Raw genomic sequence first — 57,671 nt, 5'->3', positions numbered from 1 at the left:
GTATTTTCGACCAGTCATGACCCGTTTTCGACGGAGATTGTCGCGTTTTCGTGAACGTTTTGACCGGCATTCGCATCGTAACGTTTCTATTTTAGTATATCGTCATACGATTTATAAAAGCAGCCAGTTCCGTAGATCTGGAGATAGAGTCCTCCTAACGTGGAAATATTGGCTATGGGACTCTGCTAACTACTGGTCGTGATTACTCTGATAATCACGACCACCTTGAAGTACCCCGACGCCGTCGGTGAAGCACGAATGCTGCAACCGCCTCACAACGGCGCTTCCCCCGGGGTAGAGCCGCCAAGACCGGGCTCCGAGTTTGCTCTGGCTACCCTCAGCTGAGATCGGGGCGATGGCGAAGAAGTCGATTCGATATAGAACTAATAACCTCAACCTATATTAAGACAAAGCCCGAACGATGTTGTATGACCGAAGATGAATCGAACTCCGAGGGCCTGATGGAACGCCAGACCACGGGTGAAGACCGCGTGCGGATGGTTGCTCGGCAGCTGTCGGAGCCACAGACGGCCAACTGGATCGCCTCCGAAGCGGGCTGGTCACACGAACCAACTAAGCGCGTCCTCGAGCGACTCGTCGACGACGGCATCCTCCACCGTGACGAAAGCGGTACTCACACAACGTATTATCCTGATTACCGCCGCCAAGCGATGCAGGAGGCGATGCGCCTCCGAGATAGCGGACACACTGTCGAGGAGCTTACGGACTGGCTCGCCAATATGAAGACGCAGATTCGCGACTGGGAGGATGAATTCGGCGTTGAATCACCGAATCAGCTTCGTGGGACGCTCGCTGACGAGTCCCTTGACGGTGGCGAGGAAGACCGTCGCCGTGAGATTGCCCGCGAGTGGGAGCACCTTCTACGGCGTATCCAGATTGTCGGCTTCGCCATCCGCGAGTGGGACTTCCTCGCACCGACGACAGAGCCTGCTGAGGCCAGCAGCTAACGGATGTCGGTCCCGCATCCAGGTGGTAATCCGAACGCGAACCTCTACGCCCAGCTAAAGCGAGACGTCCTTGACCGCGTGCCACAGATCACGGCCGTCGAGTACGTTCCAGACGATATCGAGGCAAAGCAGCTGCGGGCGACTTTCGATCCGGCCCGTCTGGATCCCCCAACGGGCCCTGATTCGCCGGAACTGACCGTCAAGTGGTATCGACAGGAGCCACACGATTGGTTCCGTATCAACTACACCGACCCGAACACGGGCTTTCACGCTGGCTGGAATCAGGACGAAGACCATCCCGATCTGGGACGGACGCATTTCCAGTACTCAGTCGCCGATACGGAGGACCGCTGGGGGATCACATTCGAACACGAGACTCCCTCCCTGATTCTCTGGGAAATTGTCGAAGAGCTCCTCGAGGACGTCCGTCCGACGTACCAGTACGCGAACGAGGAACGATGACACCTCGAGATCGCGCCGATCAGTCACTCACAAGTTCCTTCGAGCGCTACCTTCAGGACAAGGGGAAAGGCCGCGCCGGTGACGGCGGGAACTATCGACGCAACGCTTCGCGCGAGCTCGAGCGGTTCGCCGAGTGGGCCGCCGGTGACCGCGGCGACGACGACTGGACTGGGATCGTCCCCGGCAACGTCAACCGCGAACCCACCTTTGAGGACCTCGACGAACGAGTGTTCCGGGAGTACGCCCGGCATCTCGCCGGCGATCGAGGACTCAAGCAAAATACCGTACAAACCTATTACCGCTATATCTCTGCGTGGTGTGGCTGGTGCGTCAACGAGGGCTACCTCGAGGCACACTACGCCCAGCGGGCGAGTGCGATGGCGCCGCTGCCGGAGGACGACGGCCGCAAGCCCGGTGACCAGCAGGCTTGGACATCCGAACAGCGCCACGCCCTCACCCGCTACGTCGACGAACGGGCCCGAGACGCCGTCGAGGCGTACACGACACTCCCGGAGGATACTGGCCCCCTCGACAAGCAGCGATCACGCTACGCGGCGCTGAAGGCGGCTCGTGACCGCGCCCTCGTGTTCGTTCTCGCGTACACGGCTGTCCGCGTTGGTGAACTCCTCCGAGACCTGAACGACCCGCGCCGGCGTGGCGTCCGCTGGGAGGACCTCTCCCTCGACGACGGTAGTATGGACGTCTACCGGAAGAAACAGCAGTGGGACGCCGCCAGTCTCCCCGACCCGGTGATCTCGCCGCTGCAGAGCTACCGCCAGCTGATGGACCCACCGACGGAACGCTGGCCGGTGTTCCCGACGTTCGACCAACGGACGCTCGCAGGACTCGTCCAGGATGAGCTAGCCGAACAAGGGGAACATTCAGAGGTAATCGCCGAACGCCGTGAGGAGTACGCTCGCAACCTCCTCCTGACGCTCGATGAGGATATTCGGCCGCCCTCGATTACGACGGACGGCGCACGGTCGATTCTCCAACGGCTCTCAGAGTCCGCAGAGATCGAGATCGACCATCCGAAACACGATTATCTTGCTCCGCACGGCGGTCGCCGAGGGATGGGAGAGGTCCTTGTCCGCGCGTTCGGATACACGGTTGCGGCCCGGTATCTCGACAACTCCGAAGAGATGGTTCGAGAGCGGTACTCACATATTGAGGCCGGGGAATTGGGTGATGTTGCTACGGAAGCACTCAACGAGATTGATTCCATCTAAAGCTACGACAGCAAGATTTAGCAGAGTGTCAGAGATTCGACATTTGGAAACCTACAAATGAAATAATTGGGCACGGGGTTGAAATATAAAATCCTGGTTTTCAGCCTATCTCGGCACGGTTTACAGGGGAATTATTGATTATTTGTCGTAATAAGGGGAGTTGTTTCGGGGTAGGTTAGACTCACGCCACCGAAACAATCTCACAACCAGTCAGGACGAGGACGATAATCGAAGTCCTCAATCTCTTCGATATCAACTGGCCGTGTCTCACTGCTCGGCAACGATAAATCAGCTGCCTCATACATATCGTAGAGAATCCCGATTTGCTCATACAGATTCACTTGCCTGAGCAGCTCGATTCCGTATTCGGGAACAGTGTAATATTTTCGAGGTATGCCGTTTGGAACTGGTGACTGTCGCATCGAGTACTGTTACGATTGCCCGATTACGGTTTCGAAGGTCACGTAAATGATCACGGATTGTGCTCTCCGTGATTTCGTTCCTAGCTGCGAGTTCAACCGCGCTGAGGGCCCCAGTCGAACTGGCCAACATCTGCTGAAGGAGACGAATTTTTGGTGGTGAGAGGATATCCCTCAAATCCTGAAGACGATCTGGATCTAACCCGTGATCAGCAAGCCTGAACTGATCTGGATCATTCGCTTTGCAATCTGGTTGATCCGATGTCTTGGGTTCGTGTTGCAGAGTGCTACCTACTTACTACACTCACACTACACTCACGTATGTTTTGTGACGTCCATCGACAAACATTATCACAGACACACGGAGTCAGAGAATGTGAACCGCCTCGGGGTCAAGCCCCGAGGCACTCGGCCTGCCCTGGCTGTAGAGGAGTTCTCCAGGCAGAATTGCGTGAAGAAATGGAGCGCACTGTCTGTACAGCGTTAGCGAATTCAGACACATGCCAATACGTTTGGGTTGGTGAAGTTGATGTAGAGACGGGGTGTGTTGAGCCGCGTGAATGGTCTGGAAACGAACCCATCCAAATTCTGTACGAATGTGAGACAACGAATTCAGAAAGTACAGGCTCTGAAACGCTTGTTTCACTGATCCGGCGGGTGTTCGTCGTCCAGATTCTTCGTGGAGCCCATTAATACGGTATCCGAGGGTCGCTCTCTTGTTTCCTTCGCTGATGTCCGAAGCGCGCGGTCGTAATAGTCAATCTCCGATTGACGCTTTCCCATCACTCAAAGCGTCCTCCCACAGAACATTTCGGAGGACAGAAGAATACGATTAAGCGATCTCGTAGCCCGCGTCCTCAATGGCCGCGTGGATCTCTTCGTCCTCAACACCACCTTCGGTGTCGAGTTCGACAGATTCGGCTTCGTGGTCAGCAGTGACCTGAGTCACGCCGTCGAGCGCTTGGAGCGCATCCTCGACGTTCTGTTCACAGCCTTCACAACTCATCCCGGTGACGGTTATCGTTCGCGCCATGCTGTACTAGTAGACCTATTCTCTTATTGCGGTTGTTGTTTCGACCTTTCAGCAAACTTCGTTTGAAACTTTTGAATATAAACCGATTTCCGGGGAAGACTAATCGTATTTGACGTGGTAGTCTCTTCTATGAGGAACCCAGATGAGACCGACCTCGAAATCCTTCGGTTGCTGATCGATGACGCTCGGCGGCCGTTCAGCGAAATTGCCGACCACGTCGGCCTGACCCCACCAGCGGTTTCCGACCGCATCGCACGCTTAGAAGAATTAGGCATTATTCGGAACTTCACGGTTGACGTGGACCGAACGAAGCTTCAGAACCGAGTGCCGGTATTGATTCAGCTGACAGTCAAACCGGAAGCTGTTGAACGCATCTTCGACCGGTTGTATGAGCTGAAGGAGACCGAGCACGTCTTCCAATGTTTCGATGGCGGCATCGTTGCCCACGTGAACGCCCCAGATCAAAATGTTCACGCGTGGTTCCGAGACACCCTTGAATTGGAAGACATTGACTCGTACGAGATCACGCCCCTCGCCAGATACGAATGGAGTGTCGGGGTCACACCCTCTGATTTCACCATCTCGTGTGCAGTGTGCGATAACACGGTGAAAAGTGACGGCGAAACCGCTCGAATCAACGGCGAGGTCAAAGTCTTCTGCTGTCCATCGTGTAAAAACAAGCACGAGCAGCAATACAAATCGCTGCAACAAGAGGCAAACTGATTCTGGAAATCCGACTTTCGATTTAAAGTTCTACCCCCTTTCGAATTCTAGTAATTTTAACGACAAGTCGCATCAAACTGTAGCCCGTAGTAGGAGATGAGGTGAAGAGACCATGTCAAACGACCATTCGAATATAGAACGAACCGACCTGTCCCTCTCGGGCATGTCGTGTACGACGTGCGCGTCTACAATAGAGGACAGTCTCGAAGATGTAGACGGGGTGCAGGACGCTTCAGTCAACTTCGCCACGGAGCGAGCAGACGTCAGCCACGACTCGGATGTACCTGTTGAAGAACTCATCGAGGCCGTAGAAGCCTCTGGTTACGGTGTTCGTGACGAGTTACTGAACGACGAGATGGAAGGAAAAGAAGAGCTACAGGAGATGCGTCGGATGGCGATCCGGGCGTGGATTGTCACGTCTCCAATCGTCCTACTCATGGTGTTCATGTGGACACCGTTGGAGGTTCTGACCGGCTTCCAGATCGACGTTGCTATGTTCGTCTTCGCCACGCTCGTCGTCTTCTACTACGGTCGGACTACCCACGCGTCCGCGATTCGGGGTATCCAGAATGGGACGTTCAACATGGATTCGCTGATCTCGATCGGGACCCTTGTCGCGTGGGTGACCGGCGTGATGGTCTTCGTGACGCCGATCGAGAACTACGCTGGCGTCGGAGCGATGATCATGGCCTCGCACAACGTGGGAACGTACCTCGAACACCGAGCGAAAGGACGTGCGAGTTCGGCCATCGAGGGCCTGATGTCCATGCAGGCAGAGACGGCAGCGGTTCGGAGAGATGACGAAGAAATCGAAGTTCCCATTGAAGAAGTCGAGATAGGGGATGTAATGGTCGTTCGTCCCGGCGAGAAGGTTCCACTCGACGGAACCGTCATCGAGGGACGAAGCAGCGTCGATGAATCGATGGTGACCGGCGAGTCCGATCCCGTGACCAAGGAGGAAGGCGACGAAGTAATCGGTGCGACGGTGAATCAGTCCGGGATGATCAAGGTGCGGGCCGAAAAGGTCGGTGACGACACGTTCCTCTCACAGGTCGTCGAACTCGTCGAAGAAGCTCAGGGAACCAAAGTCCCGATCCAGGCCTTCACCGACCGTGTCACGAACTACTTCGTCCCGACCGTATTGATACTCGCAGCGCTCTCGTTCGTGTTGTGGTTCCTGTTCCCGGACGGGATGGGGGCCGTCGCGGGTATCGGTGCACCGTACCTCCCCTGGGTGGATCTCGCTCTCGATCCGTTGACGCTCGGGATCTTCGCGGCTGTTGCCGTTCTGGTGATCTCGTGTCCGTGTGCACTCGGACTGGCGACGCCGACGGCGCTGATGGCCGGTACTGGGAAGGCTGCCGAGAATGGCATCCTGTTCCGCGACGGTGAGGCAATTCAGACGATGAAGGATCTTGACGTCGTGGTGCTGGACAAGACGGGGACGATCACGGAGGGCAACCACTCTGTCACGGACATCGTCGTGGGAGACCACCCTGCGGTCAGTGCTGACGGCGGACACCTAAAAGATCCCGGTCTGACCGAACGCGAAGTGGTCAGACTCGCTGCCTCGGCCGAACGAGGGAGCGAACACCCGATCGGGCAGGCTATCATCGAGTACGCCGAAGACCAGGAAATCGAACTGACCGAGCCGGAGGCGTTCGATAACGTCGCCGGAAAAGGGATCCAAGCAGAGATCGACGGACGATCGGTCTACGTCGGAAACACGAAGTTCTTCGACGAAGTCGGCATTCCGCTTGCCTACAAGGACGAACTGCGCGCCCTAGAGCAAGAAGGGAAAACGACGGTGCTCGTCGGTGTCGAAGACGAAAACGTCGGCGTCATCAGCACGGCCGACACGATCAAAGAGGAATCCCACGATGCGATTCAGGCGTTGCACGACCGTGGGCTCGAAACCTGGATGATCACCGGGGACAACGAGCGGACAGCCCGCGCGATCGCTGAAAAGGTCGATATCGACCCCAGTCGAGTCATGGCTGGCGTCCTCCCGCAGGATAAGATCGACAAGGTCAGCGAATTACAAGAAGAGGGATACAACGTTGCGATGGTCGGCGACGGGATCAATGACGCGCCCGCGCTGAAACAGGCGAACATCGGCGTTGCTATCGGCACGGGAACTGACATCGCCATCCAGTCGAGCGACGTCAGCCTTGTGCGGGGCTCGCTCGATGCGCTCGTTGACTCGTTCACGCTGTCGGAGCGGATCTTCTCGAAGATCAAGCAGAACCTCTTCTGGGCGTTCATCTACAACACGGTGGCGATCCCGATCGCTTTCTTCGGGCTGCTCCACCCGGTGATCGCCGTCGCGGCGATGATTACGTCGAGCATCTCGGTCATCACGAACTCGACGCGGCTGGGGAATATCGAGCTGTAACTGACAGCTCACCCCACCCGTTCTCACATCGCCAAACAACCGGTACTCATATCCTCCACCGACAGACTCGAAGAAGGACTTTGAGTTACTTGTACTGATCAACCATCAGTCAGAACCGCTTGACGACGGGTATTCTCCGCTCCATTCACATCAGCATTCTCCGCTCCATTCACATCAGCATTCGCCACTACACCACATCCGCCGCGTAGCTCTTGCTGAGCAGGTCTGAGAGCATTGTTCCAAACTACCTCTACGACCTGCTCGCTTCTCAAACTGGCCTAACTAGACACTGCCTCTTCAGCCAGAAGGCATGTACTTGACTCAATTTTCCCAGTTTGATATACTGCTGAAATCTCTGGAATCGGTGGCATGATCGTTGCGTTCGTCTTTCTCATTTTATCTGCTCGCACAGTGTAGACGCATTGAGGGAGGGGTGTCGTGTTCGTGAGAAGTACTACGTTTGCAAAGTTACACAGACAGATCAGCTCGTCGCAGGAGTTGTGCGTTGATGGCGACGATGACCGTACTCGCTGACATCAGGACGGCACCAACTGCTGGTGAAAGCAATATTCCGATTGGGGCTAGTACGCCAGCTGCGAGCGGCAGCGCGAAGACGTTGTAGCCGGCCGCCCACACGAGGTTCTCTTGCATCTTTCTGTAGCTCTTCCGGCTCAAACGGACGAGATGCGCGACGTCACGGGGATCGTTCTCCACGAGGACGACATCGGCAGACTCCACGGCGACGTCTGTCCCACTCCCGATTGCGATGCCCACATCAGACCGAGTCAGCGCAGGTGCGTCGTTCACTCCGTCGCCAACCATCGCTACCAGTTTACCCTGGTTCTGGAGTTCGATAATCTTCTTGTCCTTGTCTTCCGGGAGTACTTCGGCGAAGTACGTGTCAATATCGAGTTCATCGGAGACAGCGCTTGCGACGTCCTCGGAGTCTCCAGTGAGCATTGCAACCTCGACGCCCATCTCGTGGAGTGCTTCGATCGCCTCAAAGCTCTCGTCCCGGATCACGTCTGCAAGCGCGACTGCGCCTACCGCCTCGCCATTTCGAAGCAGGTAGACGACACCCTGACCGCGCTCACCAGCTTCGTCCGCGAACGCTTCGAGTTCGGCGTTGAGCTCAATGTCCAAGTGGCGGAGCAAGTTCGGGCCACCGACATAGACCGTCTCGCCATCTCGTACGCCGTCCTCACCCGCGCCGGGAGTCGCCGCCGCTTCAACTTCTACGGTCGCGCGGACCCCGCGGCCTTGGAGCGCCTCAAACTCGCGCACACTTGGTATGGAGAGTCCTCGTTCATTGGCCTCCTCACGAATCGCCTCTGCAATCATGTGTTCGGAGTCGCCTTCCGCAGCAGCCATCACGGCTAGTAGTTCGTCCTCATCCCAGTCTTCGGACGTGGTGATATTCACAACCCCTTGTTCACCTTCTGTAAGCGTCCCCGTCTTATCGAAGACAATTGTATCGAGGTTGCGCGCTTCCTCCATGGCGATCCGATCGCGCACGAGCATGCCGTTTTGCGCCGCCATCGACGTGTTGATTGCGACGACCAGCGGCACAGCCAATCCAAGCGCGTGCGGACAGGCAATGACGAGTACGGTAACGACCCTCTCGACAACCGGTAACCCGAAGCCGACCGCCACTGTCCACGCGACGGCTGTAACAGCCGCCACCGCAATTGCTGCGTAGAACAGCCATCCAGCTGCACGGTCAGCGAGTACCTGGGTTCGAGAGCGGCTCTGTTGGGCCTCCTCGACCAGTCGCATAATTCCGGAAAGCGTCGTCTCCTCGCCAGTTGCACTCACGCGCACCCGAAGGCTGCCGTCGCGGTTGGTCGTGCCGCCGATCACCTCGTCACCCGGCTCTTTCTTTACCGGGCGCGATTCGCCGGTGATCATCGCCTCGTTGACGTTCGATTCACCGTCTTCGACGACACCGTCAGCGGGGACGTTTGCCCCGGGTCGAACGAGTACGAGGTCGTCTTCCGCGAGGTCGTCAATGCGGACTTTTTCGGTCTCGCCGTCTTTGGTTACGCGTTCGGCCGTATCCGGCATCAGCTCTGCTAGCTCGTCGAGCGCGCCCGAGGCTCGCCGGACACTACGCATCTCGATCCAGTGGCCGAGCAGGAAGATGACGATCAGCGTGACGAGTTCCCAGAAGAACGGATCACCAATCCCGAAGCCGATCGCAGCGACGCTGTAGACGAACGCGACGGTAATGGCGAGCGAGATCAGTAACATCATCCCCGGTTCGCGGTTTCGCACTTCGACCGCCCCCATTCGCAGGAACGGGATTCCACCGTAGATGAAGACAATCGTGCCGAGAACCGGCCCGACGAACTCACTCCCGGGGAACGTCACGGCTGCATAGCCGAACCACTCCTGAAGCATCGGGCTGTAGTAAAGAACCGGCAGCGAGAGGACGAGGCAGACAAAAAAGCGCTGCTTGAACATCTCCTCGTGATCGGAGTGATCGACGTGCGACTCGTGGTCGTGACTGTCGTGGTCGTCATGCGAGCGATCGGGGTCTTCGTGCTCACTTTCCTCATGACCCGCTTCCCGATGCTCATGTCGGACCGCCGGCTCGTCGGTCCGTTCAGCGGTTAATCCGCAGACGCGACAGCACGGACAATCGCGGTCAGTTGGTTTTTCTGCTCGTTGTTGCTCGTCGTGAGCATGATGCGAATCGGGTGTATCCGCCGGATCGTATTGTGACATATATCGGTTCTCAATGGCAACCGTTTCCGAAGTTGGTCGAGTTCCTCACCAAAGATGCGAGCACAAGGATCAACCGACCAAATCGGTGACGTCCATCGTGTTGTTGTTCACCAAACAAATCCCTAATTGTTGTGGTCCGTTCTCCTCGATTATGCAAAAATGAATGAAACAGGCCGACTAGCTGTCGTCGATCAACAGTCCCACTCGTTTTGCCACTCCTCCATTAGCTCGATTTCCGCTTGCTGGGCGTCGATAATCCCCTCTGCCAGTCCAGCAATGCGCTCGGATTCACCTTCGTCCAAGACGTGCTCGGACATTGCGACGGCACCTTCGTGGTGGCGAATCATGTGTTCGGCGAACAGGCAATCGAACTCCTCGTTTTCGGCGCGGCGGAGTTCCCGACTGTCGTCGTGGGTCATCATATGTTCTTGTGGCATCATCTCCTCCATCTCGTCGGGACCCATTCCGTCGCCCATCTCATCGTCATCGTGCATTCCATCATCCATGTCGTCGTCGTGCATCTCGTCATCGTCGTCGTGCATTTCGTCCCCCATCCCGTCGCCGTGCATCATCTCCCCCATCTCGTGGGGCATCATGCTCCCCACCTCGTCACAACCGGCGACGCCGGCATCGTCGAGCAATTCACACATGAGATCGATCTCCGCTTCTTGCTCCTCGATGATCTCTGTCCGGATACCAAGTAATTCCTCCCGGTTGGTTCTCTCGGGGATGAGTTCGGCCATTTGGATCGCACCTTCATGATGCGGAATCATCATCCGTACGAACATGATGTCCACTTCGTTGAACTCAGTATCTTCGTGTTCATCTTCATCGTCCTGTCTTCCAGCGGTCACGTAGCCCGCGAATCCAGCTGTACTCGCCGCTCCAGCCGCACAAAGCATCTGACGTCGCGTTGAGTTAACCATCGTAGTTCTATTATTGTAGTTGTCGGTCAGTGGCTCTCTCCACCAGTCGGTTTACATCCAGTTTCTGCTACGGCGAACGACTAGGCCGATGCCATGTCTCGACAGGAGTCCGCACACTCCCGCAGTACTTCGGCGCAGACCTGGCAGTGGTTGTGATCATGTTGTTCGCACTCGTCTGCACACTCTTTGCAGGCCTCAGCACAGGTTTCAGCGAGCTCGCTACTGTACCCAGACTCTCGGGCCATGAAGCGAGCGTGCATCGTAGTGAGATCAGCGACGTCTCGGCACAGTCGAATGCACCGAGCCATCTCTTCTCCCATCCCGATACACTCGTCGGCACACCACTCACAGGCCTGTGCAGCCTCGAAGCAGTTGTCGATACACTCTGCCATTCGGTCGTTCTCACTCACATGATCGATTTCAGTTAATGCCATCAGAATAGCTCTCACTCATCTAGCAAATAAAACGTGGACTGGAATATGCAACTACCATTGTAGTTGATATTTTCAATCCTCATTGAAGTATTGAGAGCCTCATAACAGCTAACACGAAGTGTTACCCCGTCAGAACAATTGCCAGACGTGACGGTCATACTGGATCATCAGAGTCATGTTTCTCAGCCATCCGCGCGGCTTCGTCAGCGTACCGCTCTTGTACGGCAGGGTCTTCAACAGTCTCAAGATTGGCGTCAGAAGCTTCCTTTGCGGCACTCACTGTATCCAGAGCCTGTGATGCGACCTCTTTCCGAAAGATCTGGCTTCCATCAGGTGTCGCGTGCTTGAGAAGAATAAGATCGCGGTTATTGTACCCGTGTTCAACAAGCCACACACGAACCTCATTGGATTCCGGTGGCATGGCTCCACAAACGAGAACCACGAATTAAGCCATTGGCCTTCAGGGCGTTGGAGATCGTAACTACACTATGGCTGGTGAGAAGAGTGTATGGAAAGGCCTTCTCTCTCATCATCCGTTTGCTATCCTACTCACGGGTAATTGTACACTGACTCAGAAATGTACGTTCGGGATCGTCCTCTTATCAATTTCTCCTATAATATTGTATTAATGACTATATGGACTACGTACTTTTATCGTGGCGTATTGCGGAGTGGGGCGATGGAACAATCTGATCCAGTGTTTCGGCGGGAGATGCTACGACTCTCGGCTGGGGTGATGGCAACTGCTCTCATCGCTGGCTGTCTCAGCGATGGTGAAACAGACAATGGTGATCAAAAAGATGCCCAGAATGGAAACGAGGAGGCAGAAGACGAAACACACGAGGACGGAGAAGGTGACGAACGGGTTACCGACGAAGATGAAGCTGAAGACAACGATGAAGAGGCAGCGAAGGAAGATTGGGAGAACATTGATGAGATCGTGTTAGGTGCCACCACTTCCGGATGGGAGGGTATTGAACCCCAGATCATCGAGGGGGAAGAGAACCCAACACTTGTCCTTACAGAGGGGAAAGAGTACGTCATCACGTGGAAGAACGAAGATGGACAGGCGCACAATATCGAGATCTGGGATGAAAACGAATCCGTCGTTGAAGATTATAAAACCGAACTGATGCAGGACGAAAACGAGACGCAATCTCTTGTGATTGAGGCTCAAGACGATATTGCTGAGTACGTTTGCGAGATCCACTACGACTGGTCGAAACGCGGTGATATCAAAATCGAAACAGATGAATGATACTGCGGTAGCGATTTACCTCAGACGGTCCGCAACACCTATAAAATGATACTCCATCTGCTCGTAACAGCAGTTTTGGCTTTGATACCGTTCGCCATCGGAATTGGCCTCGGTATTTATTTATTCGAATTGCGTTTGCCACTTCTCGTCAGTACCGGTATTCCAGCAATATATTTCACCGGTAATCTCTTGCTCGCGTTAGATCAGCAGGGATTACCGGAAACGGTGTTGGTAGGTCTTTCGCTCGGCCAGAGCCCCGCGGTCATTATGCTCCTCACTGCAATCACGAGCGGACTGTTCCTCGGGATCCTAGTCGGAAACTGGTGGCGTTATTTATAATTGATAGCTATGCAATTACTGATCGATAACATACGGAATAAATCCCATGAAACATCCACTGACTTCAGATGAGAACTTGCCCGGGAGTGCCCTATTAATTCCAACATTAAAGGGAAGATTAGAGATTGATTGTTGGCTATCTGTCTACTCTGGGACGTCAAATCAGAAAATGGCCGAGAGATTCAGGGGGGTTGAATCTGAGACAATTCATAGAAGAATCATATCAATCATAATCTCATCAAGGAGGAACATGAAGACGAATCCGCCGACGAATCCGCTCATGTTCGCGCGAGTGAGCACCCTCGGTGCGTCAAACTGAATGAGGTCGATGACCTGTAAGATCACTTGAACAATCGCACCGATCCCCACGGCAAGGAGTGCAGCTGCCATGACCGGTGAGAAGGCAAAGGCAGCGATCCAGCCGCCAAGCACGACAGGTCCGCCCGCGATCACGCCTAGAGTCGCAAAGTGAAGTAGTGGCGGTGCTTCAGCGTCACGGGCGACGGCAGCGACAATGGTCGGTCCTTCGGTCACATTGTCGAGGATAAATCCGATAATTAACAGCATTGCAAGGGCTGCTTCACCCAGCAAAAGGGAGCTCCCTATTGCAATGCCTTCCCCGAGGCTATGTAACCCGAGTCCGAGCGCGACCAAGTACGCAACGCCGAGCCCGCGATTGCCGCTTTGCTGAGCGCGAGCCAAGCTCCACCGACTCACACCCACCATTAGCAGAAACGTGCCGATGAACGCAGCGATAGCGAGCCCTGCTGCGAGGCTGGGTGAGGGGGCCGCAGCCGCGTACTCAATTGCTTCCTCCGTCATTTCGACGCCGACGAAAGCGAGAACGCCAGCAGAGAGCGCTAACACGATGTGAAGTTTGCTGTGATCGAGAGTCCGCATGAACGGGAACCAAAGCATACCGATCGCAACGGGGACGATACCCACAATTAGACCGATCAGCAGCATCATCGTGAGCATCTCACCAAGGGTAGCGGTTTCCATTGCGGTCAAGTCACCGATCGGAGAGGTGATCGCTAAGAGCGCAATTGCAGCACCGAGAACGATGAACGGGCCAAGAAATAGGACCGAGCGAGGAAGTTTCTCGTACGGCGATTGCGTCATAGACAACCACCATCGGAGCCAGCCATGGTGGGGGCATTACTTGATGTGTTTTTACGCGGTCGAACCGTCATATCCGAACCAGGACCGGAAGGCATTGAGCAGATTTAGATGAGGCTAAACTAAAGTTTACTGGTTAATTTTCCAGGGTCGTTGTGATGCCCTCTTTTCTTTAGATGGCCCTATGTTCTGGATGTCAGTGGTCGTTTATTAAACGCGTCCGAAATGGACCTGGTGGATTATTAAACTTCGCGTTCAATATAATAAGGTCTTTATTCGAGGACTCCGATTAGCGGATATGGATCACTCACGACGTTCAATTTTGGCAAGTGGTGCAGGACTACTCGCTGCGGGATCGCTGGCTGGGTGTCTCGATAATATTGGAGAAGCAAGCGGTAGCGATGGTGTTGATTCCGGATATGGTGCGTTCTTCACTCTCTACAATTGGGGGCAACATGTTGCTGGTGACACTGCCGAGTTCGAGAACGCAGTGCCGGTCGGCGATATGGGCCACGGGTGGGAACCGGAGGGAGATCTCGTTCGAGACATTGCCGAAACGGATGCATTCGTGTATTTCGACCATCCTGAATTCTCGTGGGCTCAAGATATCGCTGAGCAGCTTGAAGCCGACTACGATCATAGTACTGTGATTGACGGCCTCGAAGGACTGGAACTCCTCGACTGGGATGACGATCACGACGACCACGACGACGATCATGATGACGATCACGACGATCATAATTTCGATACCGACCCCCACGCGTGGCTCGATCCAGTCCTCGCAGCGGAGATCGTAGACAACATCGCCGCCGGGCTCTCAGATGCCGATCCCGACAATGCGGACACCTACGAAGAAAACGCTGAGGGATATAAGACCCGCCTTGAAGAAGTTCATAGTCAGTTCCAAGATGTCTTCGAAAACGTTGAGGGTGCCACTATCGTTATTGCCGGGCACGATTCCTACAGTTATATAGAAGAGCGTTATAACGTGGAGATCCACACGCCCGTCGGAGCGTCCCCCAATGAGGAACCGAGTGCAAATGATATCGCGGACACGATCGACGTTGTGAACGAAAACGGGATCGATACGATTCTCTACGATTACTTCGAATCTCCGAACCTCGCTAACACGATTGTCGAAAATAGCGATGCAACGACCGTTGAAGCAATCAGCCCTGTCGAAGGGACAACCGAAGAGTGGACCGACAACGGATGGGGGTGGATCGAACAGATGGAGGAAATCAACCTTCCTGCATTCGAACAAGCACTTGGATCACAGTGACCATAGTCGCCCAGTTGGAGAATGTTACGTTCGCGTACCGCGATCAACTCGCGGTCGAAGACGTCACGCTGTCGGTCAAGGAGGGCGATTTCCTCGGCCTGATCGGGCCGAACGGCTCAGGGAAGACAACCCTCTTGCACCTCATGCTTGGGCTTCTCACTCCTAACCGCGGCTCAATCAAGTTGTTCGGGCAGTCGATAGCGTCATTCGATGAGGGAGAACGCATCGGCTATGTCCCACAACAAGCGACCGACAAGGGCACAACGATGCCTGTCACTGTTCGGGAGGTCGTGACGATGGGCCGGTTTGCGCACACAGAGCATGCACGAGTAACCAGCGAAGATCGCGGCATTGTCAACGATGCGCTCGAAACGGTTGGTATCAGAGCTCTCGCCGGACGGCAGCTCAGTCAACTCTCAGGCGGGCAGCGCCAACGAGCGTACATTGCACGGGCATTGGCGTCAGACGCAGAGTTGCTCGCGCTTGACGAACCCACTGTCGGTGTAGATGCCGAATCCAGAGATATGTTCTACGACCTGCTCGACAACTTGAACGCCGACGGGATGACCATCATCTTGATCGAACACGATATCGGCGTCGTCACTGATCGTGCCAATCGAATCGCCTGTATCAATACCAACCTGTACCACCATAGCGATACTGAATCCTTTGTCGAGAGTGACGCTCTCGCTGAGGCATACGGTTCGACTGGCCGGATCGTCCACCATGACCACTAATGACTAACGATACAACTGAATCAACCGAGTACAGCAGGTCACGCCAACTAACTGGTGGCCGCTCTCTCCGGCGAACAGGTGAACTGATCGGGATCGGCGTGGTCGCACTCCTCTCGATAGTGATGATCTTGTTCGTCGTGTCCTACCGGCTACAAGCGTATCCGGGTACTGGTGTCTTGTATGAGACGTTCGTATTGTTTGGACAGCTTCTTGATCAGATACTCGGGACGAACGTCTTTAAGCATCCGTTTATGTGGTTGTCACTAGCGACTGCTCTCCTCGTCGGGATCGTTGCTCCACTGGTTGGTTCGTTTCTTGTTCACAGGGAGATGGCACTCATCGGAGAAACGCTGGCTCATACTGCGTTCGCAGGCGTGGCTATCGGCTTCCTCTTTGATACAACGACAGGCTGGGGGACTTCAGTGATGCTTTCTGCGCTTGTCGTTGCTATTCTCGGTGCCCTAGCAGTCCAGTGGCTTGCAGAACGAACCAATGCCTATGGTGACGTCCCGATTGCGATTATGCTCACAGGGAGCTTCGCTGTTGCGACGCTCATCATCAGTTATGGCCGAGGCTTCACCGGGATTAATATCGAGGGCTATTTGTTCGGGAACCTCTCAATCGTGACTCCTGAAGGAGCACAGTTGATGGTGCTCCTCACTATCGTCGTTGTCGCTGTTGTGGCGTACACCTATAAGCAGTTGCTGTTCATTACATTCGACGAGCAGGCCGCACGCGTCGCTCAACTCAACGTCACCAGGTACAACGGGCTACTCATTGTCATGACGGCGATTGTCGTTGTCGGGGCAATGCAGATTCTGGGTGTGATTCTCGTGGCTGGAATGCTCGTTATTCCAGTAGCTGCCGCCTCACAAGTAGCTAATAGCTTCCGTGAGACGCTGTATCTCTCGATCTTGTTCGGCCAGGTATCAGTTGTCGGTGGATTTGCCCTGTCGATCTACGGAAGTTTCCCATCAGGAGGGTCAATCGTTGTTGTCTCGATTATTATTTATTTGCTTGCGATAGCGGCTTCTGGCCGTGCGGTCACCTCCCTATCAACTCACTGAACGGAAAATGTTGTTGGAGTACAGCTTAGAAGGTATTATTGCAGGCAGTTGGAAACGGATGAACGAACTATGAGCGTCACGGCTGCATTGGTCGCAGGAAGTGTGATCGGAATCAGACACAGCTTCGAAGCAGACCATATCGCTGCGGTTGCGGCATTGATCGACGACAACGGGATTGACCACGCGGGGCTTATCGGCCTCTTGTGGGGTATCGGACATGGGGTTCCAATCGCAGCGCTTGGCGTCCTGTTTTTGTTCGCTGGAACACAGTTCCCTGACTGGGTACCGTTGTTATTTGAGATCTTCGCAGGCATTGTCTTGATTCTGCTCGGGATACGACTCCTATATTCTAATGTAGATGTCAGTAGTCATTCTCACGAAGAGGATTCACACAACCATCTCCACATCGGCTCAATTTCCCTCGGATTCTCCTATTCTCACCGAGAGGGCGAATCGATGGCGGTCGGTCTCGTCCATGGATTGGCTGGAAGCGGCGCACTTATCGTGCTGTTAGTTGCGACCGCGCCAACCATCGGCGCTGGTCTGTCCTTCCTCGGAGCCTTTTCACTCGCGTCCGTCCTTACAATGGGAATACTCGCATTCCTCTGGGGACGGTTGTTAACCACCACGTATACACGTATCTTACAGATTGTGGCCGGAATTGCTAGTCTCGCCGTCGGTATATTATTATTAATGAACGAACTCTTGGGCATCGAACTGCTCGGACATGAGCACGGCCCTGAGAATGGTGAAGACCATGAACACGCTATTGCGCTACTTGACGCCGGGAACGCTATGAGTGAACTGCTCAGTGTAATACCGCCAGTCTGACACCAAGTATAGAGCCTTTTATCCGAATACTCTTTAGCTTCTCATACCGGAACTCCGCCAAAATGACGTTCAGACGCTCGTGGCAGTTCTTCTTCATTGTCGCCTTATTGGTATTAGCCGGTGTTATAGGCGTTCTGATCGGCGTCATCCCCGAACCGTGGAGCCAGGACCGTGCAACTGTCGAAGTATCGGATGAGGATGAACAGAAAACTGTTGTCGATGTCGTGGTAGCAGACACTCCGAGTGAACGGTACACTGGTCTGAGCGACTACGACTCGCTTGAAGATGGTGAGGGGATGCTGTTCGTTCATGCGACTGAGGATGAGCGGACCTATGTAATGCGTGATATGGACTTCGACATCGATATCATCTTCATCGGAGCCGATGGAGAGATCACGACAATCCATCATGCTCGTGCACCGGAACCAGGTGAGGACGGCGAAGACCTGCGATACACTGGGCAGGCAAAATGGGTTCTTGAGGTACCCCGGGGGTACGCTAACGAGACAGGGATTTCGGAAGGCGATGATATCAGTATTAAGTATCACTGACACCAGGTGGTTTCGACGCTTTCAAAAGAGGAATCAAAAACGAGGAACTGAACAAAGTGAGTTGAGCACAACGGCTACTCTCTAAAATCCGACTATATTTACCATTCTAAATATGATTTGTTTCCCACCATGAAAGCACTCTCTAACGATTGGCGCTCCGTCATAGAGCCATAACAAGAAGGTGAGTACAGCGACCCCGGCTTGTATCCATATGTATATCGAGAAATCGGCCACCAGAACTTGATTCTGATATCGTCCAAACAAACTCATAGAGTATTCAACAAACCCCGGGGGATACTCGTATGAACCTACTGGGGCTAGCGGCCAGAGCATCAGTTCGTACTGGATCTTTTGACTGGTAGCGTAATGGTGGAGGATATCCGAAGGTGAATGAAGGAGATAACCGATGCCGAATGCAATACCGATCCGCGTCTGCTCCACTGATCGGGCAAGCCATCCGATAACAAGTGCTAACGGGATTGCAAAGAAGATAGAATGTCCTAGCGCATATCCTGTCTCGAAAAAACCATATTCCCATGCGAGCGGCTTGTCAATTATATCTGGGAGGACAGATGCAAAGACGGCAGCAATCGCTTCAAAGCCAGTTGGTGAATCTCGATAGTATAGATGACAGAACAACGAATACGCGAGATACCCTATGATCGCATGTTCCCATGGCCACATACTGTTGGTTCAGATCCTCACTAAGTTGTTAGTTATATATGGGATAATGAGACTCGGGTATTAGCCCTAATCCGACCTATCAGCGGTGATCGTCTGAAGTCGGTCAAGATTTCGGGTCTTTGCGTTTTCGCGGAGGAAGATAACAATGAACAGATCGCTACCATTTTGCAGAGTCCGACCCTGACAACAGGTAATGGCGATTCCTACCGAGCAATTGTCAACGATGTTCGACCAGCTGACAACAGGGGACGCACTCCCCGAGCGAGACCAGATTCCTCGATACCTCGCACCCGTCCCTGAGTGGATTGAGAACCTCGGTCTTCGCCTCGCATGGCTCGTCGTAGCGGTCAATCTTGTGGGTACAGTTTTTGGGTTTTGGTTCTATACCTTTGAGACCGGACAACTCCTAGAAACCCCGACAGTCATGTGGCCGTTCGTTCCCGACAGTCCGATGGCGACGTTCTTTGCGGCAGCGGCTATCGCTGCTTGGAAGCTCGGACAACCGCGTGAGTGGCTGACAGCGCTAGCTTTTTACGGTAACCTAACCTTTGGGGCTTGGACCCCGCTTGTACTCTTAGTCGCACTGCCTGAATACAGCGATCTCCTGATGTGGAACGTATTGTTCTGGACCCACCTCGCTATGGTCGTTCAGGCACTGGTACTCCACCGGATCGGCGACTTCCCGCCATGGGCAGTTGGTATCGCATTATTGTGGTACGGGACTGGACTTATTGTTGACTACTTTGTACCGGTAATCGGGGACTCTCCCCACCATACTGTGCTTCCGATTCCGCGCGAGTATCCGGTGGCGCTTGGTGCAACTGCGTTTGACGTCGCTGCCGCCGGTGCCGTTGTATTAACGCTGCTCGCAACGTATCTTGCTTTCATGATCCGACTCCAGAAGGTCGCTATAGATTAATCATTATGGTATGTTAATGATTTAGCAACTACTTGAGAAGCATTTAACCTGATAGTTCCGCTATTAATATGGATGAATAGGGTGTCTTACTCTCTTTGTATATAACCTTCAATACATTATTTATCACGCACACGCTTGATGAATGCGGCCCATTGGAGCGTCAAGACGATAGCCACGATCGCCAGAAACCAAAAGCGGAACCAGTTCGGGTCAGATGGCGGAGGGTTCTGGAAGACGAGATTGCGGAGGCTGAGCTCGTAGTGGAGAAACAAGTAATACCCTGCATGGAGGGCGACGAGGTAGAAGATTACGTACGCATACCGTTGTACGTGCTTCCACTGGCGCTGACCTAGCGTGCGCACGGCCCGATCAGATGAAATGGCGGCGAGAACGAGCGCCCAGAAGAGGGCTACGATCCCGATGAGGTTGGCAAGCCCGAACCCGGGATCAGTCAACACATATTCGCCGACCTCAGGGAGATACTCGAACCCGAACAGCCGTCGCACAGACCACCTCGCCCAGCCGTCCCAGACGAGATACGCGTGCACGGTGGCCGTCAGCGCGAACCAGATGCCAAATGCCCGTCGCCACTTCACGAGTGGTGCTGCCGGTCGCCAAAGTACGGTGAGGGGGCCGATTGCGAGCGCGATAGCGAGCAGGATAAAGGCGGTGTCTCCCATGGCACGCCAGAGCCGCATCTCAGGATCCCACTGCATGCGGCTCAGCCAGAATATGTACGTTAACAGGACGGCCAGGAGCGCGACGCCGAGGTGCCGGCGCAGACCATTTTCATTTGGTGATGGTCGATCCTGTTTGCTGTCTTGATCCTGTTTACTGTCTTGATCCTGTTTACTGTCTTGCTGGTTTGCGCGCTTCCTCATGCTTGATCTTTAACACCCTCCTTATGATCGTCGTATAATGATACTCCTGCGGTTCCCCACTTTCTGGGAATCCGCCACTCGTTCATGCAGTCTCCTGCTTTATCTCCTGGTGAGCAGCCAATCAGTTACCCGTCCAACGAAACCCCGCACCATCCTACTCATGCCGATTTCTCCCACAACCTGGTTGGAACAATCCTCAAATGACCTGATAGCGGACATACCGCAGCGACTAAAGCAGGTTGATCAAGCGATCGCCGCCTGGATGGGTCGGTGGAGCGTTCCGATATTGCGCGTCGCACTTGGAGTCGTGTTCATTTGGTTCGGGGCCTTGAAGATATTTGAAGTAAGTCCCGTTGTTGACCTGGTTGCGGCGACAGTCTATATCGTCCCGCCGGAGGTATTTGTCCCGGTTCTGGGCGTCTGGGAGGTACTGATCGGGCTGAGTATGCTTTACCGACCATTCATCCGCGTTGGCATTTTCCTGTTGTTTCTCCAGATGCCGGGCACTTTCCTACCACTCGTTCTCTTGCCCGATGTGACGTTCATCACGTTCCCGTACGCACTGACCGTCGAAGGTCAGTACATCATCAAGAATCTCGTTATTATTGGAGCCGCGCTCGTCGTTGGGAGCACTGTCCAAGGCGAACAGCCCGAGGAATGAGTCTGATTGAACACCGAGACTAACGGTGGTTTCCCACCTGTTGGGAATCCACCATTCGCTCATACTGTCTCCACGCTACCTCCCGCTAGAGAACGCCACGCTACCAGAGATACACAGCACTCCGATACACCCTAACTTATGACCGAGATGATTGCCAACTCGGACGACCAACGAACAGCCCACCAGGCAGAGAACGAGCCCACTCGAAATCAGCACCACGTTACGTGTGCAGAGATCCAACAAACGTTAGCACGATCACAATCCGTGACTTATACAAGAGCTTCTGGACGTGTACGGGGGAATACGGTGACCGATAGATGAGCCGCGAGCGAATCGAGCGAGAGGTTCTCAAAGCGCTTGCTGCACAGGCACCGCTTCACGTGATGGATCTCTCCAACATAATCACTGAGCATCCGGTATCGGTCGATCTGGCCTGCGCTCGTCTCCACAAGCAGAACCAGACTTTCCCTGTCGGCCGTGGGGTGTACGACGTTACTGATCGTGGCTGGCGACGTCTTGAGGCGCTGGATGACGGTCAGCAAGAGAGCAGCCGACTTGAGGGCTAACATTTCAATCTTTGTGAAATTCCTTGATTCACAAATCAGAACTCTATAGACCCCATCTAACGCAGAACTTGGTAATGGTACGTGATCCAGCGGACACCGGGGATACACCTGCGTTACAGGATGTTCTCAGTGCGCTGGACGACCCGGATTGCCGTGCAATTCTCAGAGAAGCTAGTGAACCCATGACAGCAGCTGAACTCACCGACACGTGTGACATCTCGAAATCAACGGTGTACCGAAAGTTGGATCGCCTCAGTCAAGCATCGTTAGTCCGCGAACGTATTGAAGTGCATCCTGAGGGCGGGCGGATCACGCGGTACGAGCGTGACGTGACCGACGTTACGATCTCGGTAGACGATGATGAAGAGTTTTCGGTCGCAATCGACCGGCCAGCTCGCGGCGTAGACGAGGGGCTTGCTGACATGTGGTCGAAGATGGGGGGCGAGATATGAGTCTGATGTTCGACACTGCTATTGTTGTGCTAAAGACGCTTATCCTGCTTCTTGGAGGCGGGGTGACAGTTATTGCGTATAAAGCATATCGGAGGACTGGAGCTCCATCGCTTCGTGTCCTGGCGGTGGGCTTTGGGACGATCACCTTCGGGGCGCTCCTCGCGGGAATCGCCAATCAGCTCCTTGGCGTATCATTGAAAGCCGGGATCTTGGTGGAAAGCCTGTTCTTAGCCCTTGGATTTATGATCATCATCTATTCGCTATATATCGAGCGTCACCTATAGCCATGTCCAATACTCAAATACACAGATTGAAACAAGAACTAAAATACACTGTTTATGGATAGCTGGTGGAAATACGGGGATGAAGGTGCATGCTTAGTCACGAAACGAGATGTCATTGGGCTCGTGCTCATCGGGAGTATTCTCACTGCGGCCCTCGTATTTTCCGACTCTCACGCTCTTATTATCCTTACTGAAGCCTCCAGTTCTCCCTGGTTTCTTCTTTTGATTTTCGTTGTCTACTTATTTCGTCCTTTTTTTGGTTGGCCTCATGGCATTTTTCCTACGGCGATCGGATTCATCTATGGATTCCGATTAGGATTAATTATTGGTCTGATTGGAGGGATTGTAACTGTTCTCCCACTATATATTGTTGGAAGATATTTCAAAACAACGACTGGATTACTTGCCAAGGCAAGCGAGGTGAGTGACCGGTTTTTCACGACTACGGGAGAAACACGTGGAGTTATTGGGGCGCGATTAACACCACTCCCGACCGATGTTGTCGCATACGCAGCAGGGATTGCAGGAGTTCGAATCCACTCATATCTCATTGGAATGTTTGTCGGCGGAATTCCGTGGGTAATTGGCTTCGTATACATCGGCGCAGCTGCGCAGACACTAAACATCGATACCGCACAAATCCCACCTTCATCTGTACTTCTACTTGCAACCTTGGGGGTATTCTTGCTACTGGGATATCCAATATTCCAAAAGATGAGAAAGGATGTTAAGTAAGGGTCAGGGTTCTTCAACCGTGAAGGCGGCCTTCATATCGGCCTCTAAATGTTCACTGATATGGCAATGAGCCAGCCAAGTTCCTGGATTGGACATCGGGACCGTGATCACAACTTCACTCCCAGCTGAAACGTGCACCGTGTCCTTCCAGGAGGGATGCGGGTTTGGTTCCCCATCAATTGTGTCCACGAGGAAGTGGACTCCGTGAAGGTGAATTGGATGCTGCATAGGATGCTCGGAATCAGGGAGATTCACGATTTTGATGCGCGCAAACCTACCGTGCTCAAATGACGGGTTGATCTCCATGTTCTCGCCGCCTGTTTCTTGATCTCGGATGATATGCGTAACCAGCTCATTCGTGCTCATCTCGTTCATGTCCTCCATGTCGTCTTCCCACTCGATCGGCGGCGGCCCTTCTCCATGATCCATCCCGTCCATATCGTCGTGATCCATGTCGCCCATGCCCATCATCTCATGGAGCTCATGATCCATGTCGATATCAAGCTCCCAGGTAATGTCTACTGGTTCGTCAGACCTAGCAATCGCCTCGGAAAGATCCTCTTCGGCGCGTTCGTGCGGTTCCATCGGTACATTCAACGTGTCTACTACGTCGGCGTCAGTGGATTCGACCAAGCCGAGTTCGTTCTCTCCATGGGGGCTCGTATGCACGAGGCGAACGTCACCTGCTTCAGGCATCACGATGTCCACAGTCGCCCGTTCAGAGGGGGATAAAAGCACCTCAGAGAGGGTAGTTGGCTCAGGAAGAAATCCACCATCCAGACCGATGAGCTCCATATGCTCAGCTCCCTCTGCGGTTACTTGGAAAGGACGCGCGTTGGCGACATTCAGCAGATGTAGCCGGATGCGTTCTCCAGGATCAGCTTCTGTGACCCATTCACTTACCCCGTTTGTAAGCATGTGGTTTCCAAACCGTCCCATCATAGCATGATTAGTGGCTTCTTCCCAGAATGGATATACATCATCGTCAGCAATTTTCAGGTCGCTCAGGAAGAGAATCTCTTCCCGTGGCCACTCCCTACCCTCTTCGCGCGGACCTTCAACGATTATTGCTCCGCGCAGTCCGAGATTCTGCTGAAGATCTTCGCGCAGGTGCGGGTGATACCAGAAAGCACCTTCATCAGGGAATTTTAGCGTGTATTCGAACGTGTCACCGGGCTTGATGGGATCCTGCGTCATGTCTGGAACACCATCGTTCTCTACATCCAGACGGAGTCCGTGCCAGTGAACGGTAGTCTCGTACGGTAGTTCGTTCACGAATTCAATATCAATCTCCGATCCTTGTGGTACACGTAGTGTTGGGCCTGGAAGCTGCCCGTTGTATGCGTACATGGCAATTTCGTTTCCAACGCCGGGATCATGTCGTACAACTTCAGCGTTAAGAGTGTAGGTGTCGCCGTCTTCAAGATAGATCTCCTCAGTTTCTTGCACATCGGATAACCCCTCGATTGACCGATCAATCGGGGTAAAGCCATCCTCAGACTCCTCATCACCATCTCCATGATCACCGTGATCGCCCTCACCGTTCGTACCCTCATTGTCAGTACTGGTGCAACCAGCAATTGCAACAAGGCTCGTGGCGCCCGCACCACTCATCAATAGTTTTCGACGCGAAAGTTCCATGGGTTAACCGATCCGAGTTTGGGGAATCATAGGTATAAGCAGATGGTGGATTCCCGAGGCGTAGGAATCCACCTTGCAGATTTATTTCACACGCTCAAATGTAGACTGCCGGGTCAGAGATACCTGGTTGAGGCACCCACCCCATGCCAGCCTTCTACGCTCTCAAATTTTGATAGAATTTTACGAAAGCATAGCGATGATAGAGTACCGTAACGGCTGTGATAAATAAGATTGTAGCGATTTCGTACCCGTAAACACCGAGGATTAGAACCAGTGAGGATCCACCTGCCCCACTAGCAAGCAACGGAGCGAGTAACGGTCCAACACAAGCAGGACATGCCGCAATACCGATTATGCCGCCGATAGTTGATCGAGCAAGATCGAGCAAAGCATCATAGACAAGATATGACAGGGCAAATAATCCGATTACCTGATATGGAATGACAGTCAACGTGATCCATTCATTGGTATACAGCACAAACGGGCCCCAGCCGAGCGACTGACCTTCAGTCACCCACATCCCGTTTGGACCAGCTAGTGGCTCAAGATGAGTAGTGCTCTGCCCAAGTAAACCAGATAGATAGAGAAGAATAAGAAAGTACGTGGCTGCCAGAACAATAGCTATGAGTTGAAAGCTGTGTTTTGGCGAAATAGGCCGGGTATGCCAAAGAACCCACACTGCAACGGTGATCCAGACAAACGGAATGAAAAAGTGAGTGAGACGGGTTGGTATCGCACCAGTGACGTAGGCGTAAATCAACCCGAAAAATACCTGAACGCTGATGAGAATATTGAACCACGTGCTCGTCCACACAAGACGTCTAACAGCGATGCGTTCAAACGTGATATACTCCATAAATTTCTGCGATCCGAATCGCGTTCTTCTGTAGGTCTCATCTCGACATAGGGGGTGATAGTGTAAAAGTGATTTGGAGTAATTCCACTCTTTGTGAATTACCCCACCCTACTCACTCGCCGCTAACGCGGCTCGTTCCTTGAGGGTGAGGCTTCCTGTGTCAACGACGGCATTTACAGGAATCACATCTCTAGACGAGCTAGAACGTGGCCCCGCAGGGGTTCCAATCTCAGCAGGCGTTGATTCGGCCAGTTCCTGACCTAATCCTGATTCATCCTCGGCCACCCCCAGTTTGAGCAACCTAAGACGCTATACTTCCAACGCAGCGTTCTGGTCACGGTTAGTTCAAACCACACGGCGGACACGAATGTTCTCGTACCCACAACGGTTTCTCCGTCTTGACACCGCACTGTACCCACCCCTTTGTTGTTCCTTTGGGCGGGTCAAGCACAATGTGACAGCCGTTTTTCTTGCCAAATCGTTCGAACGTTTTCGATTGTGATGAATCAGGCACGCGGGATAATTGTTATTTGATATAAAAGAATCACGAGAAATGCGTGAAACATGAATAGCTGAGTGGTATCTACTTCCCTTGTACTGATCGGATCAGGGCATCCATATAATAGGTGCGAGAGCTGATCTATGGTACCCGCCGAAACAGTTAGCTGGTGCAGTTACAAGTTGAAAGATCATTCATCTACTCTCTTGTAAATTTGCGCGGCGATGTCTACCGAAGCCTCATATCCCATTCTAAGGAAAAATAATGGTCTCTCTTTGCAAGTGACGATCAAATCGGCTCATCAGGGTCGTAGTTATTTGCCATCCGCTCAGCTTCGTCGGCGTACCGTTCTTGCACGTCTGGGTCCTCGACGGTACCCAGATCGTCAGGGGAGATGTCTTTGGCAGCAGTCACTGTCTCCAGTGCCTGTGACGCGACCTCTTTCCGGTAGACTCGGTCCCCCTCGGGAGTGGCGTACTTGAGAATGATGAGATCTCGGTTATTATATCCCCGCTCAACGAGTCACACGCGAATCTCGTCTGACTTCGATGACATGGTTGTCCAAATGAGAACTAAGAGTTTACGGTTTAGCCCTGATATGCCAACCGACAAACGATATCTTTGTGACTGGTGCGGGTCAATCTCTAATGCTACTGCTCGTATGGAACCCCACATGCCATTTCCGTTTTCATGTGATAGAGATGGTGACAGTGGAAAAACCATGCACCAGGGTTTTCAGCGACGAAATCGATCGTGATCTAGCCCATGTGGCCGGGAACGATGACCGTATCTTTGAGGACATCACCAACTGCAAAGTGGTGTCCGTGAAGGTGTATTGGATGGCGCATCGGACTTCGGTTGACCATTCGGAAACGGACGTGTTCACCTCCTTCGATACCGATTGGATCGGCATCCGGATACGGCTGCCCGTCAATGGTCCACTCATCCCCACCCATCATTCCGCCGGACAACATGAGGTCAATCGTTCGGTCTGGCTCTCCATTATACGCATCGAGAGAATCAATCGCGTTGAGATCCGAAAGTTGGAGCTGACGGGAGCCGATCTCACCGATGAAGAGTTCCAAACCCGCCGAGATAGACTCGAACGGCAGAATGAGGGCATAACGGTGATCTCGCTATAATTAGCTGCTGTTCGACTTAGAAGGATCTTGACTGTGACCCTCTTTTCCGGAAGGCCACTGCCGTTCGTCGGATTCGACAATACCGAGCAGTATTCGCCGACGTTTACTCAACGTATCGAAGGAGGAGACGAACTCTTCGTCAGAAACGGTCGGAATACCACCCTCGCGGAGGGCGTTGAGGTCGGGTAACGAAGGTGTTCGGTCTGCAGGCTCAACAAATGTCTGATGAAGCGTTTCGAGGTAGTTCTCAATACCTTTGCGAGCGTTCCGGAGAACAATCCCGTTCGGTTGATGTGGTTCCGGAATGCCGAATTTGATGAGCGATAACGCCTCGTCTAGGGCCGCGATTTCGACGGTCGGGGATCGCTTGTCGTGAGCGCTGTGAAAGTAATGAAGAACGGGGTAGGCATTGTGGTTCTCTGTCAGGATCGTAAGCTGTGTTACGAAGCTGTTCAGCGGAAGGTCGAGCCCTCGAAACTCCTCGCCGTCCCAGGCCGTTCGAACGATTTCCTCGCTCTGCGTTCCGAACCCGCTAACGTTGTTAGCGAACGCCCGTTTCTGGGTAACGGCATCCAGTACGGAAAGCGTGTACGTGACGCTCAGCGTCACGAAAAGCAACCCGCTTCCTGTTGCGAGTACCGTAATAACCTGCCAGATCCCCTCCCGGGGAGCGAAATCACCGATACCTAACGTAAAGATGGTGTATCCGGTGAAATAGATCCGATCGAACCACGACACGGATCCACGATCGAGCGTGTCAATGAGGGCGCTCTCGGCTCCAGCGAAGATCAGCGTCCATCCGCTCCAGAGCAGTACGATCCATACCGTGAGGCTCAGTACGAAGATCAACAGTCCCGAGAGACTCAGCAATCGTTCGTTCTGCGCACCGATCCGACGGAGTGATCGCCACGTCCACGCCATCAGCCGAGACGTAAGTGGACCAGCACCTCCCTCGACCCAGAGTGTCGTCCAGAGGAGATCGACGATAGTTCCAAGGAGGAGGACAACGCCGATGGTGAGATAGACCAGGTTCATAGCCGTTCGGTGTTCTGGTCAGGGGGGGGCGTGTTTAGACGCTAGTAAGAGCGGCTAAATGTCTAACTTACTAGGAAGTGAAGCGGGAAAAGCCGGTTGTGTCGTCCAAGCTCGCCCGCTTCACTGATCGGGTTGTGTCGCTCGCTCAAAAAGCCGTCGTCGGAGAGCCAGATCCAGCGTTCGAACCGGGTGAAGGCGGCTACGCAGACTGGGTTATCGTGGCAATCCACGGTCTCCGCGAGTACCTAGATCACACGTATCGGCGGCTGCTGGACGTGCTTCACGAGATGCACGGAATTGTTGCGAAATTCGACCTATCGGTGTCTGAGCTACCTGATTTTACCACCGTGTGTATGCGCAAGCAAGACCTGGAAATGCGGATCTGGCGCGTCCTGCTGCGGTTGTCGGCGGAGTTGCACGATCTTGGCGATGTTCAAGCAATCGACGCAACCGGCATGGATCGGATCGCCGCCAGCCAACACTACGCAAAACGGACGAACTACACGTTTGAGGCGGTGAAAACGACGCTCCTCAGCGATTGTCAGACTGGTGTGATCCTAGATATACATTGCTCGATGAAACAACCGCATGATTCTAAGATCGGCTGGCAAATGGTCAAACGCAACCTCGACAAACTGAACATTCTTACCGCCGACAAAGGCTACGACTGGTGGCTCCTTCGCCAAAGATTGCGCGCAGAAGGCGTCAAACCAGTGATCAAGCACCGCGAATTCGGCTGGCACGGCGTCGCCAACAATGTACTGCAAGATGATACAATCTACCATCAACGCTCGAACGCCGAATCCACATTTTTCGCGCTCCGGCGCAAATACGGTGAGATCGTCCGCGCTCGAACGTGGTTCGGTCAGTTCCGCGAACTCGTCCTGAAATGCGCTGTCAGAAACATCGAACTCAGCATTAGCCACTCATGACCGTGAATTCAAGCGTCTAAACAAGGCCGGTCAGGGGTTATCCGTGTTCGCTCCACTGGGAGATCCGCCGAAGAGTAATAGCGACGCGATATAGAAATTGTACCCGGCCAATGAAGAGACCAAGACTCCGACGATCACGACGTTCCAGCGTTGCACGCCGTCTATCCCGAAGAGAAACGGCGCTATTACAAGCCACAACCCAAGTAACGTATTCGCCCCTGCGGCGATTCGGGTAACTACCCGCTCGTCTCGTTCAACATACTGAGTAGATATGGATAGAATCCCGATCAGAGCACCTGTGATTGCGATAGACCATTGACACATAGCTGGTGCGTGGAAAACGAACTGCGTGGCAAGTAACCAGAAACCGAGGAGCAGGGTGAGGGCCGAAAACGTCCTTGTCAGCATCGTAGGGCAAAGAATCGTTTAATCTAGGCTCTCGTTCTCCGCTTCCCGCCGCAATCAGCGGATCAGGCTGACGCCATGTTTCGACAGCTCTCGGCGCACTTGCGCAGCACGTCGGCGCACACCTGACAGTGTTCGTGATCGAACTGCTCACACTCGTCGGCGCACTCTTCACAGGCGTCTGCGCACGTCTCCGCGAGGTCAGCGTGGTACTCGGAATTCCGGGCCATAAAGCGAGCGTGTAGCGCCGTGATATCGGCGACGTCCCGACAGAGACGGATACAGCGCGCCATCTCCTCGCCCATTCCGATACACTCGTCGGCACACCACTCGCAGGCCTGTGCCGCTTCGAAGCAATTGTCTGTACACTCCGCCATTTCGTCGTCCATGTGGTCAATCTGGGTTAGCGCCATCGCATATCATCGGTCGGCGCGACCCGACTTTGTTATCGTCTACCCAAGCCGAGAGAATAATTAGTGAGACGGCGGTAACACCGTTCAGCCGAACAGGGATAACCAATGAGATGGGATGCAAGGCACTGTCTAGTTTAGCACCTCGACGGGAGTCTGTCCGTTGAGTGACTGGTGCGGTCGTTGTGTGTTATAGTAGTGTACAAACTGTTCAAGCCATTCTCTGACGCTCGCCCGACTGCCCACCCACGAATTATGGAAGCGGTCAACCCGCATCTTGAAAGTCTGAAACCACTTTTCGATCAGGTTTCGATCGACGTAGTCGAGCTGACCGCTTAACCCTAATCGAGAGAGGGCAGTCAAATAGCCGTAGCCGTCGACGAGAAACACAGCTTCGGAAAGATCGTGTTTCTCGGTCAATTGATGCAGGAACGCAGCGGCTGGATCGGTTCCTCGCCGTCCGAACACTGCGACATCAAGAATTAGGCGTGAGTCTAGGTCTATTGCAGCGTATACCCAAGACCAGTTGCCGTTGATCTTGACAGCGGTTTCATCAATAGCGACCCGCGACGGCTGCGCCGTCGGCGGGTCTGGTACGCTGTCAGCTAGCCGATGTACCCAGTGCCAGATTGCTTGATGAGACCGTTCTACGCCGATCAAGCGAAGAATTGCTTGTGTCTCACGGAGAGAACAACCGGTCGCGTGGAGACGGACGGCGAACACCCTGATGGGTGTCGCCGTCCGCTCACGCTCCCAAGATTCATCAAATTCCGCCGCGTAGCACTCGCTGAGCAGGTCTGCGAGCATAGTTCCAACCAAACTCTACGACCTGCTCGTTTCTCAAACTGTGCTAACTAGACGGTGCCGGATGCAACATAGTGTTTTATGGCTGAAACAGTACTGGGATCCCACTATCCCTTCGTTCAAACAGCGTAGATCGCAGTAATCTGCGATTCTGATTTTGCTTTCGGTTGCAGGCAGCGGAGTTGAAGACGCACTCTATCGTACGCTCCGATATGATTGATACATCGCTGCAAACGGCGAGCATCCTGTTCGCCATCATCGGTGGGACGGCAGCCGGCGTACTGTCCCTCCTTCTCTGGGGGATCCTCCGCGAAACGCCGTTCGGGACGATAGTCGCGCTACTCACACTGACGCTGTCTGGAGTGATCCTCTATCACGTTTTCTTGATCATCGCCGGCGGAGAATCGGTCTTTCTCGATACGCTCCGGAGTGCGATGCACACTGTCGTCGCAATTTTCCTATTGCTAGTGATCGCCACCCACGAGCAAATTCAACAGAGTGTTTCAGGGAGTTGATGATCAGTGGTTGAATTCCCACTATTTGCCGTATACAATCTCACAGTAGGCGCTGTTACGGGAATTGGCTTATTGTATTTCCTCTTTTTCAGGCCGACTGTTGTTGACTACCGCCGCTATTTGCTGTTGACGGTCTTGGGAATACTGCTGTTTCTCATCGGTGGTCCGCTCGCGGAATTGCTGTTCCCGTCGGTGGTGCATTGGGTACACGGTGTCGCATCGGTGTTCGTCGTGATCGGTTTGTACAGTCCGGTGAAAAGCGATTTGCGTCAGGAAGCCTGGGCCGATCTTCTGCTCCAGGATCCCGCACAAGTTCGCCAAGTAGACGAGTGGATGCTTCCGGTTGATGATGCGATCCTCGGTCTCTTCCACTCGAAGGATCTCGTTCTGACACCGGCCATTATCGCGTACAACATTGGCTACAGCCGCGAGGAGGTGAACCGTCGGTTAGTCGAATTGGAGTCTCGGGGCTTCGTTACGAAAGTTGAACGCGGGAAGTATCGTATCACGAGCCTCGGAAAACAGTACATAGAAGGAACGGTTCCGTGCGAAGGGTTTGGTTGTCTATGCACCCTCTGGAATCACCGTACTAATTAACATACTCACCTAATGGCACTGTCTAGTTTCTTGACTTCGCACGTTAGACGAACATGCCTTCGATCTGGTGCATTAGCTCGTCGGTGCTACGGTTTGGGCTGTTGAGCGCCCAAGACAGGAGGTTTTCAACGCTTTCGCGGAAGGATCGCTTGATGTCGTTACGCAACGAGGTTGCTCGTTCGAGGATCGTACCAAGGGCGCTGTGTGCAGTACCGAGCTTGAGGAGGCTGTAGGCCAGCATCAGCAGGTGCCAGTCGTCACTGGCACCTGCGGCATGCCGGAGCTCGCAGTCTCCAAAACCAAGATCCTGCTTGGTGTCCCTGAAGAACGTCTCCACGCGCCATCGCATCGCGTACAACGCGATGAGATGGCTCGCTGGCGCATCGATTTTGTTCGAGACGATGTACTTCACGCTCAGTTCGTCATCCTCGTTGCTGGATTCTTTCTTCGTAATCAGGAGCTTCACCTCACCAAGACGGGTCACTTCGCGTTTTTGCGTCCAGATGTGGTAGGTTTCGCCGTCGATCGTACGTGGAACGGTGTCGATGCGCTCGGCCAGCGCATCGACTCGGATTCGCTCACCACCGTACAAGACGCGTGCGTCGCTTTTGACGGCTGAAACCCACTCTTTGTCGTAGGTTTCGAGGTGAGTGACGAATTCCTGGGAACAGTATCTCATGTCGAAGAGATAGGTGTCCGCCGGGACACCTATCTCGATGAGTTCATCCACGAGTTCGATAGCCAACTCAACCCGCCTCTGTGTATCTTTTTCGTAGAGACGAAATCCGAGTGGATAGGTCGTTTTCTCGTCGGCGTAGAGTGCGTAAACCAGATTCTGGCCCCAGATATAGCCGCGAATCGTGTGGTCGTAGAATTTGCCGACGTTCGGGATTTTCTCACCGGTTTTGTGCGTGAAGGTGTCGTCAATGATGACGACACCGTCACTGCTCCATTTCGTGTCGTTCGTCTGTTGGAGAAGCGCGAGACGTTCTTTGTTGAGCTGATCTTCGTCCTAGTTGTACTCTGTGAGGAACTTGTTCAGGGCACGTTCGCTTTTCGCCGGAAGAACGTGGTTCGAGATCCCTTGAGCGGTCTTTTTGCTGGCCGCAACAAGACCTGTGACGTACGTCTTGGCGTGATATTTCTGCCTCGTCGAGAAACACGCTAACTGGTCGATTGGCTCAGCACATGGCAGGAACGACGTAACGGGGAACATCAGCGTTTAACGCTGCCTCTACGCGCTTTATCAGCATAAGGTGCGAAGTCAAGTAACTAGACACTGCCGAGTGCGGGGACTTATTCTTATTATTGTCTGTCACATTCTGGGAGCCGAACAAGGGAGAGCCAGAACCGCTCGAGCGTCTGGATCGTCTCGATAAACTTGACCGGGTTGACCGGTTTCGTTAGATAGGCGTTGGCGTGGAGGTCGTACGATTTGACCATGTCCTCGTGGCTATCCGAACTCGTGAGAACGATAACCGGGATATGCCTCAAATCGGAGTCCGCTTTGAGCTCTTCCAGAACTTCCTCACCGTCCTTCCGTGGCAGGTTGAGATCGAGCAGGATGAGATCCGGACACCGCGCATCGGCGAATTCGTTGCGCTGATAACAGAAGTCGAGCGCCTCGACGCCGTCTTCCGTCACATGGAGCGTGTTAGCGATCTTCCCGTCCTTGAACGCCCCTCGGGTGAGTCGAACGTCACCGGGGTTGTCCTCAACGAGGAGAATATCTGCTTCATTCTCGCTCATTGCCTACCACTCGAAGGGAGGGTAAATGAGAATGTCGACCCCTCGCCGGGTTCGGACTCGACCCAGATGTCCCCACCATGGCGCTCGATAATCCGCTCACAGAGCGCAAGCCCGATTCCCGTACCATCGCCATCGCTGCGACTTTGGCCTCGCTGGAACACCTCAAAGATTTGTTCTTGCTCTTCGGGGTTGATCCCGATTCCGTCGTCTTCGATGGAGACGATCCAGTCCGTGCCGTTCCGTTCTGCGGTTACGTGAACAGTCGGCTGGTCGTCGCTGTATTCGATGGCGTTATCCAACAGGTTCTGGAACACTTGGCGTAACTGGTCGGGGTCGCCCTGGACACGTGGTAACGGGGCCGTATCGATTGTCGCACTGTTCTCTTCGATCGTTACCTGGAGATTGTCGCGGACATCGTCAAGAATGCATTCCAAGTCGACCGGCTCTAATGGGTCGCCCTGGGTTTCGACGCGGGAGTACTGGAGAAGCCCGTCGATCATCGACCGCATCCGGTCGGCCCCGTCAACGGCGAACTCGAGGAACTCTTCTCCCTCCTCGTCGAGATCATAGCGGCTATCGATGAGTTGGAGATACGACGAGACCATTCGCAATGGCTCTTGCAGGTCGTGTGATGCCGCATACGCAAACTTCTCTAACCGTTCGTTCGACTCCTTGAGCTGACCGATTAGCTCTTCTAGTCTTTGCTCTCGCTCCTTCCGCTCGGTGATGTTGGCGACTGCACCATGCATTCGGATCGGTTCGCCACCATCGTATTCGACCTCTCCCCGTATCTCTACCCAGGTGCTGGCACCATCTTTGAGCCGGTACTCGGCCTTGAGTTCACCTGTGTCCTCAACAGCTCGTTTGATTTTACTCTTCGTTTCCTCTGCCTCGTCTTCATGGACTTGATCGTAGAAGACTTCTATCGAAGCACCTTCTGTGACAGTTACTGGATCCATTCCATATAGTTCCGCGAGGTACTCGTCTGCAGTAACCACGTCCTCCTGAATATCCCACGTCCAGATCCCGATCGACGCGGCCTCGGTCGCCACATCCAGTTGGGCCTGCCGTTCCCGCAACTGTTGTTCCTTTTCTGCCTGCTCGATTGCCTCCGCGAGGATGTTGGCGACGCTCTGGACGAAGTTGACGTCCTCCTCGGTGAACTCTTTCCGGACGGTGTCGTGCGTCCCCAGAATCCCCCATGGCTCGTTGAACGGCCCGATGATGGTACTGATGCCGCTGTGGACGTCGTGGCTTGTTAGCAATTCCGGACCGCTGAACCGTGTCTCCGTTTCGAGGTCTTCGACGATGATCGGGTGGTTATTAGCCAGCGTATACGCTGCCTGTGAGGCCGCTTCAACAGACGAGACTGTTGCCTCTCCAGTGATCCCCTCCTTCCATCCAACACCCTGGCGGAGTAGTAGTTCCTCGTTCTCGGGGTCGAGGTCAAGCACTTTGCAGTAGTCGTTGTCGAGTGCATCCGCAACTTTGCGGGCTGCCTCATACATGAGGTCGTCGAGGTCGTCGGTCTCGAGTGCGATCTGACCGAGCTCGGCCACAGCATCTTGCTGATTGGCTCGCCGTTTGAGTTGTCGGGTTCGCGACTTGGCTCGCCCGTCGTAGATGCCAATACCAAGCCCTGCGACACTACTCAGCGCTGTAAGAATTGGAATTCCAGTCAGTGGTTCAGAAATTCCACCTTCGGGTTGGAGATGAAATAAGATGAGCAGTCCCGCCATGGTCCCGAATCCGACGAGACACCACCCAGCGATGTCAGCGTGAAACTCGGTGTTGATATCGCCCCGTGAAAGCCAATACGCGCCATAGATGAGGACGAACCCAGGAACGGCGATCAACAGGATTATGATGAAGATGCTACTGACCGGCTCACCAATATTGAACCCAATAAATACCCGGAGAACGGCAAATATGACGTAGAGCGCGCCAAGAGCACCAATAATACGTCTCCCGCCAATTATGGACCCGAGACGTCGCCAATGAGCCATGTTTCCACTGTGAACAGAAACCGTATAGAAGTGTTGAACCGGAATCTACCCTCGAGTCTTCCGGAGCTTGCCTTTGAAGTTACCACGCATGCCTCGCCGCTTGTCCTTCGTCATCCCCTGTCCGTCGCTCCCGGTCTCGCTGATGTATATGCAGAATGTAGTGAACGGATAATGCAGGCCGAATGAAGCGAAAAGAACGCCATGCGAATCGTTCTATGACACTCTCGGTAACAATCTATGGAGTCCAGCCACGTTCGGGTGGCGAAAGCTACAGGAACAACGAACAGAGTTGCAGTCGTAGATGCATCGACTTTTGCTCGGCCTTGACCGTGCGTCCCGACTTGGTAATCAAGCACCCGTTACAACCCGTTCTACCGGTTTGCGCTGTATCGACGGTTCGAAGGTTCGTCACGAATAGAGGGTGCGTCGTCGGGTTTCGTTACGCGACGCCAGGCTTCTCCGTCCAGTGGTTTCAGTGGCGTCCAGTATTCGAGTGCCGGAACCTGAGTTATGATGACTGCGACAGAATTAACGTCTATCTGGAGAAGCAGTCTGCGAATGGTGGGACGTTCCAACAACACGTACAGAAACGGAACTACCACACCGACGACAGCCAAGAGATCGCCTACGAACGTCGGAATTTTAAGAGCGGCCGCGCCAACAATAACGAGGACCATCTCGAGTGTAATCCAGATCCCAAAGGCAAGGAGCGATCCTCGACCAAGTAGATCCCATAAGAGCAGCGACCGACGGCGAGCCCGTCGTGCCGCCCACTCGAGTTTGATTCCAAAGGCGAGGAAAGCCACCGGAAACGCGATGAGCACCATCGGGATGCCGATCACAGGCGTTCCTGTCGCCGTGAGCCCAGCGCCCGCCGCAGCGGCGATGATACTGCCGATCAGTACTCTTGTCGCCAGTTGTTCAAGAATATCTGGTCTGGAACTATCAGCTCCCTCCACGATGTCGAAGATCGTTTTGATCCGATAGAGAGTGTACAGGCCGAGTGTGAACGGCACTGCAATCCACATCATCGTTGGGATGACGACGTAGCTGGCGATAGCGATGAGAACGACACCGCTGACGATTCCAAGTAGATAGACGAGAAACTCAGCAGCCTGAGTGATTCGAGAGGGCGCTGGTTTGCGGTGGATCTCCTGCATCGTTATGTTGCGTCGATACTGTAGGCGAACTCAACGCAGGAGTCGCCTGGTATAGTGATTTCTTCGCTCGCTTCTGGAGCTTGTCTAACCATCAGCGTATATTGTCCGGCGGAGAGCTGAAAGGATATCTCCGCAGCTGTCGCGCAGTACACGGTTCCCCGTTCGTAGCACTCACATTCGAGTCCGTCCGTATAGTACGCGAAGTTCCGATCGTCCATCAACACGCAGTCGACTGGCGGACCGTTGAGAACATCTACCGAATACTGGATACGGCCATCAGTGTCCAGGTGGATAGGAATCGGTTCAGGATATCCCAGCTTCAGATTATACGTATCCGTTCCGGAGTCGCGGAGTGCATCACGTCGGAGGGATCGACGCTTATATGCTGATCCCAGAAGATACCCTACGAGGACTCCGCGGAACACCATGGCAATATGTATGAATACGAGTGTCCATCCGCTTAGTATTTGCCCCGGTAGCTAACAGAATTGCTCTACTGAATCGGCTCTGAGGCGCTCTCAGCGGAGTGGCAGGCTTGTTCACGATAGGATTTGAACAGTTGTATTCCCCATTGAATGACCGCCTCATTCGAACTGAGTAGCATTGCGATATGCTCTCCCGCCCCGGTTTCATTGTATGCCCCAATCGCAATCTGCTTCTCATCGTAAATTCCGATCCCGATCGTCAAGGTCTCATCGAGACTCGAGATCCGAAAGTTATCATAGTTGGAGTCGTCGAGGAAGTGTTCCATCTCTTCTTCGTGGAGACGATCATAGAGTGATTCATCGACAACAGCCTCGCCTTTGAGACCCAGTTTGAGCAGTTTATCGTACGCCCTGAAGAGTGTCGGATTGAAAATCGACGTCAACACCCGAAAGTGATCGAGTCGTGGATCGCAGAGTTTGAGAGCTGCCGCAAGGACGATTCCTGGTGAATTCGGAGAGGAGATGTACAGCTTGGCATCGGTGAGTTCACACACCGGTATGTCCGTTCTAGATGGACTGAGCCGCTGAAACCAGGGTGCTTTCTCTATCACCTGCTCAAGCGTCACAGCCAGCTCTTCGTATACATCTAATGTGCGCTCTCCCGTGGGTGTGAGGTGGTAGCTACCACTCATCTCCTTGCACCACTCTTCCGTTTCGAACATCCGAACTGCCCGCTGAACCGTCGCGCGTGAAGGGGCACTGTCGTTCGTTCCGACTAATTCGCTGGGTCGTGCGGCTCCGTTCGAAATCGTTAGCAACAGCGGAATGGTGTGTTTCGAGCGAGTGAGGTTGGTGAGCTGCGTTCGGTCGATCTCATCGAGACTCGTATCGAACGCATCGAGAACAGCCTTTCCGCCAGCTGTGAGCCGATATTCTCCATCACTCATCGATTTCGTCAGACCACTCTCTGAGAGTTGAGAAAGGTGTTTTGAGGCGGTCTGTCGAGTGACCTCTCCGTGTTCTTCAATGGCTGACGCTGTCGAAGATCGTCCGTCGAGTGAACGTAACACTCCAAGACAGGTAGAGCCAACTAGGTCACTAATGAATTCACGGACGACAAATTGTTCGTCAGTTAATGGGTTCGTAGCCACACGGGGATGGTGTGTCACAAATTCTCACCCGTCCTCAACATTCTTGTGTCCAGTACTATGAATATATCGTCGAGATCATGTGTAGGAATGTATCTATCTGACATGTATTATTGTTCCAACTGACACACAGACTCAAACATCTAGCAGTACTTTTTACAGTCGTCACACAATGGCTAACTATCGTGGGCTCGCAGCTACCACCAGCACCATCCGGATACCCCATTCTCAAGCACGCGGTCCAATTCGCTCGTGACCCGTTCGAGTTCGTGGAGCGTGCGACGACAGAATGTGGCGATATCTATCGAATGGACCTCCCAGCTGTTGACGATGTCTTCGTACTGGCTCATCCGGACTATTTCAACCGCGTGCTAGTAACCGATGTCGAGGCATTCGAAAAGACCGAAGATTATCGACGCGCGTTCGGTAACGGATTGCTCTCAGCAGAGGGGCAGCAGTGGCGACGCCAGCGCGAAATGATGCAACCGCTGTTCTACCGTGAACAAATTCGGGGCTACACAGATCAAATGGTGGCCTGTACTGAACGCCGGCTCGAGACATGGGGTGAGGATGAAATCCGGGATATGGAAACGGAGATGCGAGATCTCACTCTCGAAATTCTCTTTGCCACCTTATTCGGCCGGGAGCTAATACCTGGAGAAGATCAGGAACTCCGAGACGCCGCCGATGGACTCAACGAGTGGTTCACGCCTTCATCTTGGATTCTGCCTCCCTGGATCCCGACACCGGCCCGTCGGCGGTTCGAACACTCGACGAAGCGACTTCGCCAAGAGGTTCGGACGTTGCTTGCTGAGGGAAGTGGTCGCTCCGTCTCCCAGTCGACCGGTCTCAAAGAAGCCTCTCCACGTGCTCCGCACAATCCCGAGCAAGTGTCTCCGTGTTCCGAGACGCCAGATCTTCTCACGCAGCTACAACGGGCTCGCGACGCGAAGGAAGGGCCACAACTCACGACGAAGGAGATAGAAGATCAACTGATCACGATGGTGTTTGCGGGCCATGAGACGACAGCCACTGCACTTGCGTTTACATTGTATGTGCTAGCGACGCAGCCGGACATTCGAGAGCAGTTCCAACAGGAACTGGACACAGTGCTGGACGGTGACCCACCATCATACAACGATCTCCAGAACCTGGTGTTCACGGAGCAAATCATTACTGAGGCACTTCGGCTCTACCCGCCGATCCACACGATCCCGCGCCAAACGATGACTGACGTTGAAATCAACGGATATCGGCTCCCTGAGGGGCACGAGATTCACTTGTCGGTAATCCACGTTCACCGGGATGAGCAGTTCTATGACGAACCCCTGTCGTTCCGCCCTACTCGATGGTCAGACGAGTTTGAGGAGGGTCTTCACGACTTCGCCTACGCTCCTTTCGGGAGCGGTCGTCGATCCTGCATTGGACGAGAGTTCGCCCTCTTGGAAGCCAAAGTCGTTCTTGCGACAATCGGCCAGCAATTCCAGTTCGACTGGGAAAGAGACCAAAAACTTACTCTCGAACCTCGGGTCACCACCCAGACAAAAGAAGGTATCCCGCTGAAACTCGCGAATCGTTCATAAGCGCATCACTTCTTCGCCTGAAGATAGAAATACCGTCAGTCTGACCCTCGCGGATTTCGAGTGTTCACACCCTTTGACAGTGTAAGCACGGATGAGTATAACACACACCCACCGGTAATTCGGGGCGTAGCTATGAACCGCGATTCAACCATCACAAACCACCCTGCACCCACATGAAAACCCGGCAAGTCACCATCGAGAAGATCGATCAGCTGTTTCTGGAGTGGTTTGACTATATCAATGCCTCAGCGCTGTATCGACAGGCGCTTCGGGAAGAGATGGCTGTTCGTGATATTGATCCACACGAGTTTCGGGATCTCCTTGAACGCGCTCAGGAGCAAGGCCATTCGTTCGATGACGTTGTCGGGAAAACAAATCGATTGAGCGATCTCCAGGATCTCGTCACGGACTCAGCCGATTCGAAGGGCGGGAATCATCCCGATACACCGGCGAACGAGAACTGTGGAACTCCTCAAAACGAGACACGCCAATGAAAGATAACGACCTCCCAGAGAATACTGAATCGCCTTACAACCGGCTCATTATACGACAGGCAGTTACTGTGTTGGTCGTGTTGAGCATCATTGCCGTCGACCCTGTCCTCGCTCAGGACGACGTGGTCTGCGAAGCCGAGCAGTTGCCTGGAATGATCTCTGGGTTCTTCCAGATCACGACCGCCCTCGGCATTGTCGGGTTAGTAGTCGTCTGGCAGGCAGATTCCCTTGCCGAGATGTTCACGATGAACCCCGAGCAGAAGAAGGGACTCAAACAGCACAAACGAACCGCACTGAAGTCCGCGGTCATCCTGCTGATACTCGGTCCACTCTACACAGTTGCAGGTTCAGCAATGGGCCTTCCGCTTGCAGAGTGTGTCGACTTTGTCCCGTGGTAGTGTCCGCGCCACTCTATAGATTCCACCAAAACAACCCCCCTATGCACCGACTCACGGTCGTCCTCAGCGTCGCCCTGTTCATCGGGTGTGTGAGCTTCGCCGTTGGTGTCGGAAGTGCCGACCATCCCCCACGTCCGGGCACTGACGACAGCGACCTCGATGAAAACGAGACGGCGACACTGTGGTCCAAAGCACCAAACGAGTGCCTCAGCGACGAGGTGTACTACGACCGATACGGCGAGAACCGGACGGAGATGCACGCGTTAGCGAACTGTACTGACATCACGTTCCAAGAGCCACCAGAGACGGCGGAACTGTGGACGGAGTATGATTTCGACTCACTCGAGCCCGGTGACGGGGATACTTCGATCTATCCACAGCACGCCGATCTTGAGAGTTCGCTTGCGATCGAGGACGCCCACGCGACGATCTTCGCTGCCCAACCGTCAACGATGGTGCATCAGGATGAGAACGAAACGCCACTCTACGTTGCACCTGAGGGTGAGCTGCGTGGCCTTGTTGATTATCGGGCTCGAGCACCTGACGATGAACAGATCGGGAACGACACGATCGAGTGGTCGGTGCTCGATCACGAAGTAAGCGAAATTCAACTCCTCCAGGACGGGGAGGTCATCGCAAGTGATGAGGACGAGCAGACGCCCGTATTCGATTATGACCTCGAGGGGGCTGGTTCGTCGACACTCCGTCTCGAGGCAGATATCGAGGTGGACCTCGAGCAGAAAATCACTGAAGAGGTCGACAACCAGACGCAGACACGCTACGAGTATCCGACTGATGAGGTAACCGTCTCCTCTGAACTCGACGTCGAGGTGTACGATCTGACAGCGTCGATCTACTACGCGGAGTACCCCGATGGGGACGCTGGCGTGGCGATCTACCAATCGCAGCCATGGCACGGGTATACGCTCACCGAGGACGGAGAGGCGGCCGTTCGGGGGGTCTGGCGGTATTATACAGCCCGTGATACGGACTGGGATTACCTAGTCCACTCGAACCGGACAGACGAGAAAGTGATCCATTCGGACGCATTACCCGTCTCTGTCCGAGCGTATCCCTCCGAAGTTGGCCCGCGCACGGACCCGATCATCGACGGCCCAGAGATCCAGGAAATCTGGGGTTCTGAGAGCCCCTCACCGAATTCGACGGTTCACGAGAACGTTGAGATTGACGTCATCGACGAGCCGTACTCGCAATCGCATGGAATGGCGATCCGCTACACAGACGTTGATCGCGATCACCTCGAGGTCCAGGGGATCGTTCGTGGTGTGAACGCTGAGCTCGTCGAACCGGAGGGTGGGACTGAACGCGAGATTCGCGAGAGTAACCTCTCCGTCGAGATCGTCGACCAAACCGAGACGGAAGCGACCGTCCGTATCGAGCTTCGTGACAATGAAACCGGCGCACCGATCGTTCTCGAGAATCCGTTTGAAGACGATCCTCGGTTTGCCCCGATCGGTGTGGAGTCACGAGATGGCTATATCTCAATCGGGGATGAACAAGTTCGAACGAACGCCTCCGGCGTCGCAACGGTCACGATAGGCACGCCGGGGATCTATTCGGCAGAGTACCACCCAGGCTCGTGGCGAACCCACGATCCAGCATACGTTGGTGACACGTCGAGTGCCGCGTGGCACCCACTTGGTTCTGTGAGCGGATGGTTTGCACTGCTCGTCGACGTATTCTGGATTTCGATTCCGTTTTTGGTCGCACTGTACGCAGGATTGAAACTCGGCTCATTCTTTCGAATCTCGGAGGATCCATACCCATGACACGAATCAACACCCCCACCAGACGGACGTTCCTCGGAAGTATCGCCATCGGTACGATCACCAGCATCGCCGGTTGTATCGCTTCAAACGGAAGCGAGAACGGTACTGATGAGAATGACGTATTCGAGTCTGTCACTGTTGAAGAGACCGATCTCATCGTCGAGCTCGACGATGAGCACACACTCGATAAGCTGTCGGTCATTCAGCCGAACGGCGAGCTCTTTGCAGATACTACACTGTCCGCTGGTGTCCGTCGTGAAACATTCGCCCTCAATACTGACTACTCGCCAGGTGAGTACGAAGTGCTGGGCGGATCTGACGGTGAGGAGCAGGCATCGACATCGATTACAATCGAGCCAGATGTTCAGCTCGTAGACCTCCGACTGGGGCGAAATTATCCCGACGAGATGTACGAGGATGCAGGTGATCGTCGAACCCGAACCGAGACGATCCTGACACTCGAGAATGACGGAACAGGGCCGGATGCTGCTGTGAGGCTTGTCTTCGCCGGTGACATACCGGGGCCGACTTCAGACGACTTCGAGGAAAGTGGGATCTACGATACCGAGAGCGATCTGGGTGGATACGCAGATGCCGTCGTGCTTCCACCCGGTGAAACGGTTACGATCTACAGCTACTCACAACCGTTCACCTCGGCAACCGGAAATGTCTCCTGTTCACCGGAGACAGAATACGGGGAGTTTGAGACGACCGTCGAAACGACTGTACAAGATGAGTCCCCCACTGGAGCGTACGAAGTCGCATATACTGGTGACGATTTGGTCGAGTGTGACATCGAAATCGAGGAGGTTCAATGAACGTTGTCCTCTCCTTCTCTCTCGTCGAGATCGGTCGTGAGTGGTTTGAGGACGCTGTCGAGACGGTAATCGAATGGTTCCAGCAGGGACTTACTGAGGGCTATGAGGAGGTAACCGAGGAACTGTTGGGAACGCCAGTCCCTGAGACTGGCGATACGTTCGTCTTCGGCACTCCACAGAACGAACCGTGGACCGATCTCCATGATGCATTGGTAGCTGGCGAGATCATGCTGTTAGCCCTTCTGTTACTCGTAATCTGCGTACAGGGGCGTCACACGATCCGCATTTTCAATTTCGGGAGTTCCTACGAGGCACGGAAGGCTCGACGCAGCTCGTGGACTGGTGCATTTCTGATCGTGACCTGGTACTGGGTTGCGGTACTCTCACTATATCTTGTTAATGGGTTCACTATCGCACTCATCCCCGGGTTTGACACACTCATGGATGTGATGACCGACTTTCTCGCAGTATCAATTACGAATCCTGCGCTTGCACTATTGATGGCGATGATTGGCGGCTTTGCGATGTGGGTATTGCAGGCACTGTTTTTCATTCGGGAGATCCTGCTGTACGTCTATCTGTATGCAATGCCGATCGGGATTGCAATCGCTTTCGGAGGATTGCCGATCGTTTCACGCGTCGCGAAAACCGTCTGTATGAAGTTCGTCCCACTCGCGATTTTGCCACTCCCGGTGGCAGTTTTCTTCAAAGGATATGAACTGCTATTCAGTGAGGGAACGGACGCCGCCGTTGCACCAGACAGCGCGTTCCTGAGCTACCTCGTTGCCGCGTCGCTCCCCGTGCTCTCGTTACTCATCATCTGGAAGATGTTCAAATACGCGAGCCCGATCACGGCGAAAGTCATCGGTGGGACCACCAAGGCCGCGGTCACTGCTGGGACTGTCGCTGGTGCCGCGACCATTGCTGGTCCTGCTGCAGCGACGACGGCTGCCCGCTGGGGACCGAAGGCCGCTGCTGGGCATGCCGCAGCACAGCGACTAGGGTCAAGAAGAGGTGGATACAGTACCGATGGGGGTAGCGGCAGGAACAACCGTGGAGGCAACAACGGCGGTACGAAGCACGATAACGTAGTGACCGACGCCCACGGACAACAGGGTGTTCCGTCCTACCGACGAACCGAGAACGATCCGGGGTACTACTAATTATGGGAGCTGATCAACGACCGGCGTCACGGCGTATCATGGACGAACTCGGCGAGGAGAATCGGGTTCCGATTATCAACGTCGCTGAAGGCGATGTCTACGTCTTACTCGGGTTCCCGATCACCGGCCTGTTACTCGGAGGGATGAGCGGGATCGACACACTCGTCCTGCCACTTGTCCTCACCGGTGTCGTGCTCGGTGTTGCTGCGGTCTACGCAAGTCCGAGTCATCTCCCAGCGTCAACGTGGCTTTCAGACGTGTATCGGTACTACTGCAAGCGACCACGAGTAACGCTCAACGTTCCAGATGAAACGGCTCATGAACGCGAGCAGCGAGATGCAACGCGAAACAAGGACGGGCTGATCAACTACACGCCATTTGCGCCCGACGAACGAACCCAAGACCTCACGAACATCGAACGTGCGTGGCCAGGGGCACGGACGATTCAGCGCACTGATGGCTCGATGGAAGCGCTTCTCGAGATCAATCCGGGGAACATGGACTTCGCGATGTCCGGCGACTGGGCGAATGCACAGAGCATCGGGGCCGAGTTCGCGAACACGGAACTCGATTATCGGATCAAATTCCACGCCACGACCCGTTCGTTTCCAGTTGAGAATCTCATTGACCAGATCGAGGAGCGACTCACAGATGACGACGTTACAGAGAACCCGGTCTTCGAGGAACTACTGAGTGAATATCGTGAGCAACGCCCACGCGATCTCGAGGGAACGCAACAGCTTCGATACTTCGTTGGCGTCCAAGTGAGTCCGTTTGAAGTCTATAGTCGGTATCGCGACGAGCAATCACCTGCCGAGAAGTTGACTGACCTTCCAGTGATCGGCTTTCTATTCAACCCCTTCGTGACTCGTCGGGAGGACCTCAATGACGCCGAACTCCGCGCAAAGATGTTCGAGAAGCTGGATCGACGCTGTCGAGCTGTCCAGACCGAACTCGTCCAGAAGCAATCCGGTTGGTCCGCTCGGCGGCTAACCACGGTCGAACTGTTCGTGCTCGCAATGGACTTCTGGGCAGGGGAAGAGCACGAGTATGACGACGCTGGCGATGCAATCCGCGAGCAGCCAATTCTCGGCCATTCACGGAGGGACGATGATGAGTAACGTGGTCATCCCACTCCAGACGATAGAGGCGGTCGGACAACTCTTGAACGACCTCACTTGGATGCACGCCATTGTTGGACTTGGTGTGCTGGGTGCGCTCGTTGGAATCGGCATCTCGGCCTATCGTGACTGGCAGGAGGACGAAGACGAGGTCGAACTCTCCGAGCTGCTCGACGAGGAAACGCTCGAGGCAGGCGAAGTCGAGGGGCGCATCCTCGACGACATCGCCGAACGCCACAAGAGCATGATCGCACCAGCTGTGGTCGGCTGGGGGACACGAACTGCTGAGATCGATAACCAGTGGACGTCGACGCTGTACATCGCTGACTACCCTGACTATCCGAAGGACGGTTACCTGAACGAGCTGTTCGAGCTGACCGACGTCGAGTTCGACCTGACCGTCCACATGACGCCGAAGAACCAGCAAAAGGCACGCGATGAGCTTCAGCGCGTCGCTGACGACCTGCAGGTCGATGCCGACCTCGAGCGAAGCGTTCGGGGCGCGTACCTCCAGGAGCGGGCCAACGAGGCTGTGTCGACGTACACTGCTGTCGAGGATGGTAGCCGCGTGTTCGATCAGGGGATGTTCATCACAGTTCGGGCAGATACCGAAGAAGAGCTTCGAGAGTCTGTCCAAACGGTTCGAAGTCGGCTGCGCGAGCAGCCAGCTGGCCTCTCACCAAAGACAGCGATCTGTAAGCAAGATCTCGCCATCCAGGCGGCTGCACCGATCGGTTCGAATCCCTTCGGTCGGGAAGCTATCGCCCTCGGTGGCAGTGTCGGTGCGTTACTTGCTTCACCACACAATGCGACGATTCTCGAGGATGACGGTGTCGAGTTCGGCGTGCACTGGAAGAACGATAGTCCAGTCGTGATCGATCCGTTCGCTCGTGAGAACGGCTATGCAATGTTCACGATCGGTGATCCCGGCTCTGGCAAATCGTTCGGTGCGAAGCAGAACTTTATCCGCTCGATCGAACAAAGCGAAGACCGCATCGGGATCATTCTCGAGCCGCTGAACAACTGGGCAGGCGTCGCCGAGGCTCTCGGCGGAACGCGGGTTACTGTCGGTGGAAATATGGGGCTGAATCCGCTCGAGATCAAGCCCACGCCCGAGCGTGTCCAGCGGGCGATGGGCGAGGACGCCAGTCCCTATCGCGAGAAACTCGACAGCGTCATGAGCTTCCTGTCGAACTACTTTGCTCTCCGTGGGATTCGGCTTGGCGATAAACGAACGACGCTGGAAAACGCGATCGAAACGGCCTACAGTCGCAACGGGATCACTGACGATATCACGACGCATCATAATGAAAGTCCGACGCTACGAGACGTCCTTGATATCCTCGAGGAGATGGTCAATGATCAGGAAGAATTCGTCGTCCGGACTGACGAAGAAGCGGGAAAGATCCAGTCCGATGCAACGTGGCTGATCGACCAGCTTCGACCGTTCGCTGACGGTGGTCGGTATGAGAATCTCGGTCAACCGACGGAGTTCGACATTCGCGACGAAAAAGTGATCTATCTCGATCTTGCCCAGCAAGAGGGCAGTCTCGGCGGGAGTACGAGTCTCGTCATGCAGCTCCTGATCACGTTGGTGTACGAGCGGGCGAAGGAAACCGACAAGGAGGTCGTCTTCGTCATTGATGAAGCTCGATACCTGATGCAGGATGCGGCGAGTCTCGAGTATCTCGAGATCGTGTTCCGTCATCACCGCCACCACAATCTGTCGATCCGGATGGTCACCCAGACCGTCGACGAGTTCTTCCAGCACGCCGAAGCCGAAGCAATCCTCGACCAGTGTGCGATCAAGCAGTTCCACCATCTCGACGGAATGGATACGCAGTGGGCCGATGAGTTCGGCTTGAACTCGGCACAGATGCGCTTCGTCCAAGACGCCGTCCCCGGTAACGAGGAGACGGGATATTCTGAGGCGTTAGTCGGTGTCGACGGGGAGTGGCGCGGAATCGAAGTACGGGCAATGGAGAAGGAAAAACAGGTGATCGACTTCGATGCAAAAGAACAGTCTCGTGCCGATCTCCCTGGTGCTGATCAGTCAATCGATGACCAGGTGGTTGAATACTCTGATACCGAGGACAAGACAACAGCGCGAACGAACGATTTGGATTCACCGACCGAGGCATCGACTCGATCTGATGGTGGCTCCGCTGACGGAGGTGAAGACGGCCGATGAGCGACTATGTTCGTGTCGTTCCGACATCTGAAGGGATTCGACGGACGGAGGTGCCAGCGGTTTTCGAAAGCCTGCACAAGTTGAAGAACCCGAATGCAACTGAATTCACGAAGCGGCTGAATCCGTTCGTAGATACATCCCCTCCAACGTTCGAGTTCATCGCAATCAGCGAGGGAAAAGACGAACCCGTCGAATTCTATTACGGTATCAATCAGCCAGCCCACCTCGAGACGCTCGAAAAACAGCTCAACACGATCTATCCGAATACGTTCGATGTGACGCTCAGTTCCTTCGATCTCGAGCAGAAGCTTATTCCACCAACTGAATTCACCCACGATGAGTTCCGGGGACAACTTGAACACGGAAACATACTTTACCAGCCTGCTGAGGATGAGATACAGCCTCTCTCAGAAGAGGACGAAATGGAAGTAACTGATGGAGGAGAGACGCTCCTCGATCAGGACACAGGGAAATGCAGCTCACCTCTCGCTGATCAGCATGTCGAACTCGAGGATGGAGTGTTCGAACTCAATGGTCCCGAGACACTCCCGAAGGATGACCCACTTACCACGATTCCACGACCGACTGCAACGGAAGACGGAACGGTCCTTGCTCGTCCACCGGTCGCTGACCTCGAACCTGTTGGGGTCCAGTGGTACGGGACTGCTGAACGCAAACGCGACTGGATGACGACGATCAAATCGTTCTCAAGCGACGATCCAGATCCAACCGAATACGAGACCGACCGCTCATCGGTCGCCGTGATCATCGATCACCTCACGGAAGCCGAGCATCCGATCGCATTCCACGTTGTCTGGACGCGAAAGCCGGATTGGTCGGATGATGCCGCTCTTCGCAAAGAGGATCTCATGGAAGGCCGGGATACGTTCGCACAGCGGTACATCGGCCCAATGTTCGAGATGGAAGAACGCCCTGATGACGAGAAGCGTGGGCATCGCGTCGGGAGTGCGGCGCAAAACCGCTATGATCGGATCGATGCCAAACATCCGAAACGGACATTCACCGTCAACCTGCGCGCGATTGCTGTCCCCTCAAATGACGAAACCGAAAGACTCGAAAGGCGCCTTGATCAGCTCGCTCAGGCCCTGGATTCGTTAGACGGGCCGTTCTATGGGCTCGATGGTACACGACTCAGATCACAGGGCTTCAGGAAAACAGCCAAGCAAAAACGGGCTCAAAAGGTCCTTCGGAAGGTGCTTGACACCGACCTTGTCACCGGGCGTGGGAAACGAAAACCTGACCTCGTATTGAACGGCGATGAGCTTGCAAGCGTCGCTGTCGTCCCCTCTTCCGAGGATCTGAGTGTCGAGGGAAGTCGTGGGACGCGATCCGAGCAGCGGTCTCGGAATCCACTCCCGCGACCGCATCCGGATCTAATGGAGCAGTTTCGAGAGGGGATGGCAATCGGCTATGCCATTAATGAAAACGGCAACCCAGAAGAAGTGCCAGTCCATATTCCAGCGAACTTACTGCCGACACACTATGGCCGCTTCGGCACCACGGGAGCAGGGAAATCGAAAGCGCTCATCAACGATCTGCTCTCACTCTACGAGAACACAGATGGTCCGGTCATCCTGATCGATCCAAAGGGCGACGGCATGAGTGAGAATTACATGCGCGCTCACGCTCGCCGATTCGGCATGACCGACCTTGAATCGAACGTGATTCATTTCTCGATGCCGGAGATCCTCCCCGGGTTTTCGTTCTTCAATCTCAAACCTTCACTTGAAAACGGACTGCGTCGTGCCGACGCTGTACAGCGGAAGGCCGACCACTACGAAGAGATCCTCAAGCTTGTAATGGGAGAAGATCGATACGAGCGCGCGACGGTCGCACCGACGCTAATTCAGACGCTGATCAAGGTGCTGTTCGACGAGGAATACGGCCGCGAGAATGGACTCTACCGAGAGGACGTGAACTACTTTGGACACCGGCAGTTGGAGCACATAGTCGACCAGCTCTGGCAGGCAGGACCGCCAAATCCACGAGAGGATGAAGTGCCGCGCTCGAGTGACGAAGAAGTCCGCCGGACGATTCGCCGTCAACTGCAGCTCGACCCGAATACGTTCGCGAACGTGATGGGTGGTGTCGGGAATCGTCTCGCCTATATCTCACAGGATACGCATCTGCGCCGGATCTTCAACAACACCGAGTCCCGGTTCGACTTCCGAGACGCCCTCGACGAGAACACGGTCATTCTGTTCGATCTTGGCGGTCTCCGCAATGAAGCCGCACGGCTCATGACGGGTGTGATTCTTACGAACCTCGATGACGCTCTCCGCGAGCAAAAGCGGGCGGTGAACCAGCAGCCGGACGACTACGTCGTGAACCTCCTCATCGACGAGGCTGCCTCAGTCGTGGTCTCCAACATTATGAACGATCTGCTCGAGAAGGGCCGGAGCTTCCGGCTTTCAGTTGGATTGTCGATGCAGTTTCCGGAGCAGATCGAAGCCGAAGGCGGGCGAAAAGTGTATCTGAACGTCCTGAACGATATCGGCAGCCCGATTGTCGGGAAGATCAACGTCGACCGCGATCTGGCCAAGGCGATGGCTCACGAGGAGATGGATCCGACCGAGTTCGCCAATCGGATTCGATCACTGCCACGCGGGGAGTGGATCGCACAGCTCCCGAGTCCGACGTTCGGCGAAACCGGCCCATATCCGTTTAGCGTGAAACCGTTGCCGATCCCTACGGGTCATCCCGAGAGCAAGTCTCCGTTGACCGACTCGGAAGAAGATCGTTTTGATGAGTTGCTGTCGACCATTCACGAGCAGACGAGCGATGAGTTCGGTGTACCCGAAACCGGAATCGCATCGTCGGAACGGTCTCCCGAAGCAGTACAAGAGATCCTCGGCACGGCAAATCAGGATCTCGATCAGGCGCTCGCGAAGACGATTCGGATCATCCAACTCCGAGATGGCGTTCGCGACGAGAATGGATGGGTGGCCGTCGAAGACGTCGACGCCGAACTGCGGGCATGCTTCGATGGAATAGATAGTGATCCACCAGACTACGATGTGCTCGCGGACATCCGGGAGCGATCACGGCTTCTCAATGTCGACCTCGATACAGCCGCCGACGAACTCCTGGTCCGTCTGACCGACATCGGAGAGACTGCAGCAGCGCCAGACACCGGTGACGTGAGAGCATCGGGAAGCGAGGCGCACGATGCGGCGCTACTGGAGATCGAGGCCGCACTCACGACGCTCGAATTTCGTGTTACGATTCTCACGCAGGATGGTAACGAACGGCCAGACGCGAAAGCAACGCATCCCGATCTTGATGAAACATTTGCTATCGAGGCCGAAACCACGACACCGGAGAACCCGGTGAAGGTTCTTACCAACCTCAGAAAAGCACAGGACGCTGAACACATTCCGTTATTCGTTGTCCGCCCCGGCGATACGGAAACTTACTGGGCTGAACGAGTTGAGCAGATTCTGTCACCGCCGGTTCAACAGCTCGCAAGTGGTGAAACCCGATTCTATACCCACGACGGACATATCACCTTCAGCGGAGGAGCGACCGAACAAGGTGGCGTGACTGCCGTCCGGCCCGCGACTGGTGAGACGGACTCAAGCCGAACCGTCTGGATGCGTGAGGATGACGAATTCGTGCTCAGAGATGGCAATGGGATCGAGTACACTCGACTCCCGACGCTCGCGGACGCGTCGAAGGGCCGATTCCCTGCCATCTACAGCTACGACCACGCAGCGGATGAGTACGTCGTGTACGAGCAGGGGGAGCAGCACGTCTACGGCTCGAAAGATGCATTCGAGGCTGACTGGACTCGGATCAAGAAGCCATTCATCCCTGATGATGAATTACCCGTGCCAGGATATCAGCGATCATCGTACGGTATCGTGATCCTTCGTGATGACGGTGAATCTGTTGTATACGAAGACGGCGCTACGAGACCGCTCTCAACGTTGGTAGAAGGAACACTGCAATTAGCATCGACCGAAACAGAACAAGAGCAACTCAACGACAAACCAGCTGCTCAGCCTTCCCAGACGGAAAAAGAAGAGGCTGCGGAGCATACTGACGTATCGTTTGCTTCGTTTGTCGATGCATTTCTCATCGAAGACGGCGAGACGACTCTTCCGAAAGCTGAGGTCTACACCATGTACACGGACTGGGCGGCTGAGCATGAGATCGATCCAGTTAACAAGAGTTGGTTCTCCCGGAAACTTGGCGATCATATCGAGTTCGAGACAGGTCGGGAAAGACGTGATGGGGAACTCGTCCGCTGTTATACTGGCTTCCGATTCGCACCACAGCAGGAGACGGAATCATAGAGATGCGAGGGATGAATACAAACTGCCTACAGGCAGACAATCGCCCGAGAGCGCGCTGTTCCACCCACGGCAGAGGGATGGAGTCAAGCAGGTTCGTTGTCGAAACGAAAATCACGGGATGGAACCGTGTTCCACCCATTGATATCTTGGGTGGAACACGAACAGCAGCACTACACTGGGTGGAACACCATCACGTCTTCCGATTTTCCTCTGTTTATAGCTCCTGTTCCACCCAAAAACCAACTAGTATAGGAGGGGGGTTCCCCGTTGGAACCAAAGGGTTGGATCGACGCGACCAGCAGGTGGCAGTTTGTCGTCGACCCCGAAGGGGATCGAGGTCGCCAGCGGCGATTTTCTAGAATTATGACTGATGAATTTACGCTCGATGAATCGGTACTCCCGGCGGGGCTCGTCGAGTCCGATCAGTGGATCTGCTGGCGCGAACAGGAACGCGATGGGAAACCGACAAAGGTTCCGATCACACCAACGACGGGGGAGTTTGCCTCGTCGACGGACGATCAAACGTGGACAACCTTCGACGACGCCCTCGAGTATACCGAGGCAGGGAACGCTGACGGAATCGGCTTCGTCTTTACTGATAACGACTCGTTTGTCGGCATCGACCTGGACGACTGTCGTGACCTGGACACCGGCGCCATCGACGAGGCAGCACAAGATATCATCGACCGGCTCGATTCCTACACCGAACGATCACCGTCCGGAACTGGGTATCACGTCATCGTAGAGGGGGAACTCCACGGTGACCGGAATCGGAAAGGAGCAATCGAGATGTATGATTCAGCACGCTTCTTTACGGTCACTGGAGAGCACGTCGACGAAACGCCGACAACGGTCGCGACGCGTCAAGACGCGCTCACAGCAGTCCATCGTGAGTACGTTCAGGACGACGCGACTGACGATAGGGACAGTGATCCACCTAATGAGGCAGCAGGAGAGCCCAGCGCGGAAATCGACCTCGATGATGAGGAACTCCTCGAAAAGGCGTGCAACGCGACGAATGGGGAGAAGTTCGAACGCCTCTGGAACGGGAACACACTCAGCTACGAGAGTCAGTCCGAGGCGGATATGGCGCTGTGTTTCCTGCTCGCCTTCTGGACTGGCGGCGACGCCATGTGGATGGATAAGCTCTTCCGGCAGTCCGGCCTTCTTCGAGAGAAATGGGACGAGATCCACTATGCCGATGGATCGACGTACGGTGAGAAGACTCTCGAGCGAGCGATCGCGAATACATCGGAGTTCTACGACCCAGACTCCGGAGGCGAGGCTACTCAGACCTCTCTCACAACAAGTGAGACGTCTTCGAATTCCGACCGTAACAAATCGAGTCGAACTCACGCGTATTTGGCTGAAAAGAACCGATTGTTGACTGACCGTGTTGACGAGCTCGAGGAAACACTCAAACGGAAGAACGAACGCATCGACCAGCTCGAGACGAAGCTCGAGGACCTCAAAGCTGCAGGTGCAGATCGCGATTGCGAGATAAGACGCACCGACAAGGAGCAAGCCGCCAATACCGACAAGGCCGATGAAGTATCTGAGAGTGCGTCCGCGTGGAGCCGGACAAAACGGTTGTTTGGAAGTCGCTCTGAGGACCGCTGAGGCCACGAGATAGTGTTTTCACCCCGGAGGGAGGTGACGAGACTCTCAAACCGCCCCGGAACAACAGATGACTTCCAAGCAACAGCACCAACGAGACCGTGGTATCGATAGAGCACTAGCCCATCCAAATATATCTGCACCGCTCTGGTTCGGTCTCCATCTTTCAGTTCCAAACGGTCGAAGCAAGAAATCGATCATCACGTTCGTCGAGTGTGCCCTCGTCGAGCTGACACACGAGGACGTCGGTGGCGAGTATCGCTCCTCAAACAACTGGGTATCAAAAAGACACAGTACCTCGCAGCCGATGCGACCGGCCAGACGTTCACGAAGCAGCATTACGACGAACGACTCGGCTGGCACAAGCAGACGCTTTCTCGCCAGGACGTACGCAATGAGCTGGTCAATCACCTCTCACGGTCCATATCATCGGCAACAAATCGAAGTCATGCTGCTCCCGTTGAGGAGTCCAACACATTCGAGGTGAAACCCATGTGGCAACTTCGAACTGCTTCACAAAGCAGGTGATGACTGACCGCTACCGATGAGTAAGATCCCTCCACACTGAATGCGTGGAGTGATAAGTACAGGTGATTTACACAACACAGAGTATCGAATTTTGATAAAATAATCCGATGATCAATAGCCTTCTATATTGATATCTACTGAATCGAGGACGCTTTTCTCATCAGTAATCCTGATAAGGAGAGTATGTGTTATAAGGTCGTCATGGTCGGGGATTAGTGGCTTATCTATAGAAATAGCAACCCGAAGGCCGTCTCCAATGCGTTCAATCGAATCTAATTCGAGATCGTCTTCTGATCGCATTCCATTTTGAACGACAAGAGTATATGATTCATCAAAATCAGTCTCTTCGGTAAAATGGGACAGTTGTTCAACAGCTCTAAATTCGCTGGCTGCGGTTTCTTCGTCTGTTATTATCGTGTGTGACTCTTCTCTTGGCCCAAATACATCACGCGCATCGAAAATATTCCCTTCGTAGTATAGCGTATCTACAGTCATACCACTGGGGATTGACGGAGATCGAGACCTGTTCCATGCATACCCCACTCCAAGACCGAGACCACCGACAGCAAGAAATTTCCGTCGATTCATAGTCAAATATTTGAGGTGAGTCGCCATATGTCTTCGGGAAGCTCAAACACCGATTTGATCAATCCGCACGTGTAGTGAGCGATACGTCTCGGTCTGCAATCCGAAGTCAATTTTCCGGCGCTGTCACACGGAGTTCATCGTCGACCTCATAGAAGTAGCCTCGCTCGAGCAGCCGGATGAGCGCAAAGTTCGCGTCTTCAGGTTCAAGGGCCAATTCATTACTTCTAAGAAGGATCTCGAGTGCTTGCTCTCGAGGGACCGACTGCACATCGTCATGATCGTCCGAGTTGAGACTGTGCGTACAAAGGACATCGTATGCGTCTAGAATCCACTCCGAAAGCGGCGGTCGTGGATCAGTGCTGTCGTGCATCTCGTCTTCGTACCTGGATTCTTCAGTATCGAGTTGCTTAAGAATACCCCACTGTGGGAGTAGAACCGGCTTCGCGGGGCAACTAACAGACTCGAAGCCCGCATTCGAATGAGCGACTCTCTTTCTTTCCAGTCAGCCCTTGCGCTTCCCCTATCAATCGGCCAGTCCGGGAATCGTTTTTTCGCACCCAAGAGGTGAGGCGCGACCACGTGTGCCTCGAGATTATCCATGAGTACAGATCGATCAATTCAACGCAAGCAACACCAGGAACACTACCAGAACTGCAACACCAGCGACCGAAAGCGACAGTATTCCGGCGATGTCGCTCATCTGAATGGGCACGAACTCGTTGCCGTCGACGAGTGGCTACCCGGCACGGAACCAACACCATACGAGATTGACCTCACCGATGGATACGAGTACCGAACGCGCTACTGGCACTGCCGGAACTGTGGCCAAGAACGAAACCGCCGTCGCGAGTTCAGCGATCCCTGCGAGGCACCAGACCCACCGACTCCGCTCGAGGCAGGCGACTACTCGATCGACGAGCCGCGAACCCGCCGGGCACTCAGCGGGGATATGGACGTTCGCTTCGTCAGTGTGGGCTCAACCTACGAGGTTGTCAGCGAGAGCGGGAACACCTACACGGTCGATATTGAGGCAGAGACGTGTACCTGTCCGGATTGTGAACAACGCCAGCCTGCCGGTGGCTGCAAACATCTCAGACGCGTTGATCTCGAGATCCGAACTGGGATCATCCCCGCTCCGGATGGGACGTTCAACCGGTGACTGCGGGTTGAACTGGTCGTTCGCTCGAGATGGTTTGTCGCCCCCGGAAGGGCTGCGGGGGGCTCAATGAAGCCCACCGCAGCAATTCATGAGAACAGCTGACGGAGCAACAGCGTCATCAGACGCTGAGACGACTCGGTTCCTGAAGCGAGGTATCGCCAGATGACCAATCGCAACGCGTGCCGAATGCCGAATTGTTCGGCACGCACTCGCGATCGGGCAGGATACGCTGGCCGGTTCTGTTCGGACAGCTGCGAGGTCCGATACGACCACCTGCAGGCGGACGATCGAGATGCCGCTCAGGAGGATGCGTGCTGATGCTCGAGCAGATCGACCACCGTGGCAAGCGCTTCACGATTGTTGACGGCAGCACCCGCGACGAAGCGGGAGTCAGACGCTGTCAGCGAGCAGCCGCACTCGAACGCCAGGCCCAGCGAGAGCTCCGCGAACTCGAGCATGCGAAAGCGGTCGCTGGTCCAGCCGGTGCAAATCCCGACGTCGAGGTGTTCAACCGATGACACCAGATGATCCTGATCCACACGACATCCCTGGATTCGACCGCGCACTCGGTGTCGATGATCCGGTTCCCGACTCGGAGTACGGTGATCAGGGGTACCACCCGGAACGTGACGCTGTTGATGGCGGTCACGTTCCCATCGACGATCTTCACGAGGCACTCCTCGAGGCCGAACAAGCCCTCTGCGAGATTGATGAGCGACTCCCCGAACCGATGACGCTCAACAGTTCGCTCACTGAACTGGGTTCCACCGCAGATGCGTATGCTCGGCTCGATCCTGAGCACCGCAACAGCGGGGGGTAAGCCAACGTACTCAGCCTAGTCGCTCGTCGGAGGTAGACTCTTTGTATCTACCTTTGAGTTGGGCCTCTTCTGCAGT

At 54.4% G+C, this 57,671-nt stretch carries 54 protein-coding genes and 2 pseudogenes; 33 read left to right on the top strand and 23 right to left on the bottom strand.

Going from position 1 to position 57,671, the window contains the following annotated elements; all coding sequences use genetic code 11:
* The first annotated feature begins 428 nt into the window (after positions 1–428).
* Genes BBD46_RS10840 through BBD46_RS10830 form a run of 3 tightly spaced genes read left to right on the top strand, consistent with a single transcriptional unit; the run spans position 429 to position 2,659 of the window.
* On the top strand, positions 429–968 hold the full coding sequence (locus BBD46_RS10840) for a DUF7342 family protein (protein WP_071401714.1): 540 nt from the start codon (positions 429–431) through the stop codon (positions 966–968).
* 3 nt (positions 969–971) lie between these two features.
* The gene (locus BBD46_RS10835; RefSeq protein WP_071401713.1) at positions 972–1,430 is read left to right on the top strand and encodes a hypothetical protein; all 459 of its coding nucleotides are present in this window, start codon (positions 972–974) and stop codon (positions 1,428–1,430) included.
* Entirely contained in the window at positions 1,427–2,659 is a 1,233-nt protein-coding gene (locus tag BBD46_RS10830; RefSeq protein ID WP_071401712.1) for a tyrosine-type recombinase/integrase, read from the top strand. Before BBD46_RS10835 ends, BBD46_RS10830 begins: the two co-directional genes overlap by 4 nt.
* 1,251 nt (positions 2,660–3,910) lie before the next feature.
* On the opposite strand, the gene BBD46_RS10825 is transcribed toward BBD46_RS10830, so the two are convergent.
* A complete protein-coding gene (locus tag BBD46_RS10825) occupies positions 3,911–4,111 on the bottom strand; it encodes a heavy-metal-associated domain-containing protein (protein WP_071401711.1) in 201 nt (66 codons plus the stop codon).
* A gap of 129 nt (positions 4,112–4,240) precedes the next feature.
* Here BBD46_RS10825 and BBD46_RS10820 point away from each other — a divergent pair, with 129 nt between their 5' ends.
* Positions 4,241–4,834, top strand: a complete 594-nt coding sequence (locus BBD46_RS10820; protein WP_071401710.1) for an AsnC family transcriptional regulator — start codon at positions 4,241–4,243, stop codon at positions 4,832–4,834.
* A gap of 112 nt (positions 4,835–4,946) precedes the next feature.
* On the top strand, positions 4,947–7,229 hold the full coding sequence (locus BBD46_RS10815) for a heavy metal translocating P-type ATPase (RefSeq protein ID WP_071401709.1): 2,283 nt from the start codon (positions 4,947–4,949) through the stop codon (positions 7,227–7,229).
* 468 nt (positions 7,230–7,697) lie between these two features.
* On the opposite strand, the gene BBD46_RS10810 is transcribed toward BBD46_RS10815, so the two are convergent.
* From BBD46_RS10810 to BBD46_RS10795, 4 genes are all read right to left on the bottom strand, one after another.
* The gene (locus BBD46_RS10810; protein WP_071401708.1) at positions 7,698–9,956 is read right to left on the bottom strand and encodes a heavy metal translocating P-type ATPase; all 2,259 of its coding nucleotides are present in this window, start codon (positions 9,954–9,956) and stop codon (positions 7,698–7,700) included.
* A 191-nt stretch (positions 9,957–10,147) separates the two neighbouring features.
* Entirely contained in the window at positions 10,148–10,858 is a 711-nt protein-coding gene (locus BBD46_RS10805) for a DUF305 domain-containing protein (protein ID WP_084777739.1), read from the bottom strand.
* Between the two features lie 104 nt (positions 10,859–10,962).
* Positions 10,963–11,316, bottom strand: coding sequence for a four-helix bundle copper-binding protein (locus tag BBD46_RS10800; RefSeq protein ID WP_071401707.1), 354 nt, complete (start codon positions 11,314–11,316; stop codon positions 10,963–10,965).
* Between the two features lie 154 nt (positions 11,317–11,470).
* Entirely contained in the window at positions 11,471–11,737 is a 267-nt protein-coding gene (locus BBD46_RS10795) for a hypothetical protein (RefSeq protein ID WP_071401706.1), read from the bottom strand.
* Positions 11,738–11,995: 258 nt separating this feature from the next.
* Between BBD46_RS10795 and BBD46_RS10790 the strand changes: the two genes are divergently transcribed.
* Positions 11,996–12,574, top strand: coding sequence for a cupredoxin domain-containing protein (locus BBD46_RS10790; protein WP_071401705.1), 579 nt, complete (start codon positions 11,996–11,998; stop codon positions 12,572–12,574).
* A 546-nt stretch (positions 12,575–13,120) separates the two neighbouring features.
* Here BBD46_RS10790 and BBD46_RS10780 read toward each other — a convergent pair.
* Positions 13,121–14,035 (bottom strand): ZIP family metal transporter, encoded by a 915-nt coding sequence (locus tag BBD46_RS10780; RefSeq protein WP_071401703.1) that lies wholly within the window; start codon positions 14,033–14,035, stop codon positions 13,121–13,123.
* A gap of 295 nt (positions 14,036–14,330) precedes the next feature.
* Between BBD46_RS10780 and BBD46_RS10775 the strand changes: the two genes are divergently transcribed.
* The 5 genes from BBD46_RS10775 (at position 14,331) to BBD46_RS10755 (ending at position 18,500) form a co-directional block, all read left to right on the top strand.
* On the top strand, positions 14,331–15,314 hold the full coding sequence (locus tag BBD46_RS10775) for a metal ABC transporter substrate-binding protein (RefSeq protein WP_071401702.1): 984 nt from the start codon (positions 14,331–14,333) through the stop codon (positions 15,312–15,314).
* On the top strand, positions 15,311–16,051 hold the full coding sequence (locus BBD46_RS10770; RefSeq protein WP_071401701.1) for a metal ABC transporter ATP-binding protein: 741 nt from the start codon (positions 15,311–15,313) through the stop codon (positions 16,049–16,051). Before BBD46_RS10775 ends, BBD46_RS10770 begins: the two co-directional genes overlap by 4 nt.
* Positions 16,051–17,118 carry a metal ABC transporter permease gene (locus BBD46_RS10765; protein ID WP_071401700.1) on the top strand — a complete coding sequence of 356 codons (1,068 nt, stop codon included), beginning with the start codon at positions 16,051–16,053 and terminating at the stop codon, positions 17,116–17,118. The genes BBD46_RS10770 and BBD46_RS10765 overlap by 1 nt, the downstream gene beginning before the upstream one ends.
* 69 nt (positions 17,119–17,187) lie before the next feature.
* Positions 17,188–17,949 (top strand): hypothetical protein, encoded by a 762-nt coding sequence (locus BBD46_RS10760; protein WP_071401699.1) that lies wholly within the window; start codon positions 17,188–17,190, stop codon positions 17,947–17,949.
* 62 nt (positions 17,950–18,011) lie between these two features.
* Positions 18,012–18,500, top strand: a complete 489-nt coding sequence (locus BBD46_RS10755; protein ID WP_071401698.1) for a DUF192 domain-containing protein — start codon at positions 18,012–18,014, stop codon at positions 18,498–18,500.
* Between the two features lie 81 nt (positions 18,501–18,581).
* On the opposite strand, the gene BBD46_RS10750 is transcribed toward BBD46_RS10755, so the two are convergent.
* On the bottom strand, positions 18,582–19,184 hold the full coding sequence (locus BBD46_RS10750; protein ID WP_071401697.1) for a metal-dependent hydrolase: 603 nt from the start codon (positions 19,182–19,184) through the stop codon (positions 18,582–18,584).
* A gap of 193 nt (positions 19,185–19,377) precedes the next feature.
* Between BBD46_RS10750 and BBD46_RS10745 the strand changes: the two genes are divergently transcribed.
* Positions 19,378–20,103: a DUF1405 domain-containing protein gene (locus tag BBD46_RS10745; protein WP_253184548.1), complete on the top strand. Its 726-nt coding sequence runs from the start codon at positions 19,378–19,380 to the stop codon at positions 20,101–20,103.
* Between the two features lie 116 nt (positions 20,104–20,219).
* Here the strand turns inward: BBD46_RS10745 and BBD46_RS10740 are convergent, their stop codons facing one another.
* Positions 20,220–20,984, bottom strand: a complete 765-nt coding sequence (locus tag BBD46_RS10740) for a ferric reductase-like transmembrane domain-containing protein (protein ID WP_084777737.1) — start codon at positions 20,982–20,984, stop codon at positions 20,220–20,222.
* A gap of 217 nt (positions 20,985–21,201) precedes the next feature.
* Between BBD46_RS10740 and BBD46_RS10735 the strand changes: the two genes are divergently transcribed.
* The 5 genes from BBD46_RS10735 to BBD46_RS21625 all read left to right on the top strand — a co-directional run bounded on the left by BBD46_RS10735 (position 21,202) and on the right by BBD46_RS21625 (position 23,682).
* The gene (locus BBD46_RS10735; protein ID WP_394326827.1) at positions 21,202–21,645 is read left to right on the top strand and encodes a DoxX family membrane protein; all 444 of its coding nucleotides are present in this window, start codon (positions 21,202–21,204) and stop codon (positions 21,643–21,645) included.
* Positions 21,646–21,962: 317 nt separating this feature from the next.
* Positions 21,963–22,211, top strand: a complete 249-nt coding sequence (locus BBD46_RS22185) for a transcriptional regulator (protein ID WP_139173570.1) — start codon at positions 21,963–21,965, stop codon at positions 22,209–22,211.
* Positions 22,212–22,285: 74 nt separating this feature from the next.
* Positions 22,286–22,663: a winged helix-turn-helix domain-containing protein gene (locus BBD46_RS10725; RefSeq protein WP_071401695.1), complete on the top strand. Its 378-nt coding sequence runs from the start codon at positions 22,286–22,288 to the stop codon at positions 22,661–22,663.
* The gene (locus BBD46_RS10720; RefSeq protein ID WP_071401694.1) at positions 22,660–22,947 is read left to right on the top strand and encodes a DUF7521 family protein; all 288 of its coding nucleotides are present in this window, start codon (positions 22,660–22,662) and stop codon (positions 22,945–22,947) included. Before BBD46_RS10725 ends, BBD46_RS10720 begins: the two co-directional genes overlap by 4 nt.
* A 54-nt stretch (positions 22,948–23,001) precedes the next feature.
* Entirely contained in the window at positions 23,002–23,682 is a 681-nt protein-coding gene (locus BBD46_RS21625; RefSeq protein WP_084777736.1) for a TVP38/TMEM64 family protein, read from the top strand.
* 3 nt (positions 23,683–23,685) lie between these two features.
* Here BBD46_RS21625 and BBD46_RS10715 read toward each other — a convergent pair whose 3' ends face one another.
* The 5 genes and pseudogenes from BBD46_RS10715 to BBD46_RS10700 form a co-directional block, all read right to left on the bottom strand.
* Entirely contained in the window at positions 23,686–25,296 is a 1,611-nt protein-coding gene (locus BBD46_RS10715; RefSeq protein ID WP_171908193.1) for a multicopper oxidase family protein, read from the bottom strand.
* 181 nt (positions 25,297–25,477) lie between these two features.
* Positions 25,478–26,179 carry a DUF7546 family protein gene (locus tag BBD46_RS10710; protein ID WP_071401692.1) on the bottom strand — a complete coding sequence of 234 codons (702 nt, stop codon included), beginning with the start codon at positions 26,177–26,179 and terminating at the stop codon, positions 25,478–25,480.
* A 787-nt stretch (positions 26,180–26,966) separates the two neighbouring features.
* Positions 26,967–27,167 (bottom strand): hypothetical protein, encoded by a 201-nt coding sequence (locus BBD46_RS21615; RefSeq protein ID WP_253184552.1) that lies wholly within the window; start codon positions 27,165–27,167, stop codon positions 26,967–26,969.
* Positions 27,168–27,328: 161 nt separating this feature from the next.
* Positions 27,329–27,634 (bottom strand): annotated as a pseudogene (locus BBD46_RS21610) (multicopper oxidase domain-containing protein).
* A gap of 186 nt (positions 27,635–27,820) precedes the next feature.
* The gene (locus BBD46_RS10700) at positions 27,821–28,855 is read right to left on the bottom strand and encodes a potassium channel family protein (RefSeq protein WP_071401690.1); all 1,035 of its coding nucleotides are present in this window, start codon (positions 28,853–28,855) and stop codon (positions 27,821–27,823) included.
* A gap of 77 nt (positions 28,856–28,932) precedes the next feature.
* Here BBD46_RS10700 and BBD46_RS10695 point away from each other — a divergent pair, with 77 nt between their 5' ends.
* The gene (locus BBD46_RS10695; RefSeq protein ID WP_071401689.1) at positions 28,933–29,787 is read left to right on the top strand and encodes an IS5 family transposase; all 855 of its coding nucleotides are present in this window, start codon (positions 28,933–28,935) and stop codon (positions 29,785–29,787) included.
* A gap of 30 nt (positions 29,788–29,817) precedes the next feature.
* Here BBD46_RS10695 and BBD46_RS23535 read toward each other — a convergent pair whose 3' ends face one another.
* From BBD46_RS23535 to BBD46_RS10680, 3 genes are all read right to left on the bottom strand, one after another.
* Positions 29,818–30,195 (bottom strand): SPW repeat protein, encoded by a 378-nt coding sequence (locus BBD46_RS23535; RefSeq protein WP_071401688.1) that lies wholly within the window; start codon positions 30,193–30,195, stop codon positions 29,818–29,820.
* 62 nt (positions 30,196–30,257) lie between these two features.
* Positions 30,258–30,605 (bottom strand): four-helix bundle copper-binding protein, encoded by a 348-nt coding sequence (locus BBD46_RS10685; RefSeq protein ID WP_071401687.1) that lies wholly within the window; start codon positions 30,603–30,605, stop codon positions 30,258–30,260.
* A 129-nt stretch (positions 30,606–30,734) separates the two neighbouring features.
* Positions 30,735–31,409, bottom strand: coding sequence for an IS6 family transposase (locus BBD46_RS10680; RefSeq protein ID WP_071401686.1), 675 nt, complete (start codon positions 31,407–31,409; stop codon positions 30,735–30,737).
* A gap of 209 nt (positions 31,410–31,618) precedes the next feature.
* Here BBD46_RS10680 and BBD46_RS10675 point away from each other — a divergent pair, with 209 nt between their 5' ends.
* Positions 31,619–31,921 carry a hypothetical protein gene (locus tag BBD46_RS10675; protein ID WP_084777735.1) on the top strand — a complete coding sequence of 101 codons (303 nt, stop codon included), beginning with the start codon at positions 31,619–31,621 and terminating at the stop codon, positions 31,919–31,921.
* Positions 31,922–31,927: 6 nt separating this feature from the next.
* On the top strand, positions 31,928–32,518 hold the full coding sequence (locus BBD46_RS23155; RefSeq protein WP_071401685.1) for a hypothetical protein: 591 nt from the start codon (positions 31,928–31,930) through the stop codon (positions 32,516–32,518).
* Positions 32,519–32,561: 43 nt separating this feature from the next.
* Here BBD46_RS23155 and BBD46_RS10665 read toward each other — a convergent pair.
* The 5 genes and pseudogenes from BBD46_RS10665 to BBD46_RS21600 all read right to left on the bottom strand — a co-directional run bounded on the left by BBD46_RS10665 (position 32,562) and on the right by BBD46_RS21600 (position 39,009).
* Positions 32,562–33,734, bottom strand: a pseudogene (locus tag BBD46_RS10665) (IS701 family transposase).
* An 89-nt stretch (positions 33,735–33,823) separates the two neighbouring features.
* Positions 33,824–34,267, bottom strand: a complete 444-nt coding sequence (locus BBD46_RS10660; protein WP_071401684.1) for a response regulator — start codon at positions 34,265–34,267, stop codon at positions 33,824–33,826.
* A complete protein-coding gene (locus tag BBD46_RS10655; protein ID WP_084777734.1) occupies positions 34,264–36,273 on the bottom strand; it encodes an ATP-binding protein in 2,010 nt (669 codons plus the stop codon). Before BBD46_RS10655 ends, BBD46_RS10660 begins: the two co-directional genes overlap by 4 nt.
* Positions 36,274–36,644: 371 nt before the next feature.
* A complete protein-coding gene (locus tag BBD46_RS10650; protein ID WP_071401682.1) occupies positions 36,645–37,433 on the bottom strand; it encodes a hypothetical protein in 789 nt (262 codons plus the stop codon).
* Between the two features lie 493 nt (positions 37,434–37,926).
* Positions 37,927–39,009, bottom strand: a complete 1,083-nt coding sequence (locus BBD46_RS21600) for a transcriptional regulator FilR1 domain-containing protein (RefSeq protein ID WP_171908192.1) — start codon at positions 39,007–39,009, stop codon at positions 37,927–37,929.
* Between the two features lie 182 nt (positions 39,010–39,191).
* Between BBD46_RS21600 and BBD46_RS10635 the strand changes: the two genes are divergently transcribed.
* From BBD46_RS10635 to BBD46_RS10590, 10 genes are all read left to right on the top strand, one after another.
* Positions 39,192–40,589 (top strand): cytochrome P450, encoded by a 1,398-nt coding sequence (locus tag BBD46_RS10635; RefSeq protein WP_071401680.1) that lies wholly within the window; start codon positions 39,192–39,194, stop codon positions 40,587–40,589.
* A gap of 173 nt (positions 40,590–40,762) precedes the next feature.
* Positions 40,763–41,083 carry a hypothetical protein gene (locus BBD46_RS10630; protein WP_071401679.1) on the top strand — a complete coding sequence of 107 codons (321 nt, stop codon included), beginning with the start codon at positions 40,763–40,765 and terminating at the stop codon, positions 41,081–41,083.
* Complete coding sequence (locus tag BBD46_RS23145; protein WP_071401678.1) at positions 41,080–41,481, top strand: hypothetical protein; 402 nt, start codon at positions 41,080–41,082, stop codon at positions 41,479–41,481. Before BBD46_RS10630 ends, BBD46_RS23145 begins: the two co-directional genes overlap by 4 nt.
* Before the next feature lie 41 nt (positions 41,482–41,522).
* Positions 41,523–43,271 carry a hypothetical protein gene (locus BBD46_RS10620; protein ID WP_071401677.1) on the top strand — a complete coding sequence of 583 codons (1,749 nt, stop codon included), beginning with the start codon at positions 41,523–41,525 and terminating at the stop codon, positions 43,269–43,271.
* Entirely contained in the window at positions 43,268–44,089 is an 822-nt protein-coding gene (locus BBD46_RS10615) for a hypothetical protein (protein WP_084777732.1), read from the top strand. Before BBD46_RS10620 ends, BBD46_RS10615 begins: the two co-directional genes overlap by 4 nt.
* Positions 44,086–45,252, top strand: a complete 1,167-nt coding sequence (locus BBD46_RS10610; protein WP_071401676.1) for a hypothetical protein — start codon at positions 44,086–44,088, stop codon at positions 45,250–45,252. The genes BBD46_RS10615 and BBD46_RS10610 overlap by 4 nt, the downstream gene beginning before the upstream one ends.
* 2 nt (positions 45,253–45,254) lie before the next feature.
* Positions 45,255–46,373: a hypothetical protein gene (locus BBD46_RS10605; protein ID WP_071401675.1), complete on the top strand. Its 1,119-nt coding sequence runs from the start codon at positions 45,255–45,257 to the stop codon at positions 46,371–46,373.
* Positions 46,366–48,564 carry a VirB4 family type IV secretion system protein gene (locus BBD46_RS10600; protein WP_139173567.1) on the top strand — a complete coding sequence of 733 codons (2,199 nt, stop codon included), beginning with the start codon at positions 46,366–46,368 and terminating at the stop codon, positions 48,562–48,564. The genes BBD46_RS10605 and BBD46_RS10600 overlap by 8 nt, the downstream gene beginning before the upstream one ends.
* Positions 48,561–52,883, top strand: coding sequence for a helicase HerA domain-containing protein (locus tag BBD46_RS10595; protein WP_071401674.1), 4,323 nt, complete (start codon positions 48,561–48,563; stop codon positions 52,881–52,883). The genes BBD46_RS10600 and BBD46_RS10595 overlap by 4 nt, the downstream gene beginning before the upstream one ends.
* A gap of 363 nt (positions 52,884–53,246) precedes the next feature.
* A complete protein-coding gene (locus tag BBD46_RS10590; protein ID WP_071401673.1) occupies positions 53,247–54,503 on the top strand; it encodes a hypothetical protein in 1,257 nt (418 codons plus the stop codon).
* A gap of 636 nt (positions 54,504–55,139) precedes the next feature.
* On the opposite strand, the gene BBD46_RS10585 is transcribed toward BBD46_RS10590, so the two are convergent.
* Together BBD46_RS10585 and BBD46_RS10580 are read right to left on the bottom strand one after the other, a co-directional pair.
* The gene (locus BBD46_RS10585; RefSeq protein ID WP_253184547.1) at positions 55,140–55,616 is read right to left on the bottom strand and encodes a hypothetical protein; all 477 of its coding nucleotides are present in this window, start codon (positions 55,614–55,616) and stop codon (positions 55,140–55,142) included.
* A 106-nt stretch (positions 55,617–55,722) separates the two neighbouring features.
* Entirely contained in the window at positions 55,723–55,986 is a 264-nt protein-coding gene (locus BBD46_RS10580) for a hypothetical protein (protein WP_071401671.1), read from the bottom strand.
* A 228-nt stretch (positions 55,987–56,214) separates the two neighbouring features.
* Here BBD46_RS10580 and BBD46_RS10575 point away from each other — a divergent pair, with 228 nt between their 5' ends.
* The 3 genes from BBD46_RS10575 (at position 56,215) to BBD46_RS10565 (ending at position 57,595) form a co-directional block, all read left to right on the top strand.
* Complete coding sequence (locus BBD46_RS10575) at positions 56,215–56,775, top strand: hypothetical protein (protein WP_071401670.1); 561 nt, start codon at positions 56,215–56,217, stop codon at positions 56,773–56,775.
* Positions 56,776–57,092: 317 nt separating this feature from the next.
* The gene (locus BBD46_RS10570; protein ID WP_071401669.1) at positions 57,093–57,293 is read left to right on the top strand and encodes a hypothetical protein; all 201 of its coding nucleotides are present in this window, start codon (positions 57,093–57,095) and stop codon (positions 57,291–57,293) included.
* On the top strand, positions 57,290–57,595 hold the full coding sequence (locus tag BBD46_RS10565; protein ID WP_071401668.1) for a hypothetical protein: 306 nt from the start codon (positions 57,290–57,292) through the stop codon (positions 57,593–57,595). Before BBD46_RS10570 ends, BBD46_RS10565 begins: the two co-directional genes overlap by 4 nt.
* The last annotated feature ends 76 nt before the right edge of the window (positions 57,596–57,671 follow it).

The organism is Natrialba sp. SSL1, assembly GCF_001861355.1.
Classification (GTDB): Archaea; Halobacteriota; Halobacteria; order Halobacteriales; family Natrialbaceae; genus Natrialba.
Note: the sequence above shows the minus strand (reverse complement) of the source record. Positions and strands in the feature narration are given on the sequence as shown.

Coding starts and splice junctions, on each gene's coding strand:
- BBD46_RS10840 (WP_071401714.1), top strand. CDS start 429: ATGACCGAAGATGAATCGAACTCCGAGGGCCTGATGGAACGCCAGACC.
- BBD46_RS10835 (WP_071401713.1), top strand. CDS start 972: ATGTCGGTCCCGCATCCAGGTGGTAATCCGAACGCGAACCTCTACGCC.
- BBD46_RS10830 (WP_071401712.1), top strand. CDS start 1,427: ATGACACCTCGAGATCGCGCCGATCAGTCACTCACAAGTTCCTTCGAG.
- BBD46_RS10825 (WP_071401711.1), bottom strand. CDS start 4,111: ATGGCGCGAACGATAACCGTCACCGGGATGAGTTGTGAAGGCTGTGAA.
- BBD46_RS10820 (WP_071401710.1), top strand. CDS start 4,241: ATGAGGAACCCAGATGAGACCGACCTCGAAATCCTTCGGTTGCTGATC.
- BBD46_RS10815 (WP_071401709.1), top strand. CDS start 4,947: ATGTCAAACGACCATTCGAATATAGAACGAACCGACCTGTCCCTCTCG.
- BBD46_RS10810 (WP_071401708.1), bottom strand. CDS start 9,956: ATGTCACAATACGATCCGGCGGATACACCCGATTCGCATCATGCTCAC.
- BBD46_RS10805 (WP_084777739.1), bottom strand. CDS start 10,858: ATGCTTTGTGCGGCTGGAGCGGCGAGTACAGCTGGATTCGCGGGCTAC.
- BBD46_RS10800 (WP_071401707.1), bottom strand. CDS start 11,316: ATGGCATTAACTGAAATCGATCATGTGAGTGAGAACGACCGAATGGCA.
- BBD46_RS10795 (WP_071401706.1), bottom strand. CDS start 11,737: ATGCCACCGGAATCCAATGAGGTTCGTGTGTGGCTTGTTGAACACGGG.
- BBD46_RS10790 (WP_071401705.1), top strand. CDS start 11,996: ATGGAACAATCTGATCCAGTGTTTCGGCGGGAGATGCTACGACTCTCG.
- BBD46_RS10780 (WP_071401703.1), bottom strand. CDS start 14,035: ATGACGCAATCGCCGTACGAGAAACTTCCTCGCTCGGTCCTATTTCTT.
- BBD46_RS10775 (WP_071401702.1), top strand. CDS start 14,331: ATGGATCACTCACGACGTTCAATTTTGGCAAGTGGTGCAGGACTACTC.
- BBD46_RS10765 (WP_071401700.1), top strand. CDS start 16,051: ATGACTAACGATACAACTGAATCAACCGAGTACAGCAGGTCACGCCAA.
- BBD46_RS10760 (WP_071401699.1), top strand. CDS start 17,188: ATGAGCGTCACGGCTGCATTGGTCGCAGGAAGTGTGATCGGAATCAGA.
- BBD46_RS10755 (WP_071401698.1), top strand. CDS start 18,012: ATGACGTTCAGACGCTCGTGGCAGTTCTTCTTCATTGTCGCCTTATTG.
- BBD46_RS10750 (WP_071401697.1), bottom strand. CDS start 19,184: ATGTGGCCATGGGAACATGCGATCATAGGGTATCTCGCGTATTCGTTG.
- BBD46_RS10745 (WP_253184548.1), top strand. CDS start 19,378: ATGGCGATTCCTACCGAGCAATTGTCAACGATGTTCGACCAGCTGACA.
- BBD46_RS10740 (WP_084777737.1), bottom strand. CDS start 20,984: ATGAGGAAGCGCGCAAACCAGCAAGACAGTAAACAGGATCAAGACAGT.
- BBD46_RS22185 (WP_139173570.1), top strand. CDS start 21,963: ATGAGCCGCGAGCGAATCGAGCGAGAGGTTCTCAAAGCGCTTGCTGCA.
- BBD46_RS10725 (WP_071401695.1), top strand. CDS start 22,286: ATGGTACGTGATCCAGCGGACACCGGGGATACACCTGCGTTACAGGAT.
- BBD46_RS10720 (WP_071401694.1), top strand. CDS start 22,660: ATGAGTCTGATGTTCGACACTGCTATTGTTGTGCTAAAGACGCTTATC.
- BBD46_RS21625 (WP_084777736.1), top strand. CDS start 23,002: ATGGATAGCTGGTGGAAATACGGGGATGAAGGTGCATGCTTAGTCACG.
- BBD46_RS10715 (WP_171908193.1), bottom strand. CDS start 25,296: ATGAGTGGTGCGGGCGCCACGAGCCTTGTTGCAATTGCTGGTTGCACC.
- BBD46_RS10710 (WP_071401692.1), bottom strand. CDS start 26,179: ATGGAGTATATCACGTTTGAACGCATCGCTGTTAGACGTCTTGTGTGG.
- BBD46_RS10700 (WP_071401690.1), bottom strand. CDS start 28,855: ATGAACCTGGTCTATCTCACCATCGGCGTTGTCCTCCTCCTTGGAACT.
- BBD46_RS23535 (WP_071401688.1), bottom strand. CDS start 30,195: ATGCTGACAAGGACGTTTTCGGCCCTCACCCTGCTCCTCGGTTTCTGG.
- BBD46_RS10685 (WP_071401687.1), bottom strand. CDS start 30,605: ATGGCGCTAACCCAGATTGACCACATGGACGACGAAATGGCGGAGTGT.
- BBD46_RS10680 (WP_071401686.1), bottom strand. CDS start 31,409: ATGCTCGCAGACCTGCTCAGCGAGTGCTACGCGGCGGAATTTGATGAA.
- BBD46_RS10675 (WP_084777735.1), top strand. CDS start 31,619: ATGATTGATACATCGCTGCAAACGGCGAGCATCCTGTTCGCCATCATC.
- BBD46_RS10660 (WP_071401684.1), bottom strand. CDS start 34,267: ATGAGCGAGAATGAAGCAGATATTCTCCTCGTTGAGGACAACCCCGGT.
- BBD46_RS10655 (WP_084777734.1), bottom strand. CDS start 36,273: ATGGCTCATTGGCGACGTCTCGGGTCCATAATTGGCGGGAGACGTATT.
- BBD46_RS10650 (WP_071401682.1), bottom strand. CDS start 37,433: ATGCAGGAGATCCACCGCAAACCAGCGCCCTCTCGAATCACTCAGGCT.
- BBD46_RS10630 (WP_071401679.1), top strand. CDS start 40,763: ATGAAAACCCGGCAAGTCACCATCGAGAAGATCGATCAGCTGTTTCTG.
- BBD46_RS23145 (WP_071401678.1), top strand. CDS start 41,080: ATGAAAGATAACGACCTCCCAGAGAATACTGAATCGCCTTACAACCGG.
- BBD46_RS10620 (WP_071401677.1), top strand. CDS start 41,523: ATGCACCGACTCACGGTCGTCCTCAGCGTCGCCCTGTTCATCGGGTGT.
- BBD46_RS10615 (WP_084777732.1), top strand. CDS start 43,268: ATGACACGAATCAACACCCCCACCAGACGGACGTTCCTCGGAAGTATC.
- BBD46_RS10610 (WP_071401676.1), top strand. CDS start 44,086: ATGAACGTTGTCCTCTCCTTCTCTCTCGTCGAGATCGGTCGTGAGTGG.
- BBD46_RS10605 (WP_071401675.1), top strand. CDS start 45,255: ATGGGAGCTGATCAACGACCGGCGTCACGGCGTATCATGGACGAACTC.
- BBD46_RS10600 (WP_139173567.1), top strand. CDS start 46,366: ATGAGTAACGTGGTCATCCCACTCCAGACGATAGAGGCGGTCGGACAA.
- BBD46_RS10595 (WP_071401674.1), top strand. CDS start 48,561: ATGAGCGACTATGTTCGTGTCGTTCCGACATCTGAAGGGATTCGACGG.
- BBD46_RS10590 (WP_071401673.1), top strand. CDS start 53,247: ATGACTGATGAATTTACGCTCGATGAATCGGTACTCCCGGCGGGGCTC.
- BBD46_RS10585 (WP_253184547.1), bottom strand. CDS start 55,616: ATGAATCGACGGAAATTTCTTGCTGTCGGTGGTCTCGGTCTTGGAGTG.
- BBD46_RS10580 (WP_071401671.1), bottom strand. CDS start 55,986: ATGCACGACAGCACTGATCCACGACCGCCGCTTTCGGAGTGGATTCTA.
- BBD46_RS10575 (WP_071401670.1), top strand. CDS start 56,215: ATGAGTACAGATCGATCAATTCAACGCAAGCAACACCAGGAACACTAC.
- BBD46_RS10570 (WP_071401669.1), top strand. CDS start 57,093: ATGCTCGAGCAGATCGACCACCGTGGCAAGCGCTTCACGATTGTTGAC.
- BBD46_RS10565 (WP_071401668.1), top strand. CDS start 57,290: ATGACACCAGATGATCCTGATCCACACGACATCCCTGGATTCGACCGC.